Source organism: Streptomyces sp. NBC_00876 (assembly GCF_045207435.1).
GTDB lineage: Bacteria > Actinomycetota > Actinomycetes > Streptomycetales > Streptomycetaceae > Streptomyces.
The window spans coordinates 803,216-860,886 of the sequence record NZ_CP108800.1 but is presented as its reverse complement, the minus strand read 5'-3'; the positions used below and the strand labels follow the sequence as shown (position 1 = coordinate 860,886).

Sequence of the window (57,671 nt, the reverse complement as noted above, 5' to 3'; positions counted from 1 at the left end):
ATCTCTCGCCGTGCTGCCCATCACCGATGACTGGGGTATATCCGGCGGTGAGTCCGGCCTCCTTTTCAGTGGAGGTCTGATAGGGATGGCCGTGGGTTCCATTACCCTCGGACCGGTCGGTGACCGCTACGGCCGTCGGCCACTGCTGATCGGCTCACTCGTCGTCATCACAGTCGGCGTCGCGCTCTCCGCGGTCGCCGGTGACGTCACCCAGCTCGTTCTGCTGCGGATCCTGACCGGACTCGGAATGGGCGGCATCATCCCCAGCCTGCCGATCATCGTCAGCGAGTACAGTCCCGCCCGGAAGCGCTCCACTCTGATCGCTCTGTTTGCCATCGGCATTCCGGCCGGTGGGGTGCTCGGCGGTGCGGTCGGGACGCTTCTGATGTCGAGCTTCGGGTGGCGTGCGGCGTTCGTGTTCGGAGCGGTCATCACTGCGGTGACCGTGGGCGTGGCATATCTGGGAATCCCGGAGTCCCCGGACTATCTGGAGGCCAGGGGAACCGAAGCCGCCCGAAAGGAACTTGCCGCGCTGATCGAGGCGATGAACCTGCCGGGCACCCCCGGGGGCGCCGGGACGCGCGACGTGATCGAGGTGGCGCCGCCGGGCACGGCGGGATCGGCTGCCCTGAGGTCGTGGGCACTGGCCGCCACCTGCGTGGCATTCTGTCTGGTCAACTCGGCCTATTTCTTCGGAAACACATGGACACCGAAATTGCTGAAACTGGCCGGCCTGTCGAACAACGAGGGAATCGGAGGAGGACTGCTCTTCTCGTTGGGCGGCGCGTTCGGCATGTTGCTGCTGGCGGTACTGACGCTTCGGTTCGCCTCGATGAGGGTCACCGCAGCCTTCGTCCTGGCCGGCGCCCTGTTGTTCGCCGTCATGGCCTCGGTGTCCAGTCGGCTGGGCCCCACGCTGGTGGGTGCGGCGTTGCTCGGGCTGTGCCTGAGCGCCGCCTATGCCGGGCTGTACGTCATGGTGCCGATTCTGTTCCGTCCGGATGCGAGGGTATCGGCTCTGGGAATTGCGGCAGGCCTGGGCCGCATCGGCAGCATCGCGACTCCCTTGGGGGTCGGAGTATTGGTGGACCGCTCCTGGGCGGTGGATTCGATCTTCTTGGTGTTCGTCGTTCCGACGCTGGCCGCGGCGGTGGTGATCACCTGTGCAAGCGTGCGCAATGCCCGCGAATCCACTGCCGCGCCGGAACCCGGCGGGGTCGCGGCCAGAGGGGCATCCGTCCGGTGATGTCCGCCCACGGGCACCGTCGGCCGGGAGACGCGGCATTCGGGGCCGCGAGGACCCACGGGAGCGACCGGACACCGCAGATACCCTGCACATGCGCACACCTGGATCGCAAGAGGCTGTCAGGCGCCGAGCAGAGGGGACCGCATTCCAATGGCTCGACCGCCGAAACCGTTGATCAGCCGGGCCGCCGCAGTAGCGGGAGCCATCGCGATCATCGACAGCGAGGGGTTGGAGGCCTTCAGCCTGGCCCGGCTGGCCCAGCACCTCGACGTCAAGACTCCGTCGCTCTACCACCACTTCTCCGACCGGACGGAGGTCCTTACGGAGGTGACGCGGGCGATCGTGTATGAGACCAGGATCCCCCGGCGACCGGAGTCCGGCGACTGGCAGGACTGGGTGCTCGCGTACAGCCTGAACTTTCGTGATGTGGTGCTTCGGCACCGGAATGCCGCGCCCGTGTTGCTGCAGTTCCTCCCGCGCGACCTCGTCACCGACATGTTCGAGGCCGCTGCCGTCTACCTGGCGGAGATGGGGGTCCCCGTGCGCCTGCACGTGCAGCTGCTCGACGGACTCGAGAAGCTGACGCTGGGTGTCACGCTGACCGAGGCGATGAGGCCGGCGGCCAAGAGCGCCAGGGTCTTCGCGAACGTGAACCGGGCGGCTCACCCGACCCTCTCGGACGCCATGGAATCGAATCCGCTCACACCGCGGCAGCTGCACGAGCAGATGGTGCGAAGCTTCCTGCGCGGTGTCGTCCGCTGCGACGAGGAGCAGGGTCCGTGAGGACTCCACGGTGCGCACCCCGGGCGTCGAACCGCGCCCCTGCCGCACACACGGCAGTGCACGCCGGCCCTTGCCGGGACGTCGGCGCCACCGCCGGACCGGCCACGTCGTGCTGGATCCGCCTACCGGGACGATGCCTGCGGTACGGCGCGGCAACGGCTCCAATAGCCCGACAGGACCCATCGGCGGGAAGGGGACGGGCGAGGACCGACATCGTGCCGGAGTCCGCGGCCATCGGTGCCACGATCCGCGAAGTCGCCCCCGGAGGTCCGTGACGAAGAGGAGGAACAGGTGCATGACGTCCTGTCCGGGGGAGACCTCGGTGCGGAGCCGGTGCCGCCCGGCCCGGCCGTGCGGTCCGAGTGGCCGGGCCCGTGGCGCCGGAACGCTTCGGTGACCGATGGCTGACCTCCTGCCCCTCGCCGGCACCGCCGTCGGCGTCTTCCTGCTGGCCGCGCTCGCCCAGGCGGTGACGGGATTCGGCGCCGCGCTGGTCGCCGTGCCCCTCCTGGCGCTCGTCGTCGACCCGGTGACCGCGGTGGTCGCCGCCACCATGGCCGGTCTCGTCCTCACCGCCGGTTCCTGGCGGCGTGAGCGCGTCCACGTGGATGGCGCAAAGGCCCGGCGCCTCGCGCTCGCCGGGGTGCTCGGCATGCCGCTCGGACTGGTCGCACTCGCCCTCGCCGACGAGCACACCCTCTCGCTGCTGATCGGTGGCGCGCTGCTGGTGCTGGTCGGACTGCTGTCGTTCGGTGTGCGGCTTCCCGAGGGGAGCGCCACGACGTGGACGGCCGGAGTCGTCAGCGGCGGCCTGCTCACCTCCACCGGCATGAACGGCCCTCCGCTGGTGCTGGCGCTGCAGGGGCTCGAACCGCGCCGCTACCGGGCGACGTTGCAGGCCGTCTTCTGCGGACAGGACGTGGTCGCGGTCACGGTCTTCGTCGCGCTGGGACACGTCTCGGCAACCGCGCTGCTCCTGACCGCGGCCGGGGTACTGGGTCTGCCGCTGGGCTGGGCCGTGGGTGACCGGGTCTTCCGGCGGGTCCCGGCGGAACGCTTCCGGCCGGTCGTGCTCGGTGGCCTCACCGTCATCGCGGTCCTCATGCTCGCCGGAGCCTCCTGACCGGCGCCCGGCCCGGGTCCACGGGACGCGTCAACCGTACGGACCGTCACGCGGGGCCGGGTTCCCGCGGCCGGCCGGTCGCCCCGGTGGGACCGCGGAGGGGAAGTCCGGCCGTATCCCCACGGTCCTGACGTGCGGCACGGGAGCACTGCCGGGCCCCGCGATCGTCACCCGCTTTGCTCTGCCCTTCCGCCCTGCGGCTAGTTTGTGTGCAGGACGGTTACGCAGGCCCGTGGCGGTACGGACGCACGGGGGACGGGAGGTCGGGAAGAGTGTCGCTGCGCGGAGGTGATCCCGCCGAGATCGGCGGATATCCGCTTGAGGCGCGCCTCGGCTCGGGTGGCATGGGCACGGTCTTTCTGGCCCGTACGAACTCGGGACGGCCTGTCGCGATCAAACTGATCCACCAGCAGTTCGCGGGGGACGACGAGTTCCGCATCCGTTTCCGGCAGGAGGTGGAGGCGGCGCGGCGGGTGAGCGGCGCGTTCACCGCCGCCGTGGTCGACGCCGCCCCCGACGCCGACCAGCCGTGGATGGCGACGACCTATATCGAGGGGCACACGCTCGCCCAGCGCATCGCGTCACAGGGGCCGGTGTACGGAGCGGAGTTGAGGAGGCTGGCCATCGGGCTGGCGGAGGCCCTGCGCGATATCCACCGGGTCGGGGTCGTCCACCGCGACCTGAAGCCCTCCAACGTCGTGCTCTCGTCCGAAGGGCCGCGTGTCATCGACTTCGGCATCTCGCGCGCGGTGGACCAGCAGACGATGACGATGACAGGGCGGGTCATCGGTACGCCGCCCTTCATGTCGCCCGAGCAGTTGCAGGCGCCGCGTGGGGTGGGGCCGCGGTCCGATGTCTTCTCGCTGGGGACGCTGCTGGTGTACGCGGCGACGGGCCGCGGGCCCTTCGACGCGGAGAGCCCGTACATCACGGCGTATCAGGTGGTGCACGAGGAACCGTCGTTGGACGCCGTGCCTGCGGCTTTGCGTACGGTCGTCGAGTCGTGCCTGGACAAGGAGCCCGACGGGCGCCCCTCGGCGGACGAACTCCTCGTGCTGCTGCGGGACCTGCCGGCCGACCTCGGTGGGACGGAGACGAACCTCGCGGGTGCGGGCCACACCCGCGACATACTCACCCAGCACCACCTCGCGACCCCGGCCACCCCGGCACCGACTGCCCCGGCCACTGCATCGGCCGGTCCGGATTCCGGGAGCACGGGCACCTCCGTCGGCCGCCGTCTGCGGCGCCGATGGCGGCCCGTACTCGCGGCCGCGGTGGCGGTGGCGGCGATCGGCGGGGGAGTCGCCGCGTTGAAGGCGGGCGGCCTCGGGGAGAACAGCGACGGCGGCCAGGGCAAGAACGTCGCGGCGCCGGGTGCCCTTCCGGACGGCTTCGGACCGTGGCGCACGACCGTGAAGGGCGGTCAGGCGGACATTCCTGACGAGCTGCGCTGTGTCGCCCGCGACGGCGCGCTGTTCTGCGGGGGCGGCGGTGTCGTCGCGACCCGTATCAGGGCCTCGGACGGCTCGCGGGTGTGGACGGTGAAGAGCCCGGGCGTCCCTGTCCAGGGCATGCATCTGGTGGGTGCCACCGACGACACGGTGCTCGGCTACCGATTCGCCGCCCAGGACGCCCCGCAGGACCCTCGCGACGAGGTGGTCGCCATCGACGCGGACACCGGCCGGGAGCTGTGGTCCGTGCCGTCCGGCGCCCAGTCGACGGCCGTCACCGGCCGGACTCGGGACGCCGTGGTGATCGGCTCCACCGTGGTGACCGTCGATGCCTCCAACTCCCGTTTCGAGGCCCGGGACGCACACAGCGGCGAGGTCGCGTGGAGGGCGTCGTTCCCCGCGGGAACCCAGTGCGCTCCCGTTCCGGCGGGCCCTCGGCTGCTCGCGATGTGCGCGACGGCTGCCGAGGTCGACGGCACTGCGGTGCGCCACTCCACGGTGCACACCGTCGACCGGACCTCGGGGACGTGGGGCAGGGCCATCGCGGTCAAGGGCCCGGCCGTTCCGATGGGCGTCGCCGACGGCAGCCTCGTACTCCTTCAGGAGCACATGGAGGGAACGGCACTGGCCGGCTACGACGGTGTGGCGCGGGTCGACCCGGCCACCCGGAAGGTCACGTACTCCCGGCTGGCCCAGACCTGCGCGGGGACGCCCGGCATGGTGAACGGCACCGTCTACGTGAGCGCTCAGACCGGACTCGTCACGGCGTTCGACCCCGCGACCGGCCGGAAGAAGTGGTCACGGCAGATGGGCGTGGAGGGCGCATCGGGTCCCGTGGCGGGAGCTGACGCACTGTACTTCAGCTCGGCCACCGGCCGGGTGGTGGCGCTGTCCCCGCGCAACGGCAGACCCCTCTGGACCACGGATCCGCAGGCCGACGGTCTGACGGGCGAGCAGGGCGCAAGCCCGCGCGTGACCGTCGTGGGCCGGGCGGTGATCGTGGCCGCCGCCAGGAACACCGTCTTCGCCTTCGACGCCCGGAAGCCGCCGAAGTCGGGCTGACCCCGGCGGCGCCCACCGGGCGGTCTCAGGACAGGGCCGGTGCTGCGGCAGGAGCGGGGCGGAGCTGTCCGGTACGGCGCAGGCCGGCCAGGGCGGCGGCGCAGCCGAGCCCGAGTGCGGTCAGTGCGGTCCAGGGCAGCCAGGGGGTGTCCGTGCGGGCGGCGAGGTCGAACAGGGCGCCCACGGCGAGGTTTCCGCCGGCGACGGCGATGCCGGCCGCGGTGCTGTAGGCACCGTAGTACGTCGCGACCAGCCGTTCACCCGAGAGCCGGACCAGGGTGTCCATCTCGAACGGGTAGAGCAGCGCCGAGCCGGCAGCCAGCAATGCCGCGCAGAGTGCCAGACCGGCGAGACCGACTACCGCGGCGACCCCGTGCACGGAGTGATGGGGGCCGGGCAGCAGCGGCAGGAAGGCGGCCCCCATCACGAGCAGACCGATGGCGATGGCTTTCGGCGGATCCAGCCGTGTGCGGGCCCAGTCGGTGAGCCGCAGCTGGCCTGCGACCGCGACGAGGGCGGAGACGGCGAAGACCACGCCCATCGCGGTGCCGCCGGAGTCTCCAAGGAGGGTGCGGGCCTGCAGCGGCAGGGCGAGGTAGGTCTGGAAGGCCAGCAGGTAGGAGCCGGCCATCGCGGCGGAGAACAGGACGAAGGGCCGGTTGCGGCCGATGGCGCGCCAGTCCGCGGCGACGCCCCGCCACCCGCTCGTGCGCTGCGCGTCAGGCACCGGACGGCGGGCGGGCAGGGCCCGGGCCTGGACCACCGCCAGCACCGCGAACACGGCCGCCGAGACGGCGCACACCCATCGGAAGTCGAGGGTGAGCAGGGCCAGCCCGGCGAGTGGGCCGAGCAGGATGCCCGCCTGGTAGAAGACGTTGAAGCAGGCGAACGCCTCGACCCGGCGCTCGCCGGCTCCGTCTGCGAGGTAGGCGCGCACAGCCGGGTTGAACAGCGCCCCGGCGAATCCGGTGGCCGCGGAGGCGATGATCAGGGCGGGCAGGGAGCCGGCGAGGGCCAGCAGCGCGAACGCTCCCGTTCGCAGGGCACATCCGGCCAGGATCATCGGCTTGTAGCCGATCCGGTCGGCCAGCGTTCCGCCGAGCCAGAACATCCCCTGCTGGGACAGGTTGCGTACGCCCAGCACCAGGCCGACGGCCCAGGCGGCGAGGCCCAGACCGTGGGCGAGATGGTCGGCGAGATAGGGCATGAGCATGTAGAAGCCGAGATTGATGCCGAACTGGTTGACCATCAGCAGCTGAAGGCCCGGTTCGAACGAGCGCACCTGGGCGCGCAGCCGCCTCACCGTGCACCCGCGAGCGCGACGTGGTCGGCAGCCGCAACCGGATCGGTGACGGTGGTGCAGCGCGTCCAGGACACGACAGCCCGTTCGCCGGGGTCGGTGATCTCGTCGGGCTCGCGCGGTACGGGACCGTCCAGCAGGTGGTGGCCCCGGCACCAGCCGTCGTTGTAGATGGTGTCGAGGTAGCGGTGGGGGCCGTCGGGGAAGACCGCTGCGATCCGCGATCCTGCCGGCCAGGTACGTGCAGCCCATCCGGCGACCAGCGCGACCGCCCCCACACTCCACCCGCCCGAGGCGTAGTGGCGGCGGGCCAGGGCGCGGCACGCCCACACCGCTTCGGCGGGGGCGACCCAATGGACCTCGGTGAACGCGTCATGGGCGACGTTGCCCGGGTGGATGCTGGAGCCGAGCCCGCGCATGAGGCGCTGCCGCGCCGGCTGTCCGAAGATCGTCGAGCCGGTCGCGTCCACACCGATCAGCGCCAGGTCGGGGAACGTCCGGCGCAGTGCGGCCGAGATTCCCGCGGAGTGGCCGCCGGTGCCGACGGAGGCGACCAGGACGTCGATGCGGCCCAGCTGGGCGATGAGTTCGGCGGCCAGCGGTGCGTAGGCGGCGGTGTTGTCGGGGTTGTTGTACTGGTCCGGGCACCAGGCGCCCGGATGCTCGGCGAGCAGCTCGGCCACCTTCTCGCGCCGGGCCTGCTGCCAGCCGCCCACCGGATGAGCGGTGGTGACGAGTTCGACGCGGGCGCCGTAGGCGGTCAGGGCCCGGCGGATCACGGGTTCGAGGCCGGGGTCGGTGACGACGGTCACCGGGTGCCCGTAGGCGATGCCGGCCAGGGCCAGCCCGAGCCCCAGGGTGCCGCTGGAGGATTCGACGATCGCCGCACCGTCGGCCAGGTCCCCACGGGCTTTGGCCCGGGCGACCATGTGAAGGCCGGGGCGGTCCTTGATGCCGCCGGGGTTGGCGCCTTCGAGCTTGGCCCAGAAGCCGCGTCCTTCGCCGGCGAAGGGTTCGCCGATCCGCAGGACCGGAGTGTTGCCGACCAGGCCGGACGGGCCACTGGCCGAGGTGGGGGCAGGGTTGTACGCAAGGGGGTTCATGAAGGTGTCACGGCTCCTCGCCCCGGCCGCAGAAGCAGGCGCGGGGTATCGGCGGATAACGGCGCGGACGCGCAGCCGCTTTCCGTCACGCCGTCCGGCGTGACGGAAAGCGGCTGCGCGGGACCGGTCAGGTCCGCGCCACACACAGGGCCGTGAGAATGCAGCGGCCGCCGGCCGCCCCCTGGCCGGGGGCTCGGGCAGCACCGGCACCGGTCAGCCCGGCGTCGGCCACGTCGGGCCGGGCGTCCGTCAGGAGTGCGCCGCCGAGTACCGGCGGGGAGGGTGCGTCGCTGCGGACCCGGTCGACTGCGTGGTCGCCGGTCTCGGGGCAGCACGGTGCGCGCTGAGGGGGAGAGGCCGTGGCCCCGCCGGCTGTCCCGCCACCGGGCGCGGCGAAGGCAGCCACGGAGAGCGTATTGGGCTGATGGTGCTGACTGGCGAACGCCGGCCCGTGGCTGTGCACGCAGGCCAGCAGGTGGAACGCCACCCAGATCAGGATGACGAGCACGCCGCCGTCCCGCACACGGCGATGCGCTGAGGAGAGCGACGCCGCACCGGTCATGCACACAAAGTATCCTGACGACCACTCAAAGTCACATCGCGGCAGGGTTGGTCGGGGCAGTGCGATCCCGGCAGTCGCGCGACCTGCCGCCTCGCCGGCCGGGAAGCCCCTGCTGTGTCAGCTGCGCAGGAGCGGCAGCGGCAGCGGCCGGGTGTCCGGCTGGTCCGTTGGCCCTTCTGTGGCCGGGCGAGGTGGCGTAATCCTGGGCCATTGGCCTACAGGGTCGGGTCCGAGTTGAACCATTAGCCCTCTTGATGCTGAGATGGATCTATCAATGGCGCTGCGGGTCCCCCCTGGGGATCTCCACGGCGCCTTTCTCATGTCTGCGCTGGTGCAATGCGTGAAAGGGGCGGGGCGACTTGCTGAAGAGGGCGTTCATCGCACACGATCCGGGGCGGATCCGGCTGCGGTTCGCGTCCCGGGCCGTACTCGGCATCGGGCTCGCCGTCGTGCTGTGCGGGGCGGCCGGGCACTCGTTGGCGGCGGCCATCACCGGAGGCCTGGCCGCGCTGCTCGCGCTGTTCACGGTGACCGACCCGACGGTGCGCGGGCAGGCCGTCACGACCGCGCTCCTCCCCGTCGTCGGTCTCCCGGTACTCACGCTCGCCGCCGTGCTGCACGATGTGCCCATCGCGCGCGACCTGGCGTTTCTCGCTGTCGTCGGGGCGGGGGTGTACGCGCGGCGGTGGGGACCTCGTGGGCACTCGCTGGGTGTGTTCGGCTTCATGGCCTATTTCTCGGCCCAGTTTCTGCACACCGTGCCCGGACAGCTGCCCGAGCTGTACACGGCAGTGCTGCTGTCGCTCATCGCTTCGTCGGTGGTGCGGTTCGGGGTGTGGTGCTACGAGCGGCGGCTCGCGGCCCCCGTGGCGGTCGCCCTCCCCGCCGGAGCGGCAGGGTTCGGACGGATCACGACGCGGCAGGCCGTGCAAGCGGTGTTCGGGGCGGGATTCGCGCTCGCGGTGGGGCAGATGCTCTCCGATCAGCGCTGGTACTGGGCGGTCGGCGCCACCTGGTGGGTATTCGTGGCCACGACCTCGCGGGGCGAGACCGTCGTGCGCGGGTTCCGGCGATTCCTGGGGACGGTCCTCGGGATCGGCCTGGGCTTCGCCGTGGCCGTGCCGCTGCACCACGAGCCCGTCGTGGCCGCTGTGGTCGTGGCGCTGAGCGTGTTCGGGATCTTCTACACCGCCGCTGTCTCCTACACGTGGATGATGCTGGCCGTGACCGTGATGGCGAGCATGCTGTACGGGCTGCTCGGCGTCCTCGACGCGGGTCTGCTCATGCTGCGGGTGACCGAGACGACGGCCGGTGCGCTCGGCGCCGTACTGGCGGTGCTGTTCGTGCTGCCGGTAACCACGCACTCGGTGACCGAGGCGTGGGTGGAGCGGGCGCTGCGGTGCGTGCACACGTGCACGGCGGAGGCCGCCGCCCGGCTCGCGGGGAGCGAGGACGCCGACCCGCCCCGGAGCGTTGCCGAACTGGAGGCGATCCTCGGCCGGGTGCGCCTGTCGCTCGCGCCGCTGGTGCATCCCCTCAACCCGGTGAAGGCCCGCAAGCAACGGGCGCGGCACGTGCTCGCGCTCCTCGACGACTGCGCCCGCGAGGTGCGCGGCCTGGCCTCCGTCGCCGCCGACCCGGAGGCCTCGCACGACATCCGGCTCGCCGCGGCCTGCTGGCGGGTGGAGGCCGCCGTCGAGGCCCTCACCGAAGCGCCGGCCGTCGGGCGGGAACTCCGGACCGACAGTGCGGTGGCTGCGGAGCCGGCGGGCGCCGAACCGGTGCTCGCCCACCTCCACGCGCTGGAGAGGGCCCTGATCGAACTGGCCGTGCCCCTGCGGAGGCCTTATCGGATCCCGGCCGGCGCCTGACCGTCGCGCGGGGGCGGCCGCGCCTCACCCCGGCCCAGACCCCTCCGTGACGGCGGCCTCCCGGCGCACGTGGCGACGACGGAACCCGCCCTCGCCCACCTGCACGGCCCGCCCCGTGCGCCCCTTTTTCCCGCCTCCTGACCGCACCCCTGGTCCAGACCACACAGGGGCACTGCTACCGTCGCCGCGGAAGATCGCGACGGCCGCCGCTGCCGCGATCAGTCGGCGGAGAGAGGCAGTGCGGTGGACAGCAGCAACGGTGCCGGACGGGCATTCATCGGGTCGTTCACCTCGGCGGGCGGACGGGGTATCACCGCCGCCGCCGTGGACGAGGAGACCGGGGCGCTCACCGTCCTCGGCACGACGGACGTGGTACCCGATCCCTCCTACCTCGCGCTCGGCCGGGGAGCCGGTCCCGGCGGCGCGGTTCTCTACGCGGTCAGCGAGAGGGAACAGGGGGCGGCCGCCGCCCTGGACATCACCCACGACATACCGCAGCCCCTCGGGGAGACCCGCTCGGTGGACGGTGACGGCCCCACCCACCTCGCCCTCGCGAGGGGGCACGTGGTCACCGCCAACTACGGTTCCGGCAGTGTGAGCGTCCTGCCCGTGCTCGAGGACGGTTCGCTCGGCCCGGCCGGCAGCGTACTGGCCCACGAGGGCAGCGGACCGGTCGCCTCCCGCCAGGAGGGTCCGCACGCCCACCAGGTCCTCCCCGACCCGTCGGGGAACTGGGTGCTCAGCGTCGACCTCGGCACCGATTCGGTACGGATCTGCGCGCTCGACCCGGCCACCGGGGAGCTGCGCCTGCACGGTGAGACCGCGCTGCGGCCCGGCACCGGTCCGCGCCATCTCGCGTTCCACCCCGCGGGGACCCACGCCTATGTGCTGAACGAGCTGGAGCCCACGCTCACCGTGTGCCGGTGGGACGCCGCCACCGGGGTCCTGGAACCGGCCGGGGAGGCGCCCGTACTGCCTGCGGAGGCGATCGGCGGCACGGCTGGGGAGAGCTACGCCTCCGAGGTCGTTCCCGCGCACGACGGCCGGTTCCTGTGGGTGGCCAACCGCGGGCACGACAGCATCTCCGTGCTCGCCCTCGACGCCACCGGTGAACAGGTGTCCCTGGTCACGACCGTGAGCTGCGGCGGGCACTGGCCGCGCGACCTCGCGCTCGACCCCGCCGGCCGACGGCTGTACGCGGCCAATGAGCGGTCCGGGAACATCAGCTGGTTCGCCGTGGACCCGCAGACGGGCATCCCCCGGCCGGAGGGCTCCCTGGAGACCCCTGCGCCCTCCTGCGTGATCTTCGCCTGAGGACCCTCGCCCGCGAACCGCTTCGCGGGCGAGGGCATGCGTCCGGCGCGGCCGGGAGATACGGTCACCCGTTTCTCCCGACCGCGCCGGACGGCACACCGGACCCCGCCGGTCGCCCGGCGGAACGGATCAGTGGGCCTGTGCTCCCTGCGCCACCGGGGGAGCGATACCGAGCGTCGTGGTGTACATCGACAGCACCAGCTTGCCGATCGCCGGGTACGCGCCCAGCGGCTCGGCGCTCGCGCAGCCCGCCTCCTTCGCGGCGGCGTCCAGCAGACCGTCGGCCACCTCCGGGCCCACCAGGTACGGCGCCACCGCCAGCTGGAGCGAGCCGGAGTCCTTGAGCTGCTCGGCGATCGAGGCGACCGAACCCTCGACATCGAGCGCGGCGGCCATCACCGGCACCGCGAGCCGCGCGGCCAGCAGCATGCCGGTGATCCCCGCAGCCTGCACTGCCTCCTCGCCGCCCACCGTGGCCAGCACGATGCCGTCGGCGGCCGTGGCCACCGTGAACAGCCTGGCGCGGTCCGCGCGGGCGAGACCGGCCTCGGAGAGGCGCACGTGCAGCGCCTCGGCGAGCAGCGGGTGCGGGCCGAGCACGTCGGTCAGCTCGGCCGGGGCCTGGCTGTCCGCGATCGCATGGCGTATCCGCTGCATCAGCGCGCTGTCCGGCCCCGCGAGCAGCGGCACCACGACGGCGGCCGGGCCCTGCGGCTCGGAGACCTCGCGGCCGACGGCCTGCGCCTGCTCGAAGCGCGCGATGCGCTCGGCGGCGGAGTGCGCGACCACGGAGGCGATAGTGGGGTACTCGGCATCGTCGCCGTCGAGGTAACCGATCAGGGCGTTCAGACCGGGCAGCTCGGAGCGGGCAATGCTGATCACCTCTTCGGCCAGACTGCGGCTGGCCGGGGAGGGGGTACCGGGAACGGCGAGAACGAGCGCGGCAGCGCCCTCAGGTGCGACCACGGGCTCCGGGCGGCGGTGCCGTCCGGACTGGCGAGGTCGCGGCATTCGTACAGGCAGGCCGGAAGCGGGCCCAGTGGGGGTGCTCATGGCGCCGCATGCTACTGGTTTTGGGTACCCCACTGCTCGGGGAGGGTCCGGTCGAGCGTCGTCTGTCCGCATTTATCCGATCGGCGGCATACAGGTCAACCGCCCTGCTCTGTCACCCCTGGTCGTGGCCCTTCTCCGGCGCGGACACCGGCGACGGCACCGGAACGCAGAGCAGCGTCGGGTGGTGCGGCAGCCGCAGGCCCCCGGTGGCCAGCGCCTGCGCGATGCGCAGCGCACCGGTCAGGGGATCACCCGAACCGGGGACCGCCCGAGCGTGCGGCAGCCGCTGCGCCAGCTTCTCGCGCAGTGGTACGAGCAGCGGGTCGCCCATCCGGAACAGGCCGCCCGTCAGCGCCACTTCGTACTCCGCGCCGTCAAGCCCGGCCGCCGGGCACACCGCGGCGGCGGCCTCGGCGATATGTTCGGCGGCATCGCGGAGAATTGCCCCGGCGACCGGATCGTGCGCCGCGCACGCGGCCACCTCGGGCGCGAACGAGGCCAGGACCGCGGGCCGGTCGGTACGCGGATAGAGCAGGCCGGGCAGTTCCTGCGCCGGGCCGAACACCGCCTCCAGCCGGGACAGCAGAGCCGCGGAGCCACCGCGTCGCCCGTCGTGCGCGCGCATCGCCGCATCGAGTCCGGCCCGCCCGATCCAGGCACCGCCGCCGCTGTCGCCCAGCAGATGGCCCCAGCCGTCGGCCCGCCGCCACTGCGTCAGATCGGTGCCCAGTGCGATCAGACCGGTCCCGGCAGCCACCACGGCGCCGGGCCGCTGCCCGACGGCTCCGGCGTACGCGGTCACCGCGTCGGCGGCGAGTGCCAGCCGGCGCACACCGAGCGCAGCGGCCAGGGCCGCAGGCAGCTCGGCGCGCAGCTGATCGCCGAGTGTGGCCATGCCCGCCGCACCGAGCGCCGCGGCGACGACGGTGGCGTCGCCGCGCCCGGCGAGCAGGTGCCGGGCGGCGGGCAGCAGCAGTTCCAGCAGATGTGCGGCGTCGATGCCGGCGGGTCCGGTACGGACCGGCTCGGCCGCTGCCGCGGTGGCCAGGGGGGCGTCCCCGTCCACGGTGCCCAGCGCCACCCTCAGTCCGGAACCGCCCGAGTCCACCGCGAGGACGTACTCCCCAGGCTCATGCCTGCGTGACGTCATGGACCGGCTCCAGTGCGGAAGAAGGGGTAGGACGGCAGCACCCTATCCCGGGCGCCGGCCGGCCCGGCCGGAGGTCCCGGCACCGCCGCTCGCCCGCCAACTCCGGTGACGCGCACGCAGACGCGGACCGGTCCGGGAGGCGGCCCCATGCGCCCGTCTCCCCGGCCGGACGCTTCGATGCGGGCGGCGCGGGAGTGCCGGCGCTGCGCCGGTAGGGTGATGCCTCGTGACAGCACGACCGTTGAACGAAGTTGTGGAGCCCGGCTGGGCTCAGGCGCTGGCCCCCGTGGCGGGGCGCGTTGCCGAGATGGGGGACTTCCTGCGCGCGGAGGTCGCGGCAGGCCGCACCTATCTCCCGTCCGGGGCGAACGTCCTGCGCGCCTTTCAGCAGCCCTTCGACGAGGTGCGTGTGCTGATCGTGGGTCAGGACCCCTACCCCACGCCGGGTATGGCCATCGGGCTGAGCTTCGCGGTCGCACCGGACGTCCGCCGGCTGCCCGGCAGCCTGGAGAACATCTACCGCGAGCTGAACACGGACCTGGGGCTGCCGCGCCCGTCGAACGGTGATCTGACCCCGTGGACGCGGCAGGGCGTTCTGCTGTTGAACAGGGCGCTCACGACGGCGCCCCGCAAGCCCGCCGCCCATCGCGGCAAGGGCTGGGAAGAGGTCACCGAGCAGGCCATCCGGGCACTGGTCGCGCGGGGCACCCCGCTGGTATCGGTCCTGTGGGGCCGTGACGCCCGCAATCTGCGGCCGTCACTGGGCGACTACCCGGCGATCGAGTCCGCCCATCCGTCCCCCATGTCGGCGGACGGCGGCTTCTTCGGCTCGCGCCCCTTCAGCCGCACCAATGAACTCCTGGTCCGCCAGGGAGCCCAGCCGGTGGACTGGCGCCTGCCGTAGGCGGGGGCGGGGCGCCCACCACGCGGCCCGCACGACCGCGTACGTGCCCTCGGCGCGGACCCCGGTGGGCGGTCCCGGCGGCGCCGTCCGTCACCTCATCGCGGTTGCCACGCCACCGGTCACCCGTCGACGGCGGCCGCCCGGACGCACAGGACGTCCGGCAGATGCGAGGCGAGCTGCTGCCAGCTGTCCCCGTCGTCGGCGCTCGCGTACACCTCGCCGTTGCGGTTGCCGAAGTACACGCCGGCCGGATCCGCGTCGTCCGTGCACAGCGCGTCCCGCAGCACCGTGCCGTAATGCGCTCCGGCGGGCAGACCTGCCGACAGGGGCTCCCAGCTGTTGCCCGCGTCCGTTGTCCGGAACACCCGGCAGCGGTGCCCGGCAGGCACCCGGTCGGCGTCCGCGTTGATCGGGAAGAGGTACGCGGTGTCCGCGCGGTGCGGGTGCGCGGCGACGGCGAATCCGAAGTCGGAGGGCAGGCCCGCGCCGATGTCCGTCCAGTCGTCCCCGCCGTTGTCGCTGCGGAACACACCCCAGTGGTTCTGGAGGTAGAGCCGGTCGGGGTCGACCGCGTCCCGGCTCACCTTGTGGACGCACTGGCCGAACTCCGGGTCGGGGTCGGGCAGGAAGACGGCCGACACCCCCTTGTTGGCCGGGGCCCAGCTCTCGCCGCCGTCGGCGGTCCGGAACACCCCGGCGGTGGAGACCGCGACCGTCACGGCCTGCGCGTCCCTCTCATCGGTCAGGACCGTGTGCAGTCCCTCGCCGCCCCCGCCCGGCACCCACTTCGAGCGCGTCGGATGCTCCCAGAGCGGGCGCACGATCTCGAACGACTCCCCGCCGTCCCGCGAACGGAACAGCGCGGCCGGCTCGGTGCCCGCGTACACCACACCGGGCGCCTCGGGGCCCGCCGGATGCAGCTGCCAGACCCGCTCCAGGGACGTCCCGGTGAACTCCGGGAACTTCACGGCCGGCTGCCGCGGTTCCACCCAGCTCGCCCCCAGGTCGTCGGAGTGGAAGACGGAGGGGCCCCAGTGCGCGCTGTCGCCGCCCACCAGCAGCCGGGGAGCCTTCCCGCGGGTGTCGATGGCGACCGAGTAGATCGCCTGCGCGTTGAAATGCGGGCTGTCGAACTCCCACGTACCACCTCGCCTGCGGCCGATGAAGAGCCCCTTGCGGGTGCCGACGGTGAGCAGAACATCGGTCATGACCGAACCTCCCGAAACGCCGTTGTGCCGGATACGGGCCAGTCTGCACCCGGGCACTGACAGCGGCGCGCAGGACGGCTCCGGACACTGCCGCTTCGGCGGCGGGCGGCGGCACTCCGAGTCCGGAGAGCGCTCGTGCGGCGGGCCGCGCCGAACCGGGGCGCCTTGAGGCAGGTGGGAGTTCTCCTGCCGGGCGACGCCGCCCGCGGCCGGCCGCGGGCGCGAAGATCCGGCTCAGTGCCCGGGCGCGGACGTGCTGCTGCGCACCACCAGGCTGGTCGCCAGGTCGACGCGTGTGGTCGCCGGCTGCCGGCCACGCCCGAGGTCGAGGACCAGGCGGGCCGCGGTCTCGGCCATCTCGATGAGCGGCTGGCGCACCGTGGTCAGCGGCGGTCCGATCCACCGGGTGAGCGGCAGGTCGTCGAAACCGACGACGCTGAGGTCCTCCGGGATGCGCAGTCCCAGTTCGCGCGCGGCCTCGTACACACCGAGCGCCTGGAGATCGTTGCCGGCGAAGATCGCCGTCGGCCGGTCGGGCAGACGCAGCAGCTCCAGGCCCGCGGTGTAGCCGGACTCGTGGTGGAACTCGCCCTCGCGGACCAGGCCGGGGTCGATCGGCAGGCCGGCGGTCTCCAGGGCGGCCCGGTAGCCGTCCACCCGGGCCCGGCTGCACATCATGCGCGAGGGACCGCTGATGACCCCGATGCGGCGATGCCCCAGGCCCGTGAGGTGGCGGGTGGCGGCCAGGCCGCCCTGCCAGTTCGTCGTCCCGACCGACGGGACGTCGTCGCCCGGGTCTCCCGCCGGGTCCACCACCGCGTACGGGATGCTGCGGCTGGTCAGCTGGGCGCGCTGGGCGGCGGTGAGGTCCGAGAGTACGAGGATCACCCCGACCGGGCGGCGGGCCAGCACGCCGTCGACCCAGGTCTGCCCGGGGGTGAGGCGCCCGGCGCTCTCGGAGAGCACCAGGCTCAGGCCCTCCTCGCGGGCGACGTTCTCCACCCCGCGGACGACCTCCATGGCCCAGGCGCTGTCCAGCTCGTGGAAGACCAGGTCGATCAGTTGCGACTGGGTGGTGGAGCCGCGCCTGCGGCGGTAGCCGTGCAGCAGCAGCAGCTCCTCCACCTTGGCGCGCGTACCCGGGGCGACATCGGCACGCCCGTTCAGCACTTTCGAAACTGTCGGAGCCGAGACTCCGGCCGCTCGGGCGATTTCCGCCAGGGTGGCAGTGCCGTCCGACGATTCGCCGGCCGGCGCACTCTCCTGAGGTGACTGGACGTTTGCGGGGCTCATGAAGGGATCGTAGCTTCCCGCGCACGGCGGGCAAGGTTCCGGTCGGGCCCGGCCGGCTACCTCGTCCCACCCCCTTGACGCACCCGAAACGCGACCGTACGGTTCCGGCAACATTCGGAAGCAGTACCGAAACATTCGACAGAGGTGCGGTCATGCGGTCGGGTAATTTCACTCAGGGCTCACGTACGACGAGATGGACCGCGGCCGGTGCCGCCATGGTCATGGCCGGTCTGCTGGCAGGCTGCGGATCCGACGGCGACAGCAAGGACGGCGCGACCCTCACCGCGTATGTCTACGGCGACGACGCCGTGAAGGTTCAGCAAGCCGCGGTGAAGGAGTTCAACAAGACCTCCGACGTCAAGGTCGAGCTCGTCCCCGTCCCCGGCACCGACTACGTCAACAAGCTCCGCAGCGCCATGGGCTCCCCGAGCGCCCCCGACATCTTCTTCAACTGGGGCGGCGGCTCCATCAAGCCGTACGCCGACGCCGGCCAGCTGGTCGACCTCACGTCGACGGTGAAGAACGACGCGACGCTCAGAGACGGCTTCCTGCCCTCGATCGTCGCCGCCGGCGGCCTCGACGGGAAGACCTACGGCATCCCGATGCGCGGCATGCAGCCCGTGATGCTCTTCTACAACAAGACCCTCTTCGCCGAGAACGAGCTCGAGGCCCCCAAGACCTGGGAGGACCTGCAGAAGGCCATCACCACCTTCAAGGGAAAGGGCATCACCCCGTTCGCCCTCGGCGGCTCCGACAAGTGGCCCGAGCTGATGTGGATGGAGTACCTCCTCGACCGGATCGGCGGCCCCGACGTCTTCCGGAGGATCCAGAGCGGCGACACCTCCGGCTGGGGCGACCCGGCCGTGCTCAAGACGGCGCAGACCGTCAAACAGCTCGTCGACGACGGTGCCTTCGGCAAGAACTTCACCTCCGTCGACTACGGCAACGGAGGCGCGCCCGCCCTGCTCAACAAGGGCAAGGCCGCCATGCACCTGATGGGTTCGTGGGAGTACTCCACCCAGCTGGGCAAGGCGCCCGGGTTCGCCGAGAAGGACCTCGGCTGGGCGCCGTTCCCGACGGTGGCAGGCGGCGTCGGTGACGCGGCGAACGTGGTGGGCAACCCCACCAACTACTGGTCGGTCAACGCACGGACCAAGCACAAGGACGCCGCCATAGCGTTTCTGAAGGCCATGGCCGCGAAGTCCTACAGCAAGGCCCTCGTCGACAACGGAGACGTCCCGACCACCTCGAACGCCGCCTCGATGCTGAGCACTTCGCCCAACCCGCAGTTCGCCACCGACCAGTACACGATGGTCCGGAAGGCGCCGGACTTCACGCTCTCCTGGGACCAGGCGCTGGAGTCGCAGTACGCCACCCCGCTGCTCACCGAGATCAGCAAGCTGTTCGCCGGCAAGTCCACGCCCGAGCAGTTCGTCGCCGCGATGAAGGCCGTCAAGTAGACATGTCCCACGTCTCTTCGTACAGAAAGGTGCGCGGAGGAAGGAAGGCGGCCGCCGGAAACGCCGGCCGCCCCCCGGTCGGCTGGGCCCTGCCCGGCATCCTCTTCTTCGCCCTGTTCGCGATCGTCCCGCTGGCGATCGCCGTCTGCCTCTCCTTCTGCCACTGGGACGGGCTGAACTCCCCGACGCCCATCGGCACGGACAACTGGACCCGCCTGTTCAAGGACCCGGAGTTCCGCCAGGCCGCCTGGCTCAGCCTGCTGCTCACCACGATCAGCTGGCTCTTCCAGACTCCCGTGGCCCTGCTGCTCGGCGTCTGGGCGGCGGGCAGGCAGCGCAGCCGGGCCGTGCTCTGCGCGGTCTTCTTCATTCCGCTGCTGCTCTCCACCACGGCCATCGCGATGCTCTTCCACGCGCTGCTCGACCCCAACTTCGGCGTGATCCGGACGATCGGGCCCTGGTTCGGCATCGACCCGAACGTCATGGGTTCGTCCACCGGCGCGCTGCTCACCGTGGCGTTCGTCGGCGGCTGGCAGTTCATGCCCTTCCACACCCTGATCTACCAGGGCGGCACCCGGCAGATCCCCCAGGTCCTGTACCAGGCGGCGGAGATCGACGGAGCGGGCATGCTCCGGCAGTTCCTCCACATCACCCTGCCGCAGCTGCGCAACACCCTCACGACCTCGTCGGTCCTGATGATCGTCGGCTCGCTGACCTACTTCGACACCGTGCTGATCATGACCAAGGGCGGTCCCGGCACGGACACCACCGTGCTGCCGTACCTGATGTACCGGACCGGTTTCCAGACCTACGACCTCGGCTACGCCGCGGCGATCGCCACGGCCCTGGTCGTGGTGGCCACCGCCCTCTCGCTGATCCTGGTCCGCTTCAGCGGCTTCGGGAACATGCGGTCCACCCGGGAAGGTATGTGACGAGATGCCGATCGACACCCGCCCCGCCCCGCGCCCCACGTCGCCCGTGACCCGCGGCCGCCCGTCCGCCGCACGGCGCCGCAGGAAGTGGGGCAACCCACTGGCCGGTCTGGGCTCGCTGGTCTGGCTGCTCCTCGTGGTCGTCCCGCTCTACACGCTCGTCTCCTCGTCGCTCATGCACCAGGACGAGGCGCTCAACGGCGATCCGCTGGCCGTTCCGGCCGATCCGACGCTCGACAACTACCGCACGGTCCTGGACAGCGGCTTCTCCTCGATGCTCACCAACACGGCGATCGTCGCCGTGGCCACCGTGGCCATCGTCCTGGTGCTCTCGGTGCCCGTCGCGTACGTCGCGGTACGGACCCGCAGCCGGCTCTCCTCGCTCGCCTTCCGCACCTTCCTGCTGGGCGTCGCGATCCCCGCGCAGGCCGTGATCGTGCCGCTCTACCTGCTCATCGGCAAGTTGGGCCTGTACGACAGCCTGCCGGCGATCATCCTGCCGACCGCGGCGTTCGCGATGCCGGTGGCGGTCCTGATCCTCAGCGGCACGATGCGTGACGTCTCCGAGGAGATGTACGAGGCGATGGCACTCGACGGCGCGACGCCCCTGCGCATGCTCCGGCAGCTGGCGATCCCGATGTCCAAGGCCGGGATCAGCACCGTGGCCATCTACACGGCCCTTCAGGCGTGGAACGGCTTCCTGTTCCCGCTGATCCTGACCCAGTCGGAGGAGAACCGCGTGCTGACACTGGGCCTCTTCACCTTCATGTCCCAGTTCGGGGTGAACATCCCCGCCGTGCTGGCCGCGATCGTGCTCTCCGTCGTGCCGATCTTCGCCGTGTACCTCGTGGCACGGAAGGCGCTGGTCAACGGATTGATGGGGGTGGGCGGCAAGTAGCGCTCCACGCCGCCCCGCACCACCGCACTCATGAGAGGAACCCCTGCCCCCATGGCAATCCACGCTGCCCCGCACGCCCGCAGCACCGGAGCGGCCCCGGCCGTCGACGGCCCGTGGCGCGACCCGTGCCTCACCCCCGAGGAGCGGGTGGCCGATCTGATCCCCCGGATGACCCTCGAGGAGAAGACCGCCCAGCTGTACGGAATCTGGGTGGGCGCCGACTCCGAGGGCGACGGGGTCGCACCGCACCAGAACGACATGGTGGACCCGGTCGACTGGGACGACCTCACCACCCGCGGCCTCGGCCAGCTCACCCGCCCCTTCGGCACCGCACCCGTCGACCCCGGCCTCGGGGCCCTCTCCCTGGCCCGCGCCCAGGAGCGGATCGCCGGGGCCGGACGTTTCGGCATCCCGGCCCTGGCCCACGAGGAGTGCCTGGCCGGCTTCACCGCCTGGGGCGCCACCGCCTACCCCGTGCCCCTGTCGTGGGGCGCGGCCTGGAACCCGGACCTGGTCACCGAGATGGCCCACCGGATCGGCACCGACATGCGCGCCGTCGGTGTCCACCAGGGCCTCGCGCCCGTCCTGGACGTGGTGCGCGACCTGCGCTGGGGCCGGGTCGAGGAGACCATCGGGGAGGACCCCTACCTGGTGGCCACCATCGGCACCGCCTATGTCCGGGGCCTCGAGTCCGCCGGAATCATCGCCACGCTCAAGCACTTCGCCGGGTACGCGGCCTCCGCCGGCGCCCGTAACCTCTCACCGGTGCGGGCCGGGGCCCGCGAGATGGCGGACGTGATCCTGCCGCCGTTCGAGATGGCCCTGCGCGAGGGCGGGGCGCGTTCGGTGATGCACTCGTACGCCGAGATCGACGGTGTGCCCCCGGCCGCCGACCACACGCTGCTCACCGGACTCCTCCGGGACACCTGGGGATTCACCGGCACCGTCGTCGCCGACTACTTCGGCATCGGCTTCCTGGAGACCCTGCACAAGGTCGCCGCCGACCGCGCCGATGCCGCCCGGCTCGCCCTGGGCGCCGGGGTCGACGTGGAGCTTCCCACCGTCCGCAGCTACGGCGACGTCCTCGTCGCCGCCGTGCGGGAGGGAGCGGTGGACGAGGCGCTCGTCGACCGGGCCCTGCACCGCGTCCTGCTCCAGAAGTGTGAACTGGGGCTGCTCGACCCGGACTGGTCGCCGCTGCCCGCCGCGCTGAAGGGCGGCACCGGCCCCGAGCGCGCCCGTGACACCGTCGACCTCGATCCGCCGGAGAACAGGGCCCTGGCCAGGCAACTCGCCGAACAGGCCTGTGTGCTGCTCGCCAACCCCGGCGGCACGCTGCCGCTGCGCGACGCCGGGCGGATCGCCGTGGTCGGACCGCGCGCCGACGACGCGCTGGCCATGCTCGGCTGCTACTCCTTCCCCAGCCACGTCGGCGTCTCGCACCCCGGGTCCGAGACGGGGATCGACGTGCCGACCGTGCTGGAGTCGCTGCGCGCGGAATTCCCGGACTCCGGCGTCGGGTTCGCCGCGGGCTGCGAGGTGGACGGCGCCGACACGTCCGGGATCGCGGATGCCGCCAGGCTGGCCGGGGACGCCGATGTCTGCGTCGCGGTGCTCGGCGACCGGGCCGGTCTCTTCGGCCGCGGCACCTCCGGTGAGGGCTGCGACGCGGCCGATCTCGCGCTTCCGGGTGTCCAGGGCGAGCTCCTCGATGCCCTGCTGGCCAGTGGCACCCCGGTGGTACTGGTGCTGCTGACGGGCCGTCCGTACGCGCTGGGGCGCTGGGCGGACCGGACGGCCGCCGTCGTGCAGGCCTTCTTCCCCGGCGAGGAGGGCGGTCCGGCGCTGGCCGGGGTGGTCTCCGGCCGGGTCAACCCCTCCGGCCGGCTGCCGGTGGGCGTACCGCAGGGGCCCGGCGGTCAGCCGTGGACGTATCTGCAGCCGCCGCTGGGGCTGGTGAGCGGGGTCAGCAATCTGGACCCGACACCGCTCTACGCCTTCGGACACGGCCTGTCGTACACCACCTTCGACTGGGAGCCCGGCGGTCCGGTCCCGGCCGAGATCCCCACGGACGGTTCGGCCGAGATCGAGATCACCGTCCGGAACACGGGGGAGCGGGAGGGTGCCGAAGTGGTGCAGCTCTACCTTCACGACCCGGTGGCCCAGACCACCCGGCCGCAGGCGCGGCTGATCGGCTTCGCACGGGTCCCGCTCGCCGCCGGCGCGGCAGCCCGGGTCCGGTTCCGCTTCCACGCGGATCTCACGTCGTTCACCGGCATCGGCGGCCGTCGCGTCGTCGAGCCCGGCGAGCTCGAACTGCGGCTCGCCACGTCCAGCGACGCGGCCGACGTCCGCAGGACGGTACGGCTGCGGCTCACCGGCCCCGAGCGCATCGTCGACCACCGGCGCCGGCTCGTCTGCGGCACCTCTGTCGAGCCTGCCCCCGTACCGGAGCCGGCCGCGAACTGACCGGCGCACCATCCTGTTCGTGAACCTCCCCGCTCCTCCAGGCCGGCCTGTCCGCCGGCTGCCGCGGAGGTTCACGAAACTTTCGAAGAACCTTCCGGGCAGTCGCCCCGCAACACCTCCGGCAAGGTCGGCGGCACCAGTACGGTGCACCGCGTCACCGCCACCGGTGCGCGTGTGCTGAAATTCTGGATGGCCGGCCCGACGGCGGTGCCGCAGAACCCGGTGGCCGGCGCCGGCGGACCCCGGCCCAGCCGCCGGAAAGCCTCCGGCTGCGCCGAGCCCGGGGCCGTGCAAGGGAGAGCAGAGCGAATGAAGAGCGGGAACGACGCGACCGGTGCGCCGGCCGACAGTCTGGAGGCGGTGCCCGCCGATGCGGGGGTCGAGCTCCGGATCGGCACATCTTCGGGGGAGCTCTCGCTGATCTGCAGCCCGGACCGGGCCCGGGAACTGGCTGCCGAGCTGCGCCTCGCGGCGGACGAGGTGGAGAGCGTGCGGTCCTCGGACCCCGTCGAGGTCAGGGCCGGCGAGCTGCGGCGCGGAGACGTACGGGACGGCGACCGCGCCATGACGGTGGACGGGATCAGGGTCGACGGGGCCACCGCCCATGTCACCTGGAAGTCCGGTGCCGGGCGCAGCTGGAACCAGCAGTACGACGCCGACGCCCGCATCACCCTGCGTCGCCGCGGGCGGTAGACCTGTCGGTGGCCCCTTCCTGCCGCGCACTGCCGCGAGAGGGGGCGCACCCTGGAGGGGAGGCTCCGGAGGTGAGCGCCATGACGCAGACGGCTGTCGGATGGCACATCGAGCTCGAATTCGAGGAAGACACGCACCGCACCCGCGCGGCCGCCCTGGTGCGGCTCTCCGACGGGAGCGAGGTCCGGGCGCACGGCTATGCCAGCCGGCACCCCTCCGACTCCGAACAGCCCAGGGTGGGCGAGGAGATCGCGGGGGCCCGCGCACTCAACGAACTGGCGATGAAGCTGCTGACCAAGGCCCACGACGAGATCGACGAGGCGTCCGGCCGGACGTCGTACCCGCTGACCTGAGGAGCATGGTTCGTGGGCGCTCCGTTCCGTCTCCTTGTACGAGAGGCGTCGTAATTTGACGGACGTCGTAGTACGGGATGTATCGTACTAGCGATCCTTCCGTACCCGACGAATCGGAGTCCGTCGTGAGTGCCCTTTTCGAGCCCTTCACCCTGAGGTCGCTTGTCGTGCCCAACCGGGTGTGGATGGCGCCGATGTGCCAGTACAGCGCCGAACCGGTGGGGCCCGGCGCGGGTGTGCCCACGGACTGGCACTTCGCCCATCTGGCCGCCCGCGCCACCGGCGGAACCGGCCTGATCCTCACCGAGGCGACGGCCGTCAGCCCCGAGGGGCGGATCAGCCCGGCCGACCTGGGCATCTGGAACGACACCCAGGTTGCGGCGTTCCGCCGGATCACCGACTTCGTCAAGGCGCAGGGCTCGGCCGTCGGCATCCAGCTTGCGCACGCCGGCCGCAAGGCGTCCACCGCCGCGCCCTGGACCGGCGGCGGTCCCGTCGGCCCGGAAGCGCACGGCTGGACCCCGGTCGCCCCCAGCCCGCTGCCCTTCGACACCGGCTACCCCTTGCCGCACGAGCTGACCGCGCACGAGATCCGGGGCGTCGTCGCCGATTTCCGCGAGGCCGCCCGCCGCGCCGTCGAAGCGGGCTTCCAGGTCGCCGAGGTGCACGGCGCACACGGCTACCTCATCGGACAGTTCCTCTCCCCGCACAGCAACCGGCGCACCGACGAATACGGCGGCAGTTACGACAACCGCGTCCGCTTCGCCCTCCAGGTCGTCGACGCCGTCCGCGAGGTGTGGCCCGAGGACCTGCCCGTCTTCTTCCGTATCTCCGCCACGGACTGGCTCACCGAGAACACCGAGGACGGGCGCGAGGGCTGGACCGCGGACGAGACCGTGCGGCTGGCCGAGGAGCTCCGGGCCCACGGCGTCGACCTGCTCGACGTCTCCACCGGCGGGAACGCCCCCCGCGCCCGCATCGCGACCGGCCCGGGCTACCAGGTCCCCTTCGCCGAGCGCGTGAAGCGGGAGACCTCGCTGCCCGTGGCGGCCGTCGGCCTGATCACCGACCCGCAGCAGGCCGAGAAGATCCTCACCGAGGATCGCGCCGACGCCGTGCTCCTCGGGCGCGAACTGCTGCGCAGCCCGTCGTGGGCGCGGTACGCGGCCCGCGAGCTGAGCGGCCGGGTGCACGCCCCCGATCAGTACGGCTACGCGATCTGACCGAACAGCCGAAGCCTTCCTCCGCCCTTCTCGCGCGTCCCACCCGGCCGTCTCCCGACGCTGGGTCACCGGGGCCCGCGGGGAGGGCGGTTGCGTGCGTGCCGCCCGGATCGCGGTATCCGTTCATCGTGCATTCACCCGGGATGAACGCTGAGGCATTCCCTCCCGCGCCACGGGGACCTACGCTCGGCCGCGAATCGATCATCGTTGTTCCCGGCCGGACCCCGACGGGTGACAACGTTGTCCAGGCCCCTTGGAAGGTACTTCCGCATGCCCCCCAGACCGCTGACCGCAACCCGGAGACTGGCCGCGCGAACAGCCGCCGTGGTCATCACCGGCGCGCTCGCCGCCGCCGTCCTGCCCCCCGCCGCGGAGGCCGTCGCGCCCGTCACCCGCCCCACCGCCTACGTGGACCCGCTGATCGGCAGTGCCAACGGCGGCAACACCTTTCCCGGTGCCACCCTCCCGTACGGCATGATCGCCTGGTCGCCGACGAGCACCACCGGCGACCAGACCGGCACCGGCGCCGCGAACGGCTACGAGTACGGCGCCACCCGGCTGCGCGGACTGAGCCTCACCCATGTCAACGGCGCCGGATGCAACCCCGGCGCGGCCGGTGACATCCCGATCATGCCGTTCGTCGGGGACGTCACCTCGTCGCCGTCCGCCGACACCAAGGACGCCGTCTACGCCGCCAACTTCTCGCACGACAACGAGCGCGCCGTCCCGGGCCGTTACACCGTCGGCCTGGACTCCGGAGCCACCGCCGACCTGGCGGTGAGCCGCCGCGCGGGCGTGGCCGACTTCGCCTTCCCGGCCGGAAAGCCCGCCAACCTCCTCTTCCGGGTCTCCAACTCGCTCAACGGCAGCGAGGACGCCCAGGTCCGGATCGACACCGCACACCGCAAGGTCACGGGCTCGGTGCTCACCGGCGCCTTCTGCGGCCGCCGCGCCAACGGCGGCACCAACAACCGCAAGAGCTACTACCGCCTGTACTTCAGCGCCTCCTTCGACCGCGCCTTCGCCTCCACGGGCACCTGGAAGGACGGCACGCTCGCCCCCGGCTCGACCACCGGCAGCGGCGGTGAGGGCTACGCCACCGGCGCGGACCGGGCGGGCCGCGGATCGGGCGGCTGGGTCGGCTTCGACACCGCGTCCGACAACGATGTCCGCATGCGGATCGGCATCTCCTACGTCAGCCAGGCGGGCGCCGAGGCCAATCTGAAGGCGGAGATCGCCCCGCGCGCCGGGGTGGACGACGTCGCCGCCGCCGGGAGCCGGAACTGGGACCGCGAGCTCGGCTCCGTAAAGACGGGAGGCGGCACCGATGACCAGCGCACCACCTTCTACACCGCGCTGTACCACTCGCTGATGCAGCCCAACCTGGTCAGCGACACCGACGGCCGCTACCCCGGCATGGACGGGCAGCCGCACCGGATCGAGCGCGGACAGGGAGCCCAGTACAGCAACTTCTCCGGCTGGGACCAGTACCGGGCCCAGATACAGCTGCTCGCGCTGCTCAAGCCCGAGATCGCCGGGGACTTCGCGCAGTCGCTGTACAACTTCGCCCGGCAGAACGGCGGGGTGTGGGACCGCTGGGTCCACATCAACGGCGCCACGCACGTCATGACCGGCGACCCCACCGCGGCCACCCTCGCGACCTTCTACGCCATGGGGGTGCGGAACTTCGACTACGAGGGCGCGTACGAGTCGCTGGCGCGCCAGGCGACCGTCCCCGTCGACGGCGGCCTCTCGGACGCGGGCTGCCCGGGACAGTGCACCGGGCAACGGCCCAACCTGGCCCAGTACCTGAAGTCCCACTACGCGCCGCAGGACGTCTGCCACTGCTGGGGCGGCGCCGCCGAGACGCTGGAGGACGCGGTCGCCGACGCCGCGCTCGGACGCTGGGCGGAGCTGCTCGGGCGTGACGAGGAGGCCAAGGCGTTCAGGGAGCGCGGCGGCTGGTGGCGCAACGTGTACAACCCCGAGGCCACGGACGGCGCCGGCACCGACGGCTACATCCAGGCCCGCAACCTCGACGGATCCTGGCTCTCGCCGTTCAGTCCGGGCAGTGAGCGGGGCTTCGCGCAGGGAACCAGCGCCACGTACACCTGGATGGTCCCGCAGGACGTCCAGGGCCTGGCCGGGGCGATGGGCGGCCGGGACGTCGCGGCGCGGCGCCTCGAAGGCTTCTTCCACAAGGCGGACGGTTCCTGGTCGGTGAAGGGCGGCGACGCGGTGCGCTACGACCCGACCAATGAGCCCGGCATCCACGCCCCCTGGCTCTACAACGCGCTGGGGCAGCCCTGGAAGACCCAGGAGACCGTCCGCGAGATCATGAACGCGGTCTACGGCACGGGTCCGCGCGGCCTGCCCGGCAACGACGACCTGGGCACCATGTCCGCCTGGTACGTCTTCTCGGCACTCGGCCTCTACCCGCAGACACCGGGCGGCGCCGAATTCCTGCTGGGAGCACCGCTGTTCCCCAAGGCGGTGATCGACCGGCCGCGCGGCAGGGACATCACCATCAGCGCCCCGGCCGCCGGCGCCGCCCATCCGTACATCGACGCGGTGACGGTCAACGGGCGTGCCCACGACCGGTCGTGGGCGGACGCGAGCCTGCTGGCCCGGGGCGGCAAGCTGACCTACCGGCTGGCCGGAACGGCCAACACCGCGTGGGCCACGGCCACTTCGGGACTACCCCGGTAGCCGGACGGTGAACCTGTGCCGGATCCGCCGCGGCCCGTTCGCGGCGGATCCGGCACAGGGCGTCGCGAGGGTGGGGCAGCCCATTTTTCTATCGTTGAAAATTCTCTCTGCACGACTGTTGTTTTGAGTTTGGCGCTGTGGCTCAATGTTCGATTATGTGCTGTGCCTCACAGGTTCGAGGCGCTTGAGCTCTCTCGACAGGACGACGCCTTGAGACGACAAATGCCCCTTCCCCGCGCTCTGTTCAGAACGGCGGCCTGCGCCGCCGCCCTGCTGATCCCCGTCGGCGCCACCCTGGTCCCGGCCGCCGCGGCCACCCCGGCCGCCTCCGCCGCCGCAACCGCGTTCGCGGCCCAGGACCCGGCCACCGCTGCCCACGGGCTGAAGGGCGAGTACTTCAGCATGTCCGCGCCCGGCGCGCGGGACTTCGACAAGCTCGGCGGAGTCGCCCTCGACCCGCAGATCAACTTCCCCGGCCTCACCGGCACGTTCGAGTCCACCACCGGCCGGACCGAGAACACCACCGCCCGCTGGACCGGCAGCATCACGGCCCCCGAGGACGGCGACTACACCTTCGCCGCGAGCGGCGACAACGGCTTCCGGCTCTACATCGACGGCCAGGCGGTCATCGACCACTGGGAGCCCGACTGGGACAACGAGCAGACCAGCAAGCCGGTCGCGCTCAAGGCCGGTGAGCCGCACACGTTCAAGCTGGAGATGTTCCAGGACACCGGCGGCGCCAACATGTTCCTGCGCTGGTCCAGCGCGACGCTCGCCAAGCAGATCGTGCCCGAGTCCGCCTTCACCCCGCCGGCGGACTTCGAGGTCTACCCCATCGGGCTGAGCGTCGCCGCCGACGGCCTGAAGCTCCAGGCGGCCTTCGAGGACAGGGTCGGCGACTACGCGGCGCTGAAGGACCACCTCACCATCGAGGCCGACACCTCGCCGATCCCGGTGAAGTCCGTCGCCCGGGTGCCCGGCAACGCCAAGGCGCTGGCCGTCACGCTCACCGGGCCCGTCCTCAAGGGCCAGCAGGTCAGGTTCGCGTACGACGGCGAGGCCGGCCTCCAGGTGGGCGGCGAGGCCGTCCCGCAGATCAGCCGCACGGCCACGAACCTGTCCACACACCGGCTGACCACGACCTGGGGCGACAAGCTCGACCGCAACCACCCGCTGCCCGAGTACCCCCGGCCTCAGCAGGTGCGCGACGACTGGAAGAACCTCAACGGCCCCTGGGAGTTCGCCGGGGCCAAGGCCGGTGAGCAGCCCGTCTTCGGTAAGAAGCTCGGTGAGCGCATCACCGTGCCCTACCCGGTCGAGTCGCAGCTCTCCGGTCTTGAGCGCCACGAAGACCACATGTTCTACCGCAAGCTCGTCACCGTCCCGAAGAACTGGGCCGTCAAGAGCGACAAGGGCAAGAGCAACCGGCTGAAGCTCAACTTCGGTGCCGTCGACTACCAGGCCACCGTCTGGGTCAACGGCAAGCAGGTCGCCGAGCACACCGGCGGCTACACCGCCTTCAGCGCCGACATCACCGACGCGGTCAAGGGCAGCGGCCCGCAGGAAATCGTTGTCGCGGTCACCGACACCACCGGGCCCGACCAGCCCACGGGCAAGCAGTCGGCCAACCCCGGCGGAATCTTCTACACCGCTTCCTCCGGCATCTGGCAGACCGTCTGGATGGAGCCCGTCGCCCCGGCGGCCGTCGACTCCCTGACGACCACCCCGGACATCGACAAGGGCCGGCTCGCCCTGACGGTCAACTCCGAGGACGCCTCGACGTCCGCCCGGATCACCGCCGTCGCCCGCGACAAGAAGGGCAAGGTCGTCGGCAGCGTCAGCGGCCCGGCCAACCGTGAGCTGAGCCTGCCGGTCGCCAAGCAGCACCTGTGGACACCTGACGACCCCTACCTCTATGACCTGAAGGTCACCCTCGATGACGGCCGCTCCAAGGACACCGTCGACAGCTACTTCGGCATGCGCTCGTTCGGCGTCGCCGAGGTCGGCGGCTACCGGAAGCTGGTCCTCAACGGGAAGCCGTTCTTCTCTCTCGCCCAGCTCGACCAGGGCTTCTACCCCGACGGCCTGAACACGGCGCCCAGTGACTCCGCCCTGCTCTTCGACCTGAAGGCGCAGAAGGACCTGGGCTTCAACTCCGTTCGCAAGCACATCAAGGTCGAGCCCGCGCGCTGGTACTACCACGCCGACCAGCTGGGTCTTCTGGTGTGGCAGGACTTCGTCTCCGGCAACCTCACCGGCGAGAAGGGCCACAAGGCCTTCCTCGACCAGGGCGCCGAGATGATGAAGCAGCTGCACAACTACCCCTCGATCGGTGCCTGGATCGTCTTCAACGAAGGCTGGGGCGAGTGGGACCGCACCGAGACCGGCAAGATCACCGAGCAGGTCCAGGCCGCCGACCCCTCCCGCGTCGTCAACGCCCACAGCGGTGTCAACTGCTGCAACTCCAAGGGTGATTCGGGCAAGGGCGACATCATCGACCACCACGACTACAACAACACCGACCCTGCCTTCCCGGACGACAACCGTGCGGCGATGGACGGTGAGCACGGCGGATTCACCCTGCGGTCGCCCGGACACATGTGGCCCGGCGCGCCCACCGCGATCTACAGCGGTGTCGCCGACAAGGCCGCGCTGACCGCCAAGTACGTCGAGAACACCCGTAAGTACTACCTGGAGGCGGCCGGCGCCGAACTGTCCGGCTCCATCTACACCCAGGTGACCGACCTGGAGAACGAGCTCAACGGCCTCTGGACGTACGACCGCCGTGAGATCAAGGTCGACCCGGCCCAGGTCCGCAAGATCAACCGAGAGGTCATCGCCGCCGGCGCGGCCGCCGGCGAGCGGGACGAGATCAAGGGCGGCGGCGCCTGGTCCCTCGACGAGAACAAGGGCACCGAGGCCGCCGACAGCGGGCCGAACCACAAGGACCTCACCCTCTCCGAGGGCACGTCCTGGACGGCCGGCGTGCACGGTGCGGCGCTGAAGTTCGACGGCGAGGGCCAGTACGCCGAGACCGACGGCCCGGTCGTCGACACCACCGGCGACTACACCGTCTCCGCCTGGGCGTCCCTGGACGCCCTGCCCGGCAACTACGCCACCATCGTCAGCCAGGACGGCCGGCGCCAGGAGAACCCGTTCTATCTCCAGTACGGTCAGGGCGGCTTCGCCTTCTCCACCCCCGGCGCCCACCGCGCCCGGCTGGACATGAAGCCCGAGCTCGGCCGGTGGTACCACGTGGTCGGCGTACGCAGCGGTGACGAGATCAAGCTGTACGTCGACGGCAAGCTCGCCGCGACCGCTGCGGCCGGATCGGCCGACGTCAGCAGCGGCGCACTGTCCGTGGGCCGCGCCAAGTGGTCGGGCGGCAACACCGACTTCTGGAACGGCTCGGTCGACCAGGTCTCGGTGTACGACAAGGCCCTGACCGCCGACGAGGTGAGCGCGCTGCACGACACCGAGCAGCCGTAGCCCCGGGGCTGTCGGTGAACGACTGAACCACTGAACGCTGCCTGCTGCCGCCATCCGCGCGGCAGCAGGCAGCGGCATGCGCCGCGCCCCGGCGAAGATGATGCTGTTGGCGAATTCGGGATGCGATCGAGAAACGCGCCAACGGGTAGGGGTGATCTTGAAGCTTTGAGCACCTGCTCCTCAAACTGGTATGACGTCGGGCTACGTGCAGGGACACGTCGGCGCAGGGGGTGGAATCGCAACTGCATTGGGCGGCAGAGCCCCCGGGCACCGGGCGCCGTATGGTTCGACTTCCCCACATGCGAGAGGAACGATGCGATGCTCGGCTATTGGCTGGCGGTCGTCCGCCGGCTGGCCCTGCCCGCGCTGGCGACCGGCGCGGTGTGCGGGGCAGCCATGACCGCCGCGCTGGTCCTGGGCGACGGCACGCCCTGGATCGGGGCCGCCGCCCAGGCCCTGGCCGCAGGCGCGGCGGTCGCCCTGGCCTTCACCGCCGCGCTGTCCACCTCCACAGTGGTGAGCGCGGCCCGCACGGCCCGCCGGTACGGGCTCACGCTCGGCCCCGAAGCCGTGGCCCTGCCCTCCGTCCGTGAGGTGCGGGTACCAGCCATCGAGGGCAGGACCGCCTTCCAGCTGACAGACAGCGTGCGGTACGCGGTCGAGAAGGACCCCGTCCTGCGGTTGGACGAGATCACCGCGTTCGGGCACGGCACCCTGGACCTGTCCCTGCGCGGGCCGTCGGACACGACGGTCTCCGTACAGGTCCGCGTCACGACCGGGTCAAAGGAGACGGCCGCCGTCGTGGAGGCACGTCCGGCGGTCACGTCCAAGCGGCTGGACGCGGCGGCCTGCTGGGCCGTCGCCCGCATCGTCGAGGAGCGCGTGGCGCAGGCACTGCGCGCCGAGGCCGCAGGCGGCACTGCCGCCCGCTGACGCCGGGCCGCCCACGCGGTCGAAGACCCGGTCCCGGGGCCACTGGCCCCGGGACCGGGTCTTCGTGCGTCCGGGAGTGACTACCGGGTCACCGGCGAGTACTCGATCGGCCTGCCTTGCACCATCGTCTCCCACGCGCACGTTGATCGTCTCCCAGCCTGCATCGTGTGACCCATCGGTGGATGTGACGAGACCGGGAACGCTCAAGACAAGGCCGGCGTCGCCCCGGACCCCAGGTCGTCAGCAGGTTCTGACTTCACATGCAGGTGCTCGCCTTCGACCTCGCGGCCGCGTTCCCTAAATTCCGGTGTGCCGAGCCACGATGGGTGGCACCTGGCCACGCTGGTTGGGACCGCCCTCGCTCATCTGTGCCAAGATTCGAGGGTGGACATGACCGACGTCACGCGTGCGATCGCGGCTGCGACTTCGGTCGCCGCATCGCTCGACCTGCCAGCCAACGATGCAACCGTTCTCCACAACTCGAACAAGCTGGCACTGCGGCTGACGCCATGCGACGTCTTTGCCCGGGTCGCCCCTGTGGGACAAGAGGTTGGACAGTTCGAAGTCGATCTCGCTCAGCGGCTCATCGAGGCCGGATGCCCGGTGTGTCCCTTGGAGCCTCGGGCGGACCCGCGTACGTACACGCGCGATGGTTTCGCAGTGACGCTGTGGACCTTCTACGAGCCCGTGACACCTCACACCTCACCAGTCGACTACGCCAAGGCGCTTGAGCAGCTGCACGCCGGCATGCGCGAGGTCGATGTGCCGAGCCCGAGGTACACGGACCGAATCACGGAGGCGGAGGAAGTTGTCGCCGACCCGGATCGCTCGCCGGAGCTCACCGATGCGGACCGCGTGTTCCTCAGCGGCAGGCTGGCAAGCCTGCGACGAGCGATCGAGGGGCGCGGCGCCGTGGAGCAGCTGCTCCACGGCGAGCCCCATCCGGGCAATGTGCTCAGCACGAAGAACGGCCCGTTGTTCATCGACCTTGAGACGTGCTGCCGTGGACCCGTCGAGTTCGATCTCGCCCATGTTCCCGAGGCGGTCTGCGAGCACTACCCAAGCGTTGACCAAGGGCTGCTGGACGAGTGCCGGCAGCTCGTTATCGCGATGGTCGCCGCGTGGCGTTGGGAGCTCGGCGACCAGTTTCCGAATGGGAGGCGATTCGGAGAGGAACTCCTGCGCTTGCTGCGCAAGGGTCCGCCTTGGCCGACACTCGGCACAGTGACCAGGCGCCTGGATGGTCTCTAGAAATCGCCGAAGGTCACGTCAAAGCGGCAAGGAACCGAGCGACGAGACTGTCGCCGTTGCAACCTGCCCGACCCTCGTCGTGCTCGCACAGTCGAGCATCGTTTCCGAGCCGGACGTCGACAGGATGCTCCGGCAACGGCCCACAACTGTGGCGATGAGCGTTCCCGGCGCCAGCCACGATCTGCTCACCGGCGCTGCCATCAACCTCGCCCGCATCGACGCCTGGCTCTCCGGTACCGGCCATGCCCGCACACGCGTCTCATGCTCTGCGGCTCTTCAGCAGAGCGAGGGCTGAGCAGTGCTCACGGATTGATGGCCCCAAAACCCCTTACGACTTTGCCGATGTCGGATGGCCAACTGGGCCTGTATCGGGCAACGAAGTCGGCGAAGTCCTCGCACAGGTACCGCGGGTCGGAGGGTTTCAGCCGTATCTGCTGGTGACCGCTGTGCACCCACCAGACCTCGAATTCGGTCACTGTTCCCTCGACAGGCCAGTCCTCGCTTCGCCCACGAGGCAAGAGCACGACGTCGACGAACCCTCCGACACCGAGGCCAATGTCCACGAAGACACCGATCGCCCCCGGCCTGGGCACCCGGACGACAGTGCCCGTGAAGACCTGACCGAAGCGCAGCTCGCCTTGCACTCGCTGCCACTCTGCTTCCGTCAACACTTACGCATCCTCGCACCTCAGCCCCGGCATCGACAGGAGAGCCCGGTGCAAGCGTCAACCCACGCCGGGCTCAACATCTGAAATTGGCCAACAGCGTCGAACCTGCCGGGGTGCCACCGTGTGAGGATCGGGGGATGGGAGAGCCGGAGATCCGCCGCCGCCGCGACGACGACCTGAAGGCGTGCGTCGAGGCGCTGGCCACGGTGCACGATGCCGACCGCTACCCGGCCGAGTGGCCGGGCGATCCGCGAGGCTGGCTGACACCGGACGGCATGCTCGGCGCCTGGGTCGCGGTGGAAGGCCCGGACGTCCTGGGCCATGTGGCACTCACCCGTACGTGCGACGTGCTGGCATCGGACGTGGGACTTCCGCCGGAGGAACTGGTTTCGGTGGCCCGGCTGTTCACGACGGCGTCAGCGCGCCGGCGCCGCGTGGCGAGCGCCCTGCTCGCCACCGTGACGACGGCTGCGGCAGACGAAGGACTGCGGACGGTCCTGGAGGTGGAGGACGGTGGCGAGGCCGCCGTGGCCCTCTACGAACGTGCGGGGTGGCGTCATGCCGGCAGCCGCACCGGTGACTGGACGACGGCCGACGGGCGGACGGCACTGTTGCACACGTACGTCGCCCCGGGCGCGGGGACGCGGTAGACGACCGACGGACCGGACACGACGCGGTCGGCGTCGCATCCGGGCCGTGGCCCGTACAGGAGGGAGCGGGCGGAGCCGGATCACGGCTCCCGGGGCGCCTCCACCGCCCAGGCGGTGCGGGATGTGGGCGGGGAACAGTCGGGGTCAGACGAGCTGCCAGAGGTGGTCGTCGGTGCCCGTGTCACCGAACTGGACGACGTGGGCGCTGTCGGCGGTGGACATGTTGTCGACGCCGAGGACCTTGCCGGAGTGGCGGTTTCGGACGCGGTACCAGCCGTCGCCCTCGGGGACCAGCTGCCAGAGGTGGTCGTCGGTGCCGTTGTCGTCGAACTGGACGACGTGGGCGCTGTCGGCGAGGGACATGTTGTCGACGCCGAGGACCTTGCCGGAGTGGCGGTTTCGGATGCGGTACCAGCCGTCCCCCTCGGGGACCAGCTGCCAGTCGTGGTCGTCGGTGCCCGTGTCACCGAACTGGACGACGTGGGCGCTGTTGGCCGTGGACATGTTGTCGACGCCGAGGACCTTGCCGGAGTGGCGGTTGCGGATGCGGTACCAGCGGTCCGAGAGCCAGGGTTCCGCGTCCGGACCGGCCGTGGGGAACGAGGTGATGCGCAACCGCGCGGCTCCCATGGGGACGAGCGTGATCTCCTCCACCGGCTCCGTACTGCCCGCCGGACCGTCCTGGAGCGGGGCCACGACATGCTCGCCGTCCGCCGTCCACTCCGGGATCCGCCGGGCCTTCGCCGTCATGGTCAGCGGGGTGCCGTCGAGGGTGAACGGATTGGCGTCCTTGGCGTGGCGCACCGTGTGGTGGCGCAGCGAGGCCGCCGGCCTCCGTTCGTCGAGGACGAGCCCGTAGTTCCACGGGCTCGTGGCGTGCACCGCGTACTCCGGGAACTGATCGGTGCCGCCGATGCGCTCGTACTCCTCACCGATGCGCAAGGAGTACGTGAGTGGGCCCCGGTCCACGCTCACGGCACCGTGGTTCTGCTCCCAGGTACGGACCGTGGTCCTCTGCGGGAAGTGCAGGGTCACCCGGTCGCCGTCCGTCCAGGTGCGGTCGACGCGGGTGAAGGCCGGCCCTGCGGGGGCGTCGACCGGACGCCCGTTGACCTCGATCTCCGGGCTGTCGCACCAGGCGGGAACGCGCAGCACCAAGGGGAACGACAGCTTCTTCGGTGCCGTCAGCGTCAGCGTGACCGTGTCCGTGAAGGGGTAGCCGGTCTCCTCGGTGAAGGTGACCTCGGTGCCGTCCGCGACCTTCGCGGTGACCTCGCAGCTCGCGTACATGGCGGCGGCGAGACCGCCGTCGGGGGTGGCGAGCCACAGCTCCTCGACGAAGTAGGGCCAGCCCATGCCGTAGTTGTGCGGGCAGCAGCGGTACTGGTCGACGCCGGGCAGGAACGCCTGCATGGCGAAGCCGTTCTGGAACTGCCGGCCGCTCTTGGGCACGTTGTCCAGATCGACGCTGTTGGCGCTGGTGATGTAGTGGACCGCCTTGCCCGACGGGTCCAGCGACGCGGGCAGTGAGTTGAAGGCCAGCTCCTCGCAGCGGTCCGCCCACAGCGGATCTCCGGTGATCCGGGTGAGCAGCTGATGGCTGGCCATGAACTCGACGATGCCGCACGTCTCGAAGCCCTGCCGGGGATCGCCGTGTCCGGGGCGCGCGTTCTCGTCCCCGGCGAAGCCGCCACCGGGGAACTGGCCGTACTGGTCCATGGCCTTGCCGTACGTCCCGTACGTGTTGCGGGTGTCCTCGGCCGAACCGCTGCGCAGCGCGTACTGGGCGGGCTCGCGGAAGCCCTGCGCGATGTTGACGTTGTGCAGGTTGACCAGGTTGTCGCCCCAGTCGGCGCCGTTCGCGTGGATCTTGTCGGCGAGGTCGAGCAGGAAGGTGTCGCCGGTGCGGTTGAAGAGCCAGAAGACGCTGTCCAGGCCGTCGCCCCAGCGCAGCGCGATCCAGCTGGTGTTGAAGGCGCCGGGCCCCTGAGCGTTCATGTAGCGGAAGAACCGGCTCAGGAACGGGATGACGCGGGTGTCGCCGCAGTACTCCTGCCACGATCGCAGGGCCTGGACCAGCGGCAGGAAGGGCCAGAAGTCCGGACCGCCGTTCAGTGACTTACGCAGCGGCTTCGGACCGAAGAATCCGTCGGACTGCTGCGTGGCGAGAATCGCGTCGAACCAGCGGCGCACCGCGGCGAGGGCCTTGGCGTCGCCCGTGACGATCGCGAGGTCGGTGTATCCGCGCAGCCAGTACGGGACCTCCTCCCAGCCGCCGAGTTCGGGGCGTACCCAGCCGGTGGCGGTGAAGTCCAGGAAGTGCGAGAACTCCTCGTAGCGGCCGCACAATCCGTCCAGCTGGAGCTTCAGCTGTCCGGCGAGCCAGCCGCGCGCGGTGACGCGGCCGGGCGGCAGCTTCAGGAACGCCGTCGGGTGCAGGGGAGCGGCGTTGGGGGAGTAGTGACCGCCGCGGGCCGGTTTCGCCCGGTGCTCGGCCGCGGTCGCGGTGGCCGACCACCGGCCCGCCGCTGTCGTGGCGGCGATCGTGGCGAGCGCGCCGGTCATGAGTTGTCTGCGGTTCAGGGGCATGGAGGGGGGCTCCTGGTCTGCCGGCCGTGCGGGGTTCCGGCTCGGTGAGGGCACATGACGCCCGGGGGTTGCCGCGGTGCGTCGTGCCCGGGCCGGGGCGCGCGCAGGGCGAGGAAGGCCGTGACTACCCGGGCGGGTGGCACGGCAACACGCTTGCAACGTTGGAAAATTGGGCTCCGGCGGTATGACAGCACGCCGTCGGGTGGCTGTCCAGGCCTGTGGCGGTAACCCGTGGGCCATGACCGCCCGTTCGCCCTTTGCCGCTCCGACACATTTTGGAAACGCATCGACAACGCTCTTGCCGCCTGCGCCGCGCCGCGTATATAACGTTGTAAACCGAGCCGCCGAGAGGCCCCGCAGGCTCTCACGACCGAAGTTCGCCCAGCTGGCGGGGTCGTGAGGAATGCAGCGGCATCAGCCGCCGAGCGGCCGATGCCTCGTCCAGCCATGACCGACCGCGCATGCCCATCGGCGTGCCGTCATCCCGCCAAGGAGCTCCCGCGCATGATGATCCAGCGCCGATCCCGTACCCTCGCCGTGGCCTGCCTCCTCGCCGCCACCGCCACGCTGGCCGCCTCCGGCTGCTCCAAGTCGGAGACCTCGGACACCGCGAACGCCGACACCAGCCAGGGCGCCCAGGCGGCCAAGTCCCCGGAGAGCTCGTCCGGTTCGGGCTGCTCCCTGCAGACCTACGGGGCCCCGAAGCTGGACCTGAAGAACGCCGTGGTCGGCTTCTCCCAGTCGGAGAAGGAAGCCAACCCGTTCCGTATCGCCGAGACCCGGTCCATCAAGGACGAGGCCAGGAAGGTCGGCGTGAAGAAGCTGCTGACCACCAACGCCCAGTCGCAGCTGTCCAAGCAGATCAGCGACATCCAGGACATGCTGTCCCAGGGCGCCCAGTTCCTCATCGTCGCCCCGCTGAACTCCGACGGCCTCGAGCCGGCCCTGAAGGCGGCCGCCGCCAAGAAGGTCCCGGTGCTCACCATCGACCGCAAGGTCAACTCCACCGCGTGCAAGGACTATGTGGCCTTCCTCGGCTCCGACTTCGTGGAGCAGGGCAAGCGCGCCGCGGACGCGATGATCAAGACGACCGGCGGCAAGGGCAAGGTCGCCATTCTCCTCGGTGCGTCGGGCAACAACGTCACCACCGACCGCACCAAGGGCTTCGTCGACCAGCTGAAGGCCAAGGCCCCCGGCCTGGAGATCGTCGCCCAGCAGACCGGCGAGTTCGCCCGTGACAAGGGCCAGCAGGTCATGGAGCAGCTCATCCAGTCCAAGCCCGACATCACCGCCGTCTACGCGGAGAACGACGAGATGGGCCTCGGCGCCGTCACCGCTCTGAAGGCCGCCGGCAAGAAGCCCGGCAAGGACGTCAAGATCGTCTCCGTCGACGGCACCCGCAACGCCGTCCGGGCCCTGGTCAACGGCGAGTACAACGCTGTCATCGAGTCGAACCCGCGCTTCGGCCCGCTGGCCTTCGCGACCGCCCAGAAGTTCTACGGCGGCGTGGAGATCCCGGAGAACGTCATCATCAGCGACCGCGCCTACGACGAGTCCAACGCCAAGGCCTCGCTCGGCGGCGCGTTCTGACCGAACCGCCCCCACCTGCCCGTATCGCCGGCAGTCCGTCGGCCGGCACCGGCCGCGTACTGATCCGTACGCGGCCCCCGGCCCCTGCCGGACCTGCCGGCCCACCCGCCGCCGTGACCCTTCCCACCCGTCACGGCGGCGCCCGGGCCCACCCCCTTGGAAGAGCGGAAGGCCGAGACCAGCCATGGCACCACCCGAAGCAGTACCGCAGGCGCAGCCGCCGGAGCCGGCCGCCGGTGTGAAGGAGGCACCCGCGCACGACGCCGATGCGCGACCGGATGGCGGGCGACCGGACTCCGCACCGGCCGCGCCCGTCCTCGAAGCCCGCTCGGTGAGCAAGAGGTTCCCGGGCGTCGTCGCCCTCGACGGAGTCTCCTTCTCCCTGCGCGCCGGGGAGACCCACGCACTGGTGGGGGAGAACGGGGCCGGGAAGTCCACCCTGATCAAGGTGCTGACCGGTGTCTACCGGCCCGACGAGGGCGAACTGCGGCTGGCCGGCGAACAGATCGCCTTCGCCCGGCCGTTCGAGGCGCAGCAGGCCGGCATCTCCACGATCTACCAGGAGGTGAACCTCGTCCCGCTGATGAGCGTGGCGCGCAACATCTTCCTCGGCCGTGAACCCAAGAACCGCTTCGGGCTGATCGACTTCTCCCGGATGCACCGCGAGACCACCGAACTGCTCGACGGTTTCGGCGTCCGCGTCGACCCGAAGAGGCCGCTGCACACCCTGGGCATCGGCACCCAGCAGATGGTCGCCCTGGCCCGCGCCGTCTCGGTCAACGCCCAGGTCGTCATCATGGACGAGCCCACCTCCTCGCTGGAGCCCCGCGAGGTCGAGACCCTCTTCCGCGTCATCGGGGACCTGCGCGCACGCGGCATCGCCGTGCTCTACGTCAGCCACCGCATGGACGAGCTCTACCGGATCTGCGACCGCGTCACCGTGCTCCGCGACGGCAAGCACATCCACACCGGGGACCTCGCCGGCCTCGACCGCATGCGGCTCGTGTCGATGATGCTCGGCCGCGACATGGCCGAGGTCCGCCGCTCAGGACTCACGAGCTTCGGCCCGGAGGGCCACGACACCTCGCGCACCCCCGTCCTCACCGCGACCGGCCTCTCCCGCGACCACCAGCTCCACGACATATCCCTGTCGCTCTACGCCGGTGAGGTCCTCGGCCTCGGCGGACTCCTCGGCTCCGGCCGCAGCGAGACCGCGAAGGCCCTGGCCGGTGCGCTGAGCCTGGACTCCGGCGAACTGAGCATCGCTGGACGCACCCTGCGCCGCCTCACCTCTGCGGGAGCCATCCGCGCGGGCATCAGCCTGCTGCCCGAGGACCGCAAGGCCGAAGGCATCGTGCCCGGACTCTCGGTCCGCGAGAACATCGTGCTCGCCGCGATGCCCCGCCTCTCCCGCGCCGGCATCGTCTCGCGCGCCAGGCAGGACCGCATCGTCGACATCTTCATGAAGCGGCTGCGGATCAAGGCCGCGAGCCCCGAGCAGAAGGTCGGCGAGCTCTCCGGAGGCAACCAGCAGAAGGTCCTGCTGGCCCGCTGGCTCTGCCTGGAGCCCAAGGTCCTGCTGCTCGACGAACCCACCCGCGGCATCGACGTCGGCGCCAAGGCCGAAGTCCAGGGCCTCATTGACGAACTCGCCCGCGAAGGCCTCGCCGTCCTGCTCATCTCCTCCGACATCGAGGAACTCATCGAGGGCGCCGACCGCATCGTCGTCCTGCGCGGCGGCGCGGTCGCGGGTGAACTGGCCGGCGACGAGGTGGCCGAGAGCCATCTGCTCGAGGTGCTCGCCGACCACGCACCGGCGCCCGCAGGCAAGACCTCGGCGGCCAAGGAGGACCCCCGATGACACAGGCCGCACTCACCACGCCCGCAGCCCGTCCGCTCGCCCGGCTGCGCGACCCCGCCTGGTACCAGGAGTACGGCGTCTACCTCGCCGTCGCGGTCGTCCTGCTCTTCAACGCCCTGTTCACCGAGCACTTCATGACCGCGGACAACCTGCGCACCCAGCTCGTCCAGGTCGCCCCCATCGTCATCGTCGCCCTCGGCATGGCGCTCGTCATCGGCACCGAGGGCGTCGACCTGTCCGTCGGCTCGACGATGGCGCTGGCCACCGCCCTGCTGCCGCTCTACCTCGGGTACGGGCTGGTGCCCGCCCTCGTCATGGCCCTGCTGGCCGGCGCGCTCGTCGGAGCGGTCAACGGCACACTGGTCTCCCTCGTCGGGCTGCAGCCGATCGTCGCCACCCTCGCCCTGTTCGTCGGCGGCCGGGGCCTGGCCCTGGTGATGGCGGACGGTCAGCTCAAGCAGATCGTCAACCCCGACCTGCTCTCGCTGGGTACCGGATCGTTCCTCGGCATCCCCCTGGTCGTGCTCATCGCCGCGGCTCTCGCGGCCGCCGTCGCCTTCCTGGTCCAGCGCACCACCTTCGGCCGCCAGATCGTCGCCATCGGCGGCAACCGGTCCGCGGCGGCCCTCGCCGGACTTCCCGTACGGCGGGTGCTCATCGGTGTGTACGTGCTCTGCGGAGTCCTCGCCGCCCTGGCCGGCATCCTCGCCACGGCCAGGCTCACCGCCAGCGATCCGTCCTCGCTCGGCACCCTCATGGAACTCTCCGCCATCACGGCGGTCGTGGTCGGCGGCACCCCGCTCAACGGCGGCTCCATCCGGGTCCTCGGCACGGTTGCCGGCGCCCTGCTGATGCAGCTGCTGCGCGCCACCCTCGTCAAGCACGACCTGCCCGACTCCACCGCACAGATCGCCCAGGCGGCCATCATCATCGCCGCCGTCTACGTCGCCCGGGAGCGTCGGTCCCGATGAACCACACCTCACCCGCCCCTGTGGCCCAGGCCCCGGCACCCCTCAAGACACCGGAAGCGACCGGCGGCGCGCCCCGTCCCGCGGCCGGGCAGCGCATCGCCGGACTTCTTCAGCGCCAGGGCGTGCTCGCGGTCCTGCTCACAGTCGTGATCGTCGCGTCCTTCATATACCCGACCTTCGGCACGCTGGACAACGCCCGGGGCGTGAGCGTCCAGGCGTCGTTCGGCGCCGTGGTCGCCCTCGGCATGACCCTGGTCATCATCACCGGCGGCATCGATCTGTCCGTCGGATCCGTCTTCGCCCTCGGCGGCGTGCTCGCCGCCTGGGCCTCGCAATGGGGCTTCCTGGCCGCCCTGTTCGCACCGCTCGTGGCGTGCGGGGCGATCGGCCTGCTCAACGGACTGCTCGTGGCCCGCGCCGGGATGGCACCCTTCATCGTCACGCTCGCCACCCTGCTCGGTGCACGCGGCCTGCTCCTCGCGATCACCGACGAGGGTGCCACCACCTACCTGATTCCCAAGGGTTCCGCCTTCGCCGAACTCGGACAGGGCAGCGTCCGGGGCTTCGGCTACCCGATCCTGATCGCCCTGGCGCTGTTCGGCATCGGCGGACTGCTCCTCCAGCGCACCTCGTTCGGGCAGACGCTCTTCGCGGTCGGCGGCAGCAACGACGCGGCCATGCTGATGGGCCTGCCCGTCGCCCGTACCAAGATCCTCGTCTACACGCTCAGCGGACTGCTGGCCGGATTCGCCGGTGCGCTCAGCGCGGCCAGGCTCTCCTCCGGCGTCACCATCGTCGGCGTGGGCATGGAACTCGACGCGATCTCCGCCGTCGTCATCGGCGGCACCCTGCTGATCGGCGGCGCCGGATCGGTCAGCGGAACGCTCTGGGGCGTGCTGCTGCTGGCCGTCATCCAGAACCTGATCAACCAGATCGGCTCGCTGGACTCCTCGTACCAGTCCGTCGTCAGCGGTGGGTTCCTTATCGTTGTCGTCGTGGCCCAGCGCTATCTGGCGCGCAGCCGCAGAACCACCTGAGACGGTGCCGGGGCCGACGGCCCCGGCACCGTCTCGAGCCGAACCGGCGGAGCCGGGCCACCGCGCGTCATCGCGCGACAAGTCGATCCAGGGAGTGCCGTGGGCGTCAGCCTCAAGGACGTTGCACTACGGGCGGGCGTGTCCATCAAGACCGTGTCGAACGTGGTGAACAACTATCAGCACGTCACACCGAAGATGCGGGCCAAGGTGCAGCAGGCCATCGACGAGCTCGGCTACCGGCCGAACCTCACCGCACGCCATCTGCGCAAGGGCCGCACCGGCATCATCGCCCTCGCCGTCCCCGAGTTCGGCAACCCGTACTTCGCGGAGCTGGCCGGAGCGGTCGTCGACGCGGCGGCCCGGCACGACTACACCGTGCTGGTCGACCACACCGGCGGGCTGCGCGAGAAGGAGCTCCTGGTCAGCCAGGGATTCCGGTCCCATGTGATCGACGGGCTCATCCTCAGCCCGATCCACCTGGAGACCGAGGACCTGATGGCGCGCACCGAGACCGCACCCCTGGTGCTGCTCGGTGAGCGCGAGTACGAGGCCCCGTACGACCACATCGCCATCGACAACGTGGCGGCCGCCCGCGACGCCGTGCGCCATCTCATCGCCCACGGCCACCGCCGCATCGCCTTCCTCGGCTCACGCACCGGCCGCGAACGCCAGCCGGCTCATCTGCGCCTGCGCGGCTGGCGCGAGGAGCTCACCGCCGCCGGCATCGAGGCCGATGAGTCGCTCGTCGTCGTCACCGACGGCTACGGCCGCGAGGACGGGGCCACCGGCATGGCCGACCTCCTGGACCGCGGGGAGCAGCCCGACGCGGTCTTCGCGTACAACGACCTCATCGCCATCGGGGCGATGCGCACCCTTTCCGAACGCGGGCTGCGCATCCCCGAGGACGTGGCCGTCGTCGGGTTCGACAACATCGAGGAGAGCCTCTACGGGGCCACCACGCTCACCACGGTCGCCCCCGACAAGGAGGCCATCGCACGGCTGGCCGTCGACAGCCTCGTCGAGCGCCTCTCCGGCAACCCGGTGTCCGAACCCCGGCGCCCCCGGCCCGGCTACGAACTCGTCGTCCGCGAATCCACCGTTGCCCGGCCCCCCTCCGAGCAGGCCGGACCGTAGGCAGCCGCGCCGGACCGCCCCACGCTCCGCGGCGGTTCGGCGCAACAGCTCCAGGGCCTGCCGTCCCCGTCCCGCCCGGCCGCCCGGCCGTCCGTTCGTCCCAAGGATCCGAGATGCCTCGCCCCACCGTGAACCGCACACCCTTCGGCGCCCACGGGCCCGCGGACATCGACGTCTGGACCCTCGACTCCGGCACCGGAGTCCGCGCCGAGATCCTCACCTACGGCGGCATCCTGCACCGCCTCACCGTGCCGGACACCGGGGGAGTCCCCGCCTCGGTCGTACGTTCGCTGGCCGCCCTCGACGACTACACGGGCAAGAACCCGTACTTCGGAGCCCTCATCGGCCGCTTCGCCAACCGCATCGCCCACGGCCGCTTCACCCTCGACGGAGCGTCGTACCGGGTCCCCGCCACCGACCGGGGCCACGCCCTGCACGGCGGGCCCGACGGATTCCACACCCGCGTCTGGCAGGCAGCCGGCGTCTCCACCGGCGAGGCCGCGTCGCTCCGGCTCACCCTGCACAGCCCCGACGGCGACATGGGGTTCCCCGGTGCGCTGGACGTCACCGTGACCTACACCCTCGACACGACCGGCACCCTGGCGCTCGACTACACCGCGACCACGGACGGTCCCACCGTCGTCAACCTCACCAACCACGCCTACTTCGACCTCACCGACCGGGGCGACATCCTCGGGCACACCCTCCAGGTGGACGCGGACCGCTACCTTCCCGTCGACGAGGACGGCATCCCCGAGGGGCCCGCCGCGGCCGTGCACGGCACCCCGTTCGACCTCACCGCCCCGCACACCGTCGGGGAACGCATCGCGGCGCCGGACGAACAGCTGCGCCGCGCCGGCGGCTTCGACCACTGCTGGGTCCTCGACGGGCCCGGCGCACCGGCCGGCCTGCGCCGCGCCGCCCGGCTCACCGCCCCGGGTGCCGGGCGGATCATGGAGGTGTGGACCACCGAACCCGGCATCCAGGTCTATACCGCCAACCAGCTGGACGGCACCCTGGCCGCCCCCGACGGCGGACGCCACGAGCGCCACAGCGCCGTCTGCCTGGAGACCCAGCACCTGCCCGACTCACCCAACCGGCCCGACCAGCCCGGCACGGTCCTGCGCCCGGACCAGGTCTTCCGCAGCCGCACGGAGTTCCGCTTCCCGCACCTCGCGCCGGCGCGGTGATTCCGAACCACTTCGCCGCCCCGGCGCGGGAATGAGGGAACCGGCCGTGCCGTTGCTGCGTTCATGACCTTTTTTGTGGACGTGACCGTACGGGGTTACGAGCTCGATACGCAGGGACATCTCAACCAGGCCGTCTACCTCCAGTACGCCGAGCACGCTCGCTGGGAGCTCCTTCGTGCCGCCGGACTGCCGCAGGAGAAGCTGCTCGCCGACGGCGTGGGGCCCGTCGCGCTGGAGGTCACGGTGAAATTCCTCCGGGAGCTGCGGGGAGGCGAGCGGGTGCGCGTGTCGTGCCGGTTCGAGTACGGGGAGGGGAAGACCTTCACGGTGGCACAGCAGATCCTGAAGGAGGACGGAACGGTGGCGGCCGAGGTCACGGGCGTGGCGGGCATTCTCGACCTGACGACGCGCAGGCTGGTCGCCGACCCGGCCGGACGCCTCGCCGCGCTCGCCAAGGACCCGGATCTGCTGAGCGGCTGATCCGGCGTCAGCGGACCTTCCGGCCCGCCGCCAGAGAGGCCACCACCCTCTGGAGGCGGGCCGCCCTGACGTGCGGGGCCCTCGCCGTCATGAGGCGCAGCGGCACCGGGCAGTGGACGGACCTGCCGAGCCGCTCGTAGAACAGCCGGGCGGGCCCGTCGGCGGTCAGGGCGCCGGCGAGATCGGCCGGTACCTCAGGACAGATTCCGTCCTGTACGGTCGCGGCTCCGCGTGTGGCCCCCTCTCGTCCCGCTGCCGCGGCCGGGCTTCAACTACGACAGATCTCGTATTATGGGGAGCCCAGGACGAAGCGACGATGCGGAGCCACCGTGACCCCTGCCAGTGCCACAGACCCGGCAGCCGGCGCCCGCGCACTGGCCCACCCCGCGCGCGACGAGATCAGGCTCGAGTCGGTGCTGCACGCGCTCTCGGACCCGGTGCGGCTGCTGGTGGTCCGCGAGCTCGCGGCCGCCGACGACGAGCTCACCTGCTCCCGGATCGAGCTTCCGGTGACCAAGTCCACCAGCACCCACCACTTCCGGGTGCTGCGCGAGAGCGGCATCGTTCAGCAGAACTACCGCGGCACCGCCAAGATGAACGGGCTGCGGCGCCAGGACCTGGAGGCGCTGTTCCCCGGCCTGCTGGACCGCGTGCTCGAGGCGGCGAACCTCCAGGCGGCCCGTCTCGGCGAGGGCTGACCCGCCGCCCTCACGCGGGGGCGGTTCGGTCTACGGGATGTCGCTCGCCCTCGCGCGGGGCGGTCCGGTCTACGGGATGTCGCCGCGCGCCGCGTCCATGAGCCCCGGCCAGTCCGGGATCTTCACGGGGCCCCGCCCCAGCGACCGCCCCAGCGTCGTCTCCGCCCGCTCGATCGACAGCCAGCCGTCCCACTCCACCGGTCGCAGCCCCCACGACCGGAGCACGACCAGTGGATCCGGGGCCGACGGGCGGCCGGCGAGCAGGGGCGCGTCCTCGACCAGGGATGCAACGGTCTCCTTCGCGCACGAACGGTTCGATCCGATGACGCCGGTCGGCCCGCGCTTGATCCACCCCGCGACATACTCCCCGGCCGAGGCCGCCCCGTCCCGCAGCACCCGGCCGGCCCGGTGGGGCACCGTGCCGTGCGCCGCGTCGAACGGCAGTCCGGGCAGCGGCGTCCCTCGGTAGCCGACCGCCCGCAGGACGAGGCCGGCGCCGATCTCCTCGTATGTGCCGGTGTCACGGACTCCGCCACTGCCGTCCGGAACCGTACGGGCGAACCGCACACCCGCCACCCGCCCCCGGCGCTCCAGCAGTTCGACCGGGCGCAGGAAGAACCGCAGCCCGATCGTCCGGTCCGCTTCGCGGCCCGGGTCCGGCGGGTTCACGGCCCACCCGCGCAGGACGTCGAGGTTGCGACGTACCAGTGCGGGCAGGGGCGCGGAACCCGGCAGCGAACCGGCGTACGCCGGATCCAGAGCGAGGTCCGCCGGGTGCACGACGATCCGTGCTCCGGGGAGGCTGCCGAGCTCGCGGAGCTCCTTGGTGGTGAACCGTGCCTGCGAGGGCCCCCGCCTCCCCGCCATGTGCACCTCGCGCACCCGGCTGCCGGCCAGCACACCGAGCGCCGGCTGCGGCACATCGGTCGGCCGCAGCTCATCGGCGCCCCGCGCGAGGATCCGTGCCACGTCGACCGCCACGTTGCCGACTCCGATCACCACCACCGAACGGGCCTGCAGCGCGAAGAGACCGGCGGACGCGTCCGGGTGTGCGCTGTACCAGGAGACGAACTCGGTCGCCGAGTGGCTGCCGGGCAGGTCCTCGCCCGGGATGCCCAGCGGGCGGTCCGTGGCCGCTCCGACGCAGTAGACCACCGCGTGGTAGAGCTCGCCGAGCCGCTCGGGCGCCACCCCGTCCCCGCCCACGGCGACATTGCCGACGAAGGTGACGCGCTCGTGCTCCAGGACGGCCCGCAGGCTCTGCTGAAGCGATTTGATCTTCTCGTGGTCGGGTGCGACGCCGTACCGCACCAGCCCGTACGGACAGGGCAGCCGGTCCAGGACGTGCACCCGCACATCAGGTACCACGGTCTGCGTCACCAGGGCCTGGGCGGTGTAGACCCCGCTGGGACCGGAGCCGACGACAGCGACACGGAGCACGGCGCACCTCTTCCCGGAGGGTTCCTCCAGCATCGCACCGGAGGGCCGGGCGGGGGAGGTGCGCGGCGGGTGTTCTCAGGGTGAGAGTGCGCGCATCCGGCTGATCTCGGTGGTCTGCTGGGCGACGACGTCGCCGGCCATCTCCTCGACCTGCACGTTGTTCCCCTCCGAGAGCACCTCGGTGGCCATGGTGACCGCCCCCTGGTGGTGGGTGATCATCAGCTTGAGGAACAGCCGGTCGAAGGCCGCGCCCTTCGCCGCCCGGAGCTGCTTCAGCTGCCCGGGTGTGGCCATGCCCGGCATGGCCGCGTGGTCGTGCCCGGCGGGCTCCTTCGCCCGGCCGTGATGGGTGAGCCAGCCCTCCATCGCACCGATCTCGGGCTGCTGGGCGGCGGTGATGCGTTCGGCGAGCCGCTTGACCGGGGCCGAACGGGAGCGGGAAGGGACGAGCCCGGTCAGTTCCAGTGCCTGAGTGTGGTGCAGGATCATCATCTGCACATAGCCGACGTCCGCCGAGTTGGGCGTGTCCACCCCGGCCTCCTCGGCGGCCTGGGAGGCCGAGAGCGTCCGCGCGGGCTCCCCCGGTTTCCCGGGCGCCACGACCGAACCACCCCCGTGGGCCGCGGTCCTCGGACCGCTGTCACCACCGCCCGCATCGCAGCCGGCGGCGCCGAGCAGCACAGCCGCTACGGCCGTTGTGATCACGAATCCGCGGATCCGATCAGTCTGACGACGAATCAACAAAGCGACCTCCGTTGACACATGGGTGGTTGCGCACTGTCCTAGCATGTCAGCGCAGAGCAGTGATCAGAATCTGTCATTCTTCGCACATGTTGCAATGAAATGTTCTGTTTGAGGTCATGCCGATCACCCTGGACCTTGAAGAAGAGGTACGCCGTAACTTCCCGGGTGGGACCGGCGCAACGACGACGGAACCTTGTACTACACCCCCAACCCATACCGGATCAGGTCCTACGGCTGGGCAGCGCGACGACGACTGCATGACCTATACGACGAGTGCGGCATCCACGTCGAGGAGAGCGAGGTCTGGCACGCTATCCGTCGGTCGGCGGCGCGCATTTAGTTTGATCGGCTGCGCGAACAAGTGTCATACGGCCATGCGCTACGCCGGACATCGGCGCTGCTCGGCCACCTGAGTTCCCACACGACGGAACGGTATGTGAGGCTGCAAGCTGAGCGCGCGGCACGCTATGAGTCCCTGCGGGGCCGGCGATCTATCGGAGCGACGACGCCGGATGCGACGGTTGCGCCGATCCGGCGGCCCGTGTAATTCGAAGGTGGGGGCGGGAAGCTGGGTCGCGTGTCCCGCCCCCGGTCGAGTGATGTTCGCGCGAGTACAAGATCACGAGGGCTTGGTGCTGTCCCCACATGATGTGGCTGCCATCACACTCGAGTGGTGTCACATCCGATGCCGCTGGCCTGTCCTGTTCACGGAAGCCAAAGAAGGGATCGTGAGGATGAAGGCCGTCATCGTGTGCGCCTCGGTGTCGCACGGAAATACGCGTCGTGTCGCCGACAGCATGGCTCAGGTACTGGGCGCGAAGGTCGTCTCGCCCGAGCAGGCAGACCTGGCGGAGCTGGCCGGCGCCGACCTTGTGGGATTCGGCTCGGGTGTCTTCTATCAGAGGCTCCACCCTCGCCTGACCGACTTCGTCAAGGCCCTGCCCACCGGGCGGGGCCGGGCATTCGTGTTCGCCACCAGCGGGCTTCCGGAGCTGCCGCTGGTGCCTTTCACCCGCTCCTTGATCCAGCTCCTCGAAGACAAGGGCTTCGAGGTGGACGGGAACTTCTCGTGCCGGGCGTTGGACACCATGATGCCCTTCAAGCTGATCGGCGGTTTCCAGAAACATAGGCCGAACGACGGGGACCTGGCCGCTGCGCGGGCGTTCGCCACGCGACTGCTGGACGGGCGAGAGCCGGTGTCCTGACACATGCAGCTCCGGGGCTCTCCCACATCCCCGACCAGCAAGATCACGACCTCTACCGCTCGCACGGGCCGTTGAAGACGCGGTTCGCCGCCTCGAGTTGGAACCATCACGTGAGCGTTCCGTCGCAGCGGTACGGACCTGAGCCCGCAACGAGGACGCCATCCGCGCGGCCATGGAGCGGCTACTGAGCAGTGACGTTCCGCCCGGCGGCGGATGCGACATGAAAGCACTGGCAGCTCAGGCCGGCGTGACCCGCACCGCGTTCTACGCGAAGCAGAACCGCGACGTTACGAAGCGCCCTGGCCCCTACCAGCACCTCGCGGAAGAGTTCGAGCGGCGTCTCCAGGCTCTGCGGGCGGCCGGACACGTCGCTGATCCGCGAGCCGCCCAGATCGCACGGATCAAGACCCAGGTCGCGGAGCTGAAAGAACGCCTCGCCAGACGTGATGAGAGCGTCACCGAGCTGACCGCCTTCAAAGAGGCACCGTTCGGCTCGTGCAACTGAGTGGAGCCGACCCGGGCGCCGTGGTCGCAATGCTGATGAGGACGGTCGAAGACGACTCGGCCCCAGAGCTGCGTGAACGCTCCTGTAGGTTCTTCCGGACTTGCGGTGGCGGGTCTGGGAGACGACGGGAGCGACCGTGGTTGATGAACGGCTTGGTGCTGACTGGCTTCGCGGCTGGCGTGAGCAGGTGGATGCGACGCTCGCGGAGCTGATGCAGTCGTTCCAGGCGCGGCACGGCATCGAGCCCGGCAACAACCTGGTCGTGCTCGCTACGGAGGAGAGCCGCCAGGCGACAGACGCGCTCGTGGAACTGACTCCGATCCCCTCGGATCTGACCACGATGTACTGGGTGATCGGCGAGGTCTCCCTGCCCGATGTGGACAACGGCTACTTTGTGCACCCGGCGTCAACGGTTGCCGGCCACTTTCGCGAATACGGGGCCGTCCGAATCGACGGGGAAGAGCCTGCCTTGGTCTTCGGCAGCGACGGCGGCGGCCATCTGTTCGCGCTGGCGGGCTCCGGACGGGTTTGGAGGTCGACCACCGCATCGTGGTTCGATCAGTTCGACTTCGCCGCAGCCAGTCTGCGGGAGTTCTTCGAAGGGCTCTCTCAACGGATCAGCAGTCAGCCCTGACTGCCGGGGTTTCGATCCAGCTCGGAGCAGTGAGCTGGGGACGTGCTACAGCGCGAACGGTTGATAGGCCAAGGCCTGATCGACCACCTCCGCCGCGGTCGGCTCCAGCCCCTTCGGCCAGAAGATCAAGCCGCTGACATAGCCGGCCGGGCAGCCGAGAGCTCTGTCGAGCTGCTCAAGAAGAACCTGCTCCTCCGCTTCGTCGGAGCAACCGCCGTTCATGATCTTCTGCACCAGCTCGATGGCCGCCTCGCGATCCATCACACCGCATCCGGGGGCCAGCGATCTGGACGGCCGGCTCGCACGAAGTCCCGACCGTCCCGGAGGAGAGGGCCGGGAGTGCGCGGCGGCCGGACACGTGCGCTCATGAACCCCTCAGTGCTGAGCGGCGCCGTATTCGGTGTGGCGGTGATGCTCGTCTTCGGGAGTTCCGAACGGCGTGGCCTTGACATACGCGGCGATCTGCCCTTGCGATGCATCGAAGTTACTGGTTAGTGATCGAATTCACCTGATCTGTGGAGAGAACAGGCATGGGCCGGGTTGGAAAACCACCGGAGCGATGCCCGGGGTTCGAGTTGCAGTGGCTGAATCACTGCTGGTCATGGCCAAAAGTCAATAACTTTCATTACGTCTCTGTTGCCATCTGTTGAGATGCCCATGGCAAGGACCATACTGCCGGAGTCCGTGAACCGGTCAACTACATACGGATCCATGGGAGGACGCAGTGACCTCGTTGCACACCACCCCGGTGCGGCGCAGACGTCTGGGCGTGGCGGCAGCCGCCGCCGGGCTCTTCGCCACTCTGCTGATGGCCGGGCCCGCGGCCGCGACACCCGACCCCGGTGACGCGGCCGCGAGCCGAACCGATGTCTCCGCGAGCCGGCAGGCCGAGGCGACCGCCGCGATCACGAGCGGTGAGATACCCGGCGTGGACGAGATCGTCCACAGCCGCAACATCACCCATCTCGCCAACGTCCCCAAGGACGCGCTCCAAGGACTCAACACGGACCTGGCCTTCCAGGGGAAGTACGCCTTCGCCGGGAACTACGACGGCTTCCGGATCTTCGACATCAGCAATCCGAGGTCGCCGCGGACGGTCGCTCAGGTCCTGTGTCCCGGATCGCAGAACGACATCTCCGTCTCCGGGAACCTGCTGTTCCTGTCCACGGACTCCTCGCGCAGCGACAACTCCTGCACCAGCACCACCCAGCCCGCCACGGAGAAGTCCTCCTGGGAGGGCATGAAGGTCTTCGACATCAGCGACAAGCGCAACCCGAAGTACGTCGCAGCCGTCGAGACCGCGTGCGGATCGCACACCCACACGCTGGTTCCCGAGCGCAACAGTGTCTACGTGTACGTCTCCTCGTACTCGCCGAGCGACACCTTCCCCGACTGTCAGCCGCCGCACGACGGGATCTCCGTCATCAAGGTGCCGCGCAAGGCACCCGAAGAGGCCCGTATCGTCAACTTCCCGGTGCTCTTCCCGGACGGCGGGAACCCGGGCGGTCCCACCAACCCGGGTGTCTCCAAGACCACGGGCTGCCACGACATCACCGTGCTGCCGTCCAAGGACCTGGCCGCCGGTGCCTGCATGGGTGACGGCCTGCTGTTCTCCATCAAGGACCCGGAGAACCCGAAGATCATCGACCGGGTGCAGGACAACGTGAACTTCGCGTTCTGGCACTCGGCGACGTTCAACCAGCGTGCGGACAAAGTCGTCTTCACCGACGAACTCGGCGGCGGCGGCGCGGCCACCTGCAACGAGGAGATCGGCCCGAAGCGCGGCGCCGACGGCATCTACGACATCGTCGGCAGGGGCGACCACCGCAAGCTCGTCTTCCGCAGCTACTTCAAGATCGACCGCCCGCAGGCCGACACCGAGGTCTGTGTCGCACACAACGGTTCGATCATCCCGGTCAAGGGCCGAGACCTGATGGTCCAGGCCTGGTACCAGGGCGGCGTCTCGGTGTGGGACTTCACCGACTCCTCGCATCCGAAGGAGATCGGCTTCTTCGAGCGCGGCCCCGTCAGCACGGACGCGGTCACCACGGCCGGCCCGTGGTCGGCGTACTACTACAACGGCTACATCTACTCCAACGACATCGCCAAGGGATTCGACGTCCTGAAGATCGACGACCGGCGGACCGACCCGGCGAAGCGGGTGCGCACGGACGAGCTCAACGTCCAGACGCAGCCCGACTACTTCGACCGGTAACCCGACGGCAGCCGACCGGCAGCCGGCTGCTGAAACCCGCCGGACAGCAGACGGCGCCGCGACGCACTGCGGTCCGCGCTACGGTCCCGCCCCGGCTGTATCCGGGCGGGGCCGGGGTGCGTCCGGGGCTCGTGCTCATTGACCGATCTGCCGCGCCGGGACATGCTGTACGCCCGCGCCACCGGCTGCCCCGCACAGGCCGTCACGCGGTCCGCGGCGGTACTGCCCGCCGGGGTGGACCGCCTGGTTCCGGCGACGCAGGGGATCGCCGGAATCAGACGTCTCAGGCGGCCTCGTACCGGTGCGCCCGGCCGCCCCGCCACTCGACCCACTCGGGGCTGTCCAGGATCTGCTCGGGGTCATCGAGCCCCGCACCCTCCAGGAACACGATCACATCGTGGTCGGAGTGCGCGAGGCCGAGTATCTGGACCCGCCCGTCGCGCTGCACGGTGACGCGCCGCCCGCCGGAGGGGGACGGGCGGAAGATCACGATCGGGGGAGAGGTCATGCCTCCAGGGTGCGGCGCCGCGAGGTCGGCCGCACAGCGAACCGGAAACACGGCCCGGCAGCAGATCGGCGAGCGGCAGCCGGACCGGCCGCGCCGCGGGACGGAGGGGGTCAGGCGGCGGTCCTGGCGCTGCCACCGGTGGCGGCGGCCCACTCGACCAGCAACCGCTGGTACGCCTCCTCGTCCTCCGGGGACAGACAGCCGCCCGAGCGCTGCCACAGATCGCGAATGTCTTCATTCACCACTGAGGCGGAACGCACGGAACCGGGCGGGCACGGAGTCGGGGACATACGTACCAGGCTAAGGCCCCGATGTGACAATCCGACCCATTGGGCGTCAGGGACATCTCTCACATGTCTCTCAGGCAACCTCGGGGACCAGTCCGAGCTCCCGTAGCGCGTCCGGCCGTTCGTGCACAGGGGCATGCTCCACGTAGCGCACCTCACAGCCCAGAGCGGCCGCCCCGGCATCCGCGTGCCGGTCGTCGCCGACCATCACCACATCGGTCGGATGCTGTCCCAGAAGTGTGCAGGCGGTGTGGAAGAGGCGTGCGTCCGGTTTCTGGATGCCGTGCTCGAAGGAGAGCACGTACGCGTCGACGAAGGCGTCCAGACCGTGCGCCCGGAAGACGGGACGAAGGTCCCACCCGATGTTGCTGACCACGCCGACGCGCACCCCGTGCTCGCGCAGCGCACCCAGCACCTCTGCCGCGTCCGGATAGGGGCACCAGGCGGGAGGAGTCCGGTGCCGGTCGTACAGGGCGTCGTACAGCCCCGGATCCGGCAGCGCGACCTGGCGGGCCAGGCCGGTGTACGCGGCGCGGTGACGGTGCGCGCTCTCGTCGCGGGAGGCCCAGGCCTCCGCCAGCCCCCCGGGTACCCGCTGCGGAGGGAGGCCGCCAGGCAGTGCGCCGGCGGCCTCAAGCTCCCGTACGTACCGCTCGAAGTCGGCCTCGTCCACGCTCACCCCCCGCTCGGCGAGGGCCGCCCCGAGCCAGGAACGGACGGATTCGATCCGGAACAGCGTCCCGGAGAAGTCGAAGAGCACACCCTTGATCGGCATGGCTCCGATCCTCGCCGAGACGATGAAGGCGGGGCAAGGGCGCCTGTTCAGACGCCTGTCTCTGACCGCCCCGCACGGCAGCGCGCGGTGTACCGGTCGAATCCGGCCGCTGCGAAGGCGACCAGGGCAGCCCCCAGCAGCCATCCGCCGAGCACGTCGGACGGCCAGTGCACCCCCAGGTAGAGCCGGGTGAGACCGACACCGAGCACCGATACCGTCGCCGCGGCCAGTGCCGTCCACCACATCCACGGGCGGGCACCGGACCGGTGCAGCAGCCACAGCAGCAGGCCGCAGCTCACCATGGCCGTCATCGCGTGTCCGGAGGGGAACGACGCGTAGTGGGCGGAGTCCACCGGGTCGGGCCACTGGGGGCGCTCCCGGCCGACGGCGGCCTTGACGCCCTGCTGAAGAGCGGCGGAGAGCAGACTCGTCGCGGCCACCCAGACCGCGAGCAGCCGGGCGCCGCGCCACCACAGGGCCACCACCGCGACGGCGATCAGCGCGCGCATGGTCCAGGGGTCCCACAGCCAGTCCGTCAGCACCCGGTTCACATGGACGAGGCCGGGCTCCGTCACCGCCCGGCGGTGCAGGGCTTCGGCGATCCGGCGGTCCAGGTTCATCAGCGGGGACCACCGTGCGGCGACCAGGGCCAGCAGCGCCAGGCCGAGGACCGCGCAGACGGCCCCCGTCCACAGGGCCGGCGAAGGGGTGCGGGTGCGGTCCGTGGGGGAGCGGGGCGGGGAGTACATGGGTGGATCCTCGCCGAAGAGGGCTGTTTCGGGCCATTCCCGCACCAGGCAATCCGTGCGGGGCCCGCGGCTAACCCAGTGCGCTGAGCCCCGGAACGAACGCCACCAGCAGCGGAATCACGGGTACGAGGGTGGCCGCCGCGGTCAGCCGCAGCCGCCGGCCCGCCGTGAGCCGCCCCGCCGGCGCCAGCAGCCGGTTGACCCGCAGCGGCATCTGCGCGCCGGGGGTCGGGCAGGGGCCGAACACGCCCCGGTCCTCGTTGAGTTCGACCAGCGCGAGGGCGGTCGTCAGCCGGCCGAAGCGCCGTGAGGCCATGTCGTCGGCGGCCAGTTCGACGAGCCGGTGCATCTCCTCGCGGAACGCCGCGAACACGGGCACCTGCGGGAAGCCGGAAGCCAGTGCGGCCGAGCAGTTGAGCAGCCAGTCGTGGCGAGCCTTCGCGTGGCCCTGTTCATGGGCGAGCACCGCATCGAGCTGACGGCCTTTCAGGCGCCCCAGTGCGGCAGTGGTGATCACGAGCTGGGGCGCCGCACCGGGCAGCCACCAGGCGTCCGGGCGCTCGCCCTCCAGGACCACCAGACGTCCGCTGCCCGGCTCCTCGCCGGGCAGCAGGGGGGAACGCACCAGGAGTTCGGCCCGCCGCCGGCTGCGGCGCAGGTGTGCCCGGTGGATCTCCCGGGTCAGCATCGCGGCCGTCCACACACCGCCGAGCGCCAGCAGTACGGCCATCACGGCCGACCACGGTCCGTAGGCGGCGAGCGCGTACGCGTCGACGACGGCGTGCGGCGCGGGGGCGAACACATGGCCGCGCACCGCCTGCCAGGCCGCGGCCGCACTGAACGTCATGGACAGTCCGAAGGAGAGCAGTACACCGGCCACCACGCACTGCCAGACCCACAGCGCCACCACGGGCTCGCGCTCCGGCCACTCGGCCCGCGCCATCAGCCGCGGGGTCACGACGGCGGCCAGTGCACCGAGCAGCAGCAGCGCGAGGGAGACCAACATGGCGCCAGCCTATGAGGGGTGCGGCACGCACGGGTATGGCTGCGCTCGGCAAGTGACGCACGCCACGGTGTGCGCCGCGTCTCACCGGGCGGGCAGCATCGCGAACATCGCTGCGCGCCTCACAGGGCAAGCAGCATCGCGAACATCGCTATCCCCATCGTCAGACGGCAGGCCAGGGCCAGCTCCGGCCGAGCGCCCCAGCCGGTGGCCAGGGGCCCGGCTGCCGGGCCCCCTGCGGCATCGGCCGTCACGGCCACGGGTATCAGCCGCGCGCCCGAGCGCAGCACATACGCGGCGTAGTAGGCGAGGAGCAGTCCGGTCAGCAGCGGGACGCCTCCGGCCACGGCCATGGTGTGGGAGGCGTGGCCGCCGTGCGCCGCTCCGCCGGACCGCGCCATCACGACGGCCATGTAGACCATCGCCGACGAGCCGACCAGATGGTGCAGATGGTGACCGCTGTGACGGGCGAACCACAGTGCGCGCAGCGCGGCGGCGCCGAACAGCACGGCGTACCCCGCCCACCCCCACGCGGGCGGGGCGACGACGGCGGCCGGCACCGCCATCGCGGCCATCCCGAAGCCCATCAACGCCTCCGCACGCGCCGTCCTGCGTTCCTCCCCGGTCCCCGTGCGGGACCGCGACAGGCAGTACGCGCCCGTCACCGCGCACAGGGCCATCAGCAGCCAGCCCGACACCGCCGGTCCGTGCACGGCAAGCCTCCCCCCCCGGCGAATCGACATCGCCGTCGCCTAGTCGATGCCCGGGGCCGGCCGCTCGTACGCGGCGCACTGGGGTACTGGGGAGCGCGCGGTGGGGGTGCAGTGGTCCGCAGCCCGGCGGACGAGGTCCGCAGCCCCGATCCGGTCCCGGGAGTTAGGCTGCTGCGGCACGGCGACTGCAGA

At 71.0% G+C, this 57,671-nt stretch carries 51 protein-coding genes (1 of these 51 cut by a window edge); 32 read left to right on the top strand and 19 right to left on the bottom strand.

The window, feature by feature from the left end:
- The 4 genes from OG782_RS03745 to OG782_RS03730 all read left to right on the top strand — a co-directional run.
- Positions 1–1,246 carry the 3' portion of an MFS transporter gene (locus OG782_RS03745; RefSeq protein ID WP_406447955.1) on the top strand. The gene continues 113 nt to the left of window position 1, outside the view, so 1,246 of the gene's 1,359 nt are visible here — the last part of the coding sequence; the start codon falls outside the window, past its left edge; it ends in the stop codon at positions 1,244–1,246.
- 150 nt (positions 1,247–1,396) lie between these two features.
- Complete coding sequence (locus OG782_RS03740; protein ID WP_406447954.1) at positions 1,397–2,029, top strand: TetR family transcriptional regulator; 633 nt, start codon at positions 1,397–1,399, stop codon at positions 2,027–2,029.
- Positions 2,030–2,429: 400 nt separating this feature from the next.
- Positions 2,430–3,152: a sulfite exporter TauE/SafE family protein gene (locus tag OG782_RS03735; RefSeq protein WP_406447953.1), complete on the top strand. Its 723-nt coding sequence runs from the start codon at positions 2,430–2,432 to the stop codon at positions 3,150–3,152.
- Positions 3,153–3,424: 272 nt separating this feature from the next.
- Positions 3,425–5,665 (top strand): serine/threonine-protein kinase, encoded by a 2,241-nt coding sequence (locus OG782_RS03730; RefSeq protein ID WP_406447952.1) that lies wholly within the window; start codon positions 3,425–3,427, stop codon positions 5,663–5,665.
- Positions 5,666–5,690: 25 nt separating this feature from the next.
- On the opposite strand, the gene OG782_RS03725 is transcribed toward OG782_RS03730, so the two are convergent.
- From OG782_RS03725 to OG782_RS03715, 3 genes are all read right to left on the bottom strand, one after another.
- On the bottom strand, positions 5,691–6,968 hold the full coding sequence (locus OG782_RS03725) for an MFS transporter (RefSeq protein ID WP_406447951.1): 1,278 nt from the start codon (positions 6,966–6,968) through the stop codon (positions 5,691–5,693).
- Positions 6,965–8,068, bottom strand: a complete 1,104-nt coding sequence (locus OG782_RS03720; protein WP_406447950.1) for a PLP-dependent cysteine synthase family protein — start codon at positions 8,066–8,068, stop codon at positions 6,965–6,967. Before OG782_RS03720 ends, OG782_RS03725 begins: the two co-directional genes overlap by 4 nt.
- 127 nt (positions 8,069–8,195) lie before the next feature.
- Positions 8,196–8,630, bottom strand: coding sequence for a hypothetical protein (locus OG782_RS03715; protein WP_406447949.1), 435 nt, complete (start codon positions 8,628–8,630; stop codon positions 8,196–8,198).
- A gap of 359 nt (positions 8,631–8,989) precedes the next feature.
- On the opposite strand from OG782_RS03715, the gene OG782_RS03710 reads away from it, so the two are divergent.
- A complete protein-coding gene (locus OG782_RS03710) occupies positions 8,990–10,501 on the top strand; it encodes an FUSC family protein (protein ID WP_406447948.1) in 1,512 nt (503 codons plus the stop codon).
- A gap of 243 nt (positions 10,502–10,744) precedes the next feature.
- Positions 10,745–11,815 (top strand): lactonase family protein, encoded by a 1,071-nt coding sequence (locus tag OG782_RS03705; protein WP_406447947.1) that lies wholly within the window; start codon positions 10,745–10,747, stop codon positions 11,813–11,815.
- A gap of 129 nt (positions 11,816–11,944) precedes the next feature.
- On the opposite strand, the gene OG782_RS03700 is transcribed toward OG782_RS03705, so the two are convergent.
- The gene (locus OG782_RS03700; RefSeq protein WP_406447946.1) at positions 11,945–12,868 is read right to left on the bottom strand and encodes a sirohydrochlorin chelatase; all 924 of its coding nucleotides are present in this window, start codon (positions 12,866–12,868) and stop codon (positions 11,945–11,947) included.
- Between the two features lie 112 nt (positions 12,869–12,980).
- Positions 12,981–14,018: an N-acetylglucosamine kinase gene (locus OG782_RS03695; RefSeq protein ID WP_406447945.1), complete on the bottom strand. Its 1,038-nt coding sequence runs from the start codon at positions 14,016–14,018 to the stop codon at positions 12,981–12,983.
- A gap of 226 nt (positions 14,019–14,244) precedes the next feature.
- On the opposite strand from OG782_RS03695, the gene OG782_RS03690 reads away from it, so the two are divergent.
- Positions 14,245–14,922 carry a uracil-DNA glycosylase gene (locus OG782_RS03690; protein ID WP_406447944.1) on the top strand — a complete coding sequence of 226 codons (678 nt, stop codon included), beginning with the start codon at positions 14,245–14,247 and terminating at the stop codon, positions 14,920–14,922.
- A 119-nt stretch (positions 14,923–15,041) separates the two neighbouring features.
- Here OG782_RS03690 and OG782_RS03685 read toward each other — a convergent pair whose 3' ends face one another.
- Both OG782_RS03685 and OG782_RS03680 read right to left on the bottom strand, forming a co-directional pair.
- The gene (locus tag OG782_RS03685; protein ID WP_406447943.1) at positions 15,042–16,130 is read right to left on the bottom strand and encodes a WD40/YVTN/BNR-like repeat-containing protein; all 1,089 of its coding nucleotides are present in this window, start codon (positions 16,128–16,130) and stop codon (positions 15,042–15,044) included.
- A gap of 234 nt (positions 16,131–16,364) precedes the next feature.
- Positions 16,365–17,300 (bottom strand): substrate-binding domain-containing protein, encoded by a 936-nt coding sequence (locus OG782_RS03680; protein ID WP_406447942.1) that lies wholly within the window; start codon positions 17,298–17,300, stop codon positions 16,365–16,367.
- A gap of 338 nt (positions 17,301–17,638) precedes the next feature.
- On the opposite strand from OG782_RS03680, the gene OG782_RS03675 reads away from it, so the two are divergent.
- From OG782_RS03675 to OG782_RS03620, 12 genes are all read left to right on the top strand, one after another.
- The gene (locus OG782_RS03675) at positions 17,639–18,883 is read left to right on the top strand and encodes an ABC transporter substrate-binding protein (RefSeq protein ID WP_406458820.1); all 1,245 of its coding nucleotides are present in this window, start codon (positions 17,639–17,641) and stop codon (positions 18,881–18,883) included.
- 2 nt (positions 18,884–18,885) lie between these two features.
- On the top strand, positions 18,886–19,815 hold the full coding sequence (locus OG782_RS03670; RefSeq protein WP_406447941.1) for a carbohydrate ABC transporter permease: 930 nt from the start codon (positions 18,886–18,888) through the stop codon (positions 19,813–19,815).
- Positions 19,816–19,819: 4 nt separating this feature from the next.
- Positions 19,820–20,713, top strand: coding sequence for a carbohydrate ABC transporter permease (locus tag OG782_RS03665; protein WP_406447940.1), 894 nt, complete (start codon positions 19,820–19,822; stop codon positions 20,711–20,713).
- A gap of 51 nt (positions 20,714–20,764) precedes the next feature.
- Positions 20,765–23,182 (top strand): glycoside hydrolase family 3 N-terminal domain-containing protein, encoded by a 2,418-nt coding sequence (locus tag OG782_RS03660; RefSeq protein ID WP_406447939.1) that lies wholly within the window; start codon positions 20,765–20,767, stop codon positions 23,180–23,182.
- Between the two features lie 309 nt (positions 23,183–23,491).
- Entirely contained in the window at positions 23,492–23,875 is a 384-nt protein-coding gene (locus OG782_RS03655) for a hypothetical protein (RefSeq protein ID WP_406447938.1), read from the top strand.
- A gap of 80 nt (positions 23,876–23,955) precedes the next feature.
- Complete coding sequence (locus OG782_RS03650) at positions 23,956–24,228, top strand: DUF1876 domain-containing protein (protein ID WP_219572999.1); 273 nt, start codon at positions 23,956–23,958, stop codon at positions 24,226–24,228.
- A 125-nt stretch (positions 24,229–24,353) separates the two neighbouring features.
- Entirely contained in the window at positions 24,354–25,451 is a 1,098-nt protein-coding gene (locus OG782_RS03645) for an NADH:flavin oxidoreductase/NADH oxidase (protein WP_406447937.1), read from the top strand.
- A 270-nt stretch (positions 25,452–25,721) separates the two neighbouring features.
- Positions 25,722–28,160, top strand: coding sequence for a GH92 family glycosyl hydrolase (locus tag OG782_RS03640; RefSeq protein ID WP_406447936.1), 2,439 nt, complete (start codon positions 25,722–25,724; stop codon positions 28,158–28,160).
- Between the two features lie 222 nt (positions 28,161–28,382).
- The gene (locus tag OG782_RS03635; protein ID WP_406447935.1) at positions 28,383–31,649 is read left to right on the top strand and encodes a LamG-like jellyroll fold domain-containing protein; all 3,267 of its coding nucleotides are present in this window, start codon (positions 28,383–28,385) and stop codon (positions 31,647–31,649) included.
- Between the two features lie 318 nt (positions 31,650–31,967).
- Positions 31,968–32,582, top strand: coding sequence for a hypothetical protein (locus tag OG782_RS03630; RefSeq protein ID WP_406447934.1), 615 nt, complete (start codon positions 31,968–31,970; stop codon positions 32,580–32,582).
- A 390-nt stretch (positions 32,583–32,972) separates the two neighbouring features.
- Complete coding sequence (locus OG782_RS03625) at positions 32,973–33,833, top strand: phosphotransferase (protein WP_406458818.1); 861 nt, start codon at positions 32,973–32,975, stop codon at positions 33,831–33,833.
- 154 nt (positions 33,834–33,987) lie between these two features.
- Complete coding sequence (locus OG782_RS03620) at positions 33,988–34,128, top strand: hypothetical protein (RefSeq protein ID WP_406459471.1); 141 nt, start codon at positions 33,988–33,990, stop codon at positions 34,126–34,128.
- A 7-nt stretch (positions 34,129–34,135) separates the two neighbouring features.
- Here the strand turns inward: OG782_RS03620 and OG782_RS03615 are convergent, their stop codons facing one another.
- Positions 34,136–34,504 carry a hypothetical protein gene (locus tag OG782_RS03615; protein WP_406447933.1) on the bottom strand — a complete coding sequence of 123 codons (369 nt, stop codon included), beginning with the start codon at positions 34,502–34,504 and terminating at the stop codon, positions 34,136–34,138.
- A gap of 134 nt (positions 34,505–34,638) precedes the next feature.
- Here OG782_RS03615 and OG782_RS03610 point away from each other — a divergent pair, with 134 nt between their 5' ends.
- Entirely contained in the window at positions 34,639–35,151 is a 513-nt protein-coding gene (locus OG782_RS03610) for a GNAT family N-acetyltransferase (RefSeq protein ID WP_406447932.1), read from the top strand.
- Positions 35,152–35,295: 144 nt separating this feature from the next.
- Here the strand turns inward: OG782_RS03610 and OG782_RS03605 are convergent, their stop codons facing one another.
- Positions 35,296–37,740 (bottom strand): RICIN domain-containing protein, encoded by a 2,445-nt coding sequence (locus tag OG782_RS03605; protein WP_406447931.1) that lies wholly within the window; start codon positions 37,738–37,740, stop codon positions 35,296–35,298.
- A gap of 504 nt (positions 37,741–38,244) precedes the next feature.
- Between OG782_RS03605 and OG782_RS03600 the strand changes: the two genes are divergently transcribed.
- From OG782_RS03600 to OG782_RS03570, 7 genes are all read left to right on the top strand, one after another.
- On the top strand, positions 38,245–39,330 hold the full coding sequence (locus OG782_RS03600; RefSeq protein ID WP_406447930.1) for an ABC transporter substrate-binding protein: 1,086 nt from the start codon (positions 38,245–38,247) through the stop codon (positions 39,328–39,330).
- 184 nt (positions 39,331–39,514) lie between these two features.
- On the top strand, positions 39,515–41,191 hold the full coding sequence (locus OG782_RS03595; RefSeq protein WP_406447929.1) for a sugar ABC transporter ATP-binding protein: 1,677 nt from the start codon (positions 39,515–39,517) through the stop codon (positions 41,189–41,191).
- Entirely contained in the window at positions 41,188–42,162 is a 975-nt protein-coding gene (locus OG782_RS03590) for an ABC transporter permease (protein WP_406447928.1), read from the top strand. Before OG782_RS03595 ends, OG782_RS03590 begins: the two co-directional genes overlap by 4 nt.
- Entirely contained in the window at positions 42,159–43,199 is a 1,041-nt protein-coding gene (locus OG782_RS03585; protein WP_406447927.1) for an ABC transporter permease, read from the top strand. Before OG782_RS03590 ends, OG782_RS03585 begins: the two co-directional genes overlap by 4 nt.
- A gap of 99 nt (positions 43,200–43,298) precedes the next feature.
- Complete coding sequence (locus tag OG782_RS03580; protein WP_406447926.1) at positions 43,299–44,333, top strand: LacI family DNA-binding transcriptional regulator; 1,035 nt, start codon at positions 43,299–43,301, stop codon at positions 44,331–44,333.
- A 113-nt stretch (positions 44,334–44,446) separates the two neighbouring features.
- Positions 44,447–45,523: an aldose epimerase family protein gene (locus OG782_RS03575; protein ID WP_406447925.1), complete on the top strand. Its 1,077-nt coding sequence runs from the start codon at positions 44,447–44,449 to the stop codon at positions 45,521–45,523.
- Between the two features lie 63 nt (positions 45,524–45,586).
- A complete protein-coding gene (locus tag OG782_RS03570; protein ID WP_406447924.1) occupies positions 45,587–46,003 on the top strand; it encodes an acyl-CoA thioesterase in 417 nt (138 codons plus the stop codon).
- Positions 46,004–46,010: 7 nt separating this feature from the next.
- Here the strand turns inward: OG782_RS03570 and OG782_RS03565 are convergent, their stop codons facing one another.
- Positions 46,011–46,208 (bottom strand): YdeI/OmpD-associated family protein, encoded by a 198-nt coding sequence (locus tag OG782_RS03565; protein WP_406458816.1) that lies wholly within the window; start codon positions 46,206–46,208, stop codon positions 46,011–46,013.
- A 124-nt stretch (positions 46,209–46,332) separates the two neighbouring features.
- Here OG782_RS03565 and OG782_RS03560 point away from each other — a divergent pair, with 124 nt between their 5' ends.
- Positions 46,333–46,701: an ArsR/SmtB family transcription factor gene (locus tag OG782_RS03560; RefSeq protein WP_406447923.1), complete on the top strand. Its 369-nt coding sequence runs from the start codon at positions 46,333–46,335 to the stop codon at positions 46,699–46,701.
- A 69-nt stretch (positions 46,702–46,770) separates the two neighbouring features.
- Here OG782_RS03560 and OG782_RS03555 read toward each other — a convergent pair whose 3' ends face one another.
- On the bottom strand, positions 46,771–48,141 hold the full coding sequence (locus OG782_RS03555) for an FAD-dependent oxidoreductase (RefSeq protein WP_406447922.1): 1,371 nt from the start codon (positions 48,139–48,141) through the stop codon (positions 46,771–46,773).
- Between the two features lie 75 nt (positions 48,142–48,216).
- Positions 48,217–48,903, bottom strand: a complete 687-nt coding sequence (locus OG782_RS03550) for a DUF305 domain-containing protein (protein ID WP_406447921.1) — start codon at positions 48,901–48,903, stop codon at positions 48,217–48,219.
- A 716-nt stretch (positions 48,904–49,619) separates the two neighbouring features.
- Between OG782_RS03550 and OG782_RS03545 the strand changes: the two genes are divergently transcribed.
- The 3 genes from OG782_RS03545 (at position 49,620) to OG782_RS03535 (ending at position 51,229) form a co-directional block, all read left to right on the top strand.
- Positions 49,620–50,090 carry a flavodoxin family protein gene (locus OG782_RS03545; protein ID WP_406447920.1) on the top strand — a complete coding sequence of 157 codons (471 nt, stop codon included), beginning with the start codon at positions 49,620–49,622 and terminating at the stop codon, positions 50,088–50,090.
- Between the two features lie 220 nt (positions 50,091–50,310).
- Positions 50,311–50,595: a hypothetical protein gene (locus tag OG782_RS03540; RefSeq protein WP_406447919.1), complete on the top strand. Its 285-nt coding sequence runs from the start codon at positions 50,311–50,313 to the stop codon at positions 50,593–50,595.
- Positions 50,596–50,731: 136 nt separating this feature from the next.
- On the top strand, positions 50,732–51,229 hold the full coding sequence (locus OG782_RS03535; protein ID WP_406447918.1) for a hypothetical protein: 498 nt from the start codon (positions 50,732–50,734) through the stop codon (positions 51,227–51,229).
- 45 nt (positions 51,230–51,274) lie between these two features.
- Here OG782_RS03535 and OG782_RS03530 read toward each other — a convergent pair whose 3' ends face one another.
- Positions 51,275–51,490, bottom strand: a complete 216-nt coding sequence (locus OG782_RS03530) for an e9imm peptide (protein ID WP_406447917.1) — start codon at positions 51,488–51,490, stop codon at positions 51,275–51,277.
- A 463-nt stretch (positions 51,491–51,953) separates the two neighbouring features.
- Here OG782_RS03530 and OG782_RS03525 point away from each other — a divergent pair, with 463 nt between their 5' ends.
- The gene (locus OG782_RS03525; RefSeq protein WP_406447916.1) at positions 51,954–53,444 is read left to right on the top strand and encodes an LVIVD repeat-containing protein; all 1,491 of its coding nucleotides are present in this window, start codon (positions 51,954–51,956) and stop codon (positions 53,442–53,444) included.
- A 283-nt stretch (positions 53,445–53,727) separates the two neighbouring features.
- On the opposite strand, the gene OG782_RS03520 is transcribed toward OG782_RS03525, so the two are convergent.
- The 6 genes from OG782_RS03520 to OG782_RS03495 all read right to left on the bottom strand — a co-directional run bounded on the left by OG782_RS03520 (position 53,728) and on the right by OG782_RS03495 (position 57,479).
- Entirely contained in the window at positions 53,728–53,952 is a 225-nt protein-coding gene (locus OG782_RS03520) for a hypothetical protein (protein WP_406447915.1), read from the bottom strand.
- Positions 53,953–54,062: 110 nt separating this feature from the next.
- Positions 54,063–54,242, bottom strand: coding sequence for a hypothetical protein (locus tag OG782_RS03515; protein ID WP_406447914.1), 180 nt, complete (start codon positions 54,240–54,242; stop codon positions 54,063–54,065).
- 70 nt (positions 54,243–54,312) lie between these two features.
- Complete coding sequence (locus tag OG782_RS03510; RefSeq protein WP_406447913.1) at positions 54,313–55,014, bottom strand: HAD family hydrolase; 702 nt, start codon at positions 55,012–55,014, stop codon at positions 54,313–54,315.
- 47 nt (positions 55,015–55,061) lie between these two features.
- A complete protein-coding gene (locus tag OG782_RS03505) occupies positions 55,062–55,763 on the bottom strand; it encodes a phosphatase PAP2 family protein (protein WP_406447912.1) in 702 nt (233 codons plus the stop codon).
- 70 nt (positions 55,764–55,833) lie between these two features.
- Complete coding sequence (locus OG782_RS03500; protein ID WP_406447911.1) at positions 55,834–56,769, bottom strand: M56 family metallopeptidase; 936 nt, start codon at positions 56,767–56,769, stop codon at positions 55,834–55,836.
- 119 nt (positions 56,770–56,888) lie between these two features.
- Positions 56,889–57,479, bottom strand: a complete 591-nt coding sequence (locus OG782_RS03495) for a DUF5134 domain-containing protein (protein ID WP_406447910.1) — start codon at positions 57,477–57,479, stop codon at positions 56,889–56,891.
- Positions 57,480–57,671: the final 192 nt, after the last annotated feature.

Bases quoted from the DNA above. Each gene is read 5' to 3' on its own strand.
- OG782_RS03595 (WP_406447929.1), top strand. From the start codon at position 39,515: ATGGCACCACCCGAAGCAGTACCGCAGGCGCAGCCGCCGGAGCCGGCC.
- OG782_RS03695 (WP_406447945.1), bottom strand. From the start codon at position 14,018: ATGACGTCACGCAGGCATGAGCCTGGGGAGTACGTCCTCGCGGTGGAC.
- OG782_RS03630 (WP_406447934.1), top strand. From the start codon at position 31,968: ATGCTCGGCTATTGGCTGGCGGTCGTCCGCCGGCTGGCCCTGCCCGCG.
- OG782_RS03660 (WP_406447939.1), top strand. From the start codon at position 20,765: ATGGCAATCCACGCTGCCCCGCACGCCCGCAGCACCGGAGCGGCCCCG.
- OG782_RS03545 (WP_406447920.1), top strand. From the start codon at position 49,620: ATGAAGGCCGTCATCGTGTGCGCCTCGGTGTCGCACGGAAATACGCGT.
- OG782_RS03665 (WP_406447940.1), top strand. From the start codon at position 19,820: ATGCCGATCGACACCCGCCCCGCCCCGCGCCCCACGTCGCCCGTGACC.
- OG782_RS03675 (WP_406458820.1), top strand. From the start codon at position 17,639: ATGGTCATGGCCGGTCTGCTGGCAGGCTGCGGATCCGACGGCGACAGC.
- OG782_RS03605 (WP_406447931.1), bottom strand. From the start codon at position 37,740: ATGCCCCTGAACCGCAGACAACTCATGACCGGCGCGCTCGCCACGATC.
- OG782_RS03610 (WP_406447932.1), top strand. From the start codon at position 34,639: ATGGGAGAGCCGGAGATCCGCCGCCGCCGCGACGACGACCTGAAGGCG.
- OG782_RS03520 (WP_406447915.1), bottom strand. From the start codon at position 53,952: ATGACCTCTCCCCCGATCGTGATCTTCCGCCCGTCCCCCTCCGGCGGG.
- OG782_RS03590 (WP_406447928.1), top strand. From the start codon at position 41,188: ATGACACAGGCCGCACTCACCACGCCCGCAGCCCGTCCGCTCGCCCGG.
- OG782_RS03575 (WP_406447925.1), top strand. From the start codon at position 44,447: ATGCCTCGCCCCACCGTGAACCGCACACCCTTCGGCGCCCACGGGCCC.
- OG782_RS03720 (WP_406447950.1), bottom strand. From the start codon at position 8,068: ATGAACCCCCTTGCGTACAACCCTGCCCCCACCTCGGCCAGTGGCCCG.
- OG782_RS03735 (WP_406447953.1), top strand. From the start codon at position 2,430: ATGGCTGACCTCCTGCCCCTCGCCGGCACCGCCGTCGGCGTCTTCCTG.
- OG782_RS03510 (WP_406447913.1), bottom strand. From the start codon at position 55,014: ATGCCGATCAAGGGTGTGCTCTTCGACTTCTCCGGGACGCTGTTCCGG.
- OG782_RS03540 (WP_406447919.1), top strand. From the start codon at position 50,311: ATGAAAGCACTGGCAGCTCAGGCCGGCGTGACCCGCACCGCGTTCTAC.
- OG782_RS03715 (WP_406447949.1), bottom strand. From the start codon at position 8,630: ATGACCGGTGCGGCGTCGCTCTCCTCAGCGCATCGCCGTGTGCGGGAC.
- OG782_RS03685 (WP_406447943.1), bottom strand. From the start codon at position 16,130: ATGACCGATGTTCTGCTCACCGTCGGCACCCGCAAGGGGCTCTTCATC.
- OG782_RS03600 (WP_406447930.1), top strand. From the start codon at position 38,245: ATGATGATCCAGCGCCGATCCCGTACCCTCGCCGTGGCCTGCCTCCTC.
- OG782_RS03505 (WP_406447912.1), bottom strand. From the start codon at position 55,763: ATGTACTCCCCGCCCCGCTCCCCCACGGACCGCACCCGCACCCCTTCG.
- OG782_RS03655 (WP_406447938.1), top strand. From the start codon at position 23,492: ATGAAGAGCGGGAACGACGCGACCGGTGCGCCGGCCGACAGTCTGGAG.
- OG782_RS03640 (WP_406447936.1), top strand. From the start codon at position 25,722: ATGCCCCCCAGACCGCTGACCGCAACCCGGAGACTGGCCGCGCGAACA.
- OG782_RS03585 (WP_406447927.1), top strand. From the start codon at position 42,159: ATGAACCACACCTCACCCGCCCCTGTGGCCCAGGCCCCGGCACCCCTC.
- OG782_RS03635 (WP_406447935.1), top strand. From the start codon at position 28,383: ATGCCCCTTCCCCGCGCTCTGTTCAGAACGGCGGCCTGCGCCGCCGCC.
- OG782_RS03650 (WP_219572999.1), top strand. From the start codon at position 23,956: ATGACGCAGACGGCTGTCGGATGGCACATCGAGCTCGAATTCGAGGAA.
- OG782_RS03530 (WP_406447917.1), bottom strand. From the start codon at position 51,490: ATGGATCGCGAGGCGGCCATCGAGCTGGTGCAGAAGATCATGAACGGC.
- OG782_RS03620 (WP_406459471.1), top strand. From the start codon at position 33,988: ATGAGCGTTCCCGGCGCCAGCCACGATCTGCTCACCGGCGCTGCCATC.
- OG782_RS03570 (WP_406447924.1), top strand. From the start codon at position 45,587: ATGACCTTTTTTGTGGACGTGACCGTACGGGGTTACGAGCTCGATACG.
- OG782_RS03500 (WP_406447911.1), bottom strand. From the start codon at position 56,769: ATGTTGGTCTCCCTCGCGCTGCTGCTGCTCGGTGCACTGGCCGCCGTC.
- OG782_RS03700 (WP_406447946.1), bottom strand. From the start codon at position 12,868: ATGAGCACCCCCACTGGGCCCGCTTCCGGCCTGCCTGTACGAATGCCG.
- OG782_RS03740 (WP_406447954.1), top strand. From the start codon at position 1,397: ATGGCTCGACCGCCGAAACCGTTGATCAGCCGGGCCGCCGCAGTAGCG.
- OG782_RS03670 (WP_406447941.1), top strand. From the start codon at position 18,886: ATGTCCCACGTCTCTTCGTACAGAAAGGTGCGCGGAGGAAGGAAGGCG.
- OG782_RS03515 (WP_406447914.1), bottom strand. From the start codon at position 54,242: ATGTCCCCGACTCCGTGCCCGCCCGGTTCCGTGCGTTCCGCCTCAGTG.
- OG782_RS03625 (WP_406458818.1), top strand. From the start codon at position 32,973: ATGACCGACGTCACGCGTGCGATCGCGGCTGCGACTTCGGTCGCCGCA.